The sequence below is a fragment of the Geminicoccus sp. genome (assembly GCF_036263595.1).
Lineage (GTDB): Bacteria > Pseudomonadota > Alphaproteobacteria > Geminicoccales > Geminicoccaceae > Geminicoccus.
The window spans coordinates 56,659-112,957 of record NZ_DATAGQ010000093.1 but is presented as its reverse complement, the minus strand read 5'-3'; the positions used below and the strand labels follow the sequence as shown (position 1 = coordinate 112,957).

57 protein-coding genes (2 of these 57 running past the window's edge) are annotated in these 56,299 nt (G+C 66.6%); 41 read left to right on the top strand and 16 right to left on the bottom strand.

The window, feature by feature from the left end; translation table 11 throughout:
• The 6 genes in view from ureE to VHL31_RS08300 are tightly spaced (at most 23 nt apart) and all read left to right on the top strand, a layout consistent with a single transcriptional unit that may run on beyond the window.
• Positions 1–206, top strand: the end of a protein-coding gene (gene ureE / locus VHL31_RS08325) for an urease accessory protein UreE (RefSeq protein WP_329660744.1). The gene continues 250 nt to the left of window position 1, outside the view; only the last 206 of its 456 coding nucleotides appear in the window; its start codon lies off the left edge, out of view; it ends in the stop codon at positions 204–206.
• Complete coding sequence (locus VHL31_RS08320; RefSeq protein WP_329660743.1) at positions 193–876, top strand: urease accessory protein UreF; 684 nt, start codon at positions 193–195, stop codon at positions 874–876. The genes ureE and VHL31_RS08320 overlap by 14 nt, the downstream gene beginning before the upstream one ends.
• Before the next feature lie 23 nt (positions 877–899).
• A complete protein-coding gene (gene ureB, locus VHL31_RS08315) occupies positions 900–1,595 on the top strand; it encodes an urease subunit beta (protein WP_329660742.1) in 696 nt (231 codons plus the stop codon).
• 21 nt (positions 1,596–1,616) lie between these two features.
• The gene (gene ureC / locus VHL31_RS08310) at positions 1,617–3,323 is read left to right on the top strand and encodes an urease subunit alpha (protein ID WP_329660741.1); all 1,707 of its coding nucleotides are present in this window, start codon (positions 1,617–1,619) and stop codon (positions 3,321–3,323) included.
• Positions 3,320–3,937 carry an urease accessory protein UreG gene (gene ureG / locus VHL31_RS08305; protein WP_329660740.1) on the top strand — a complete coding sequence of 206 codons (618 nt, stop codon included), beginning with the start codon at positions 3,320–3,322 and terminating at the stop codon, positions 3,935–3,937. Before ureC ends, ureG begins: the two co-directional genes overlap by 4 nt.
• On the top strand, positions 3,934–4,761 hold the full coding sequence (locus tag VHL31_RS08300) for an urease accessory protein UreD (RefSeq protein WP_329660739.1): 828 nt from the start codon (positions 3,934–3,936) through the stop codon (positions 4,759–4,761). The genes ureG and VHL31_RS08300 overlap by 4 nt, the downstream gene beginning before the upstream one ends.
• Before the next feature lie 20 nt (positions 4,762–4,781).
• On the opposite strand, the gene VHL31_RS08295 is transcribed toward VHL31_RS08300, so the two are convergent.
• Positions 4,782–5,489: a glutathione S-transferase family protein gene (locus VHL31_RS08295; RefSeq protein ID WP_329660738.1), complete on the bottom strand. Its 708-nt coding sequence runs from the start codon at positions 5,487–5,489 to the stop codon at positions 4,782–4,784.
• A 113-nt stretch (positions 5,490–5,602) separates the two neighbouring features.
• Between VHL31_RS08295 and VHL31_RS08290 the strand changes: the two genes are divergently transcribed.
• Entirely contained in the window at positions 5,603–6,484 is an 882-nt protein-coding gene (locus VHL31_RS08290) for a LysR substrate-binding domain-containing protein (protein ID WP_329660737.1), read from the top strand.
• Between the two features lie 107 nt (positions 6,485–6,591).
• Positions 6,592–7,047, top strand: coding sequence for a GNAT family N-acetyltransferase (locus tag VHL31_RS08285; protein ID WP_329660736.1), 456 nt, complete (start codon positions 6,592–6,594; stop codon positions 7,045–7,047).
• Positions 7,048–7,089: 42 nt separating this feature from the next.
• Here VHL31_RS08285 and VHL31_RS08280 read toward each other — a convergent pair whose 3' ends face one another.
• From VHL31_RS08280 to VHL31_RS08260, 5 genes are all read right to left on the bottom strand, one after another.
• The gene (locus VHL31_RS08280; protein WP_329660735.1) at positions 7,090–7,956 is read right to left on the bottom strand and encodes a universal stress protein; all 867 of its coding nucleotides are present in this window, start codon (positions 7,954–7,956) and stop codon (positions 7,090–7,092) included.
• Between the two features lie 57 nt (positions 7,957–8,013).
• Positions 8,014–9,087: an NAD(P)-dependent alcohol dehydrogenase gene (locus VHL31_RS08275; RefSeq protein ID WP_329660734.1), complete on the bottom strand. Its 1,074-nt coding sequence runs from the start codon at positions 9,085–9,087 to the stop codon at positions 8,014–8,016.
• Between the two features lie 111 nt (positions 9,088–9,198).
• A complete protein-coding gene (locus tag VHL31_RS08270; RefSeq protein ID WP_329660733.1) occupies positions 9,199–11,655 on the bottom strand; it encodes a mechanosensitive ion channel family protein in 2,457 nt (818 codons plus the stop codon).
• A gap of 94 nt (positions 11,656–11,749) precedes the next feature.
• A complete protein-coding gene (locus VHL31_RS08265; RefSeq protein ID WP_329660732.1) occupies positions 11,750–12,286 on the bottom strand; it encodes an SRPBCC family protein in 537 nt (178 codons plus the stop codon).
• Positions 12,283–12,612, bottom strand: a complete 330-nt coding sequence (locus VHL31_RS08260) for a metalloregulator ArsR/SmtB family transcription factor (RefSeq protein WP_329660731.1) — start codon at positions 12,610–12,612, stop codon at positions 12,283–12,285. The genes VHL31_RS08265 and VHL31_RS08260 overlap by 4 nt, the downstream gene beginning before the upstream one ends.
• A gap of 259 nt (positions 12,613–12,871) precedes the next feature.
• Here VHL31_RS08260 and VHL31_RS08255 point away from each other — a divergent pair, with 259 nt between their 5' ends.
• From VHL31_RS08255 to VHL31_RS08235, 5 genes are all read left to right on the top strand, one after another.
• Positions 12,872–13,900, top strand: a complete 1,029-nt coding sequence (locus tag VHL31_RS08255) for an ABC transporter substrate-binding protein (protein ID WP_329660730.1) — start codon at positions 12,872–12,874, stop codon at positions 13,898–13,900.
• Between the two features lie 62 nt (positions 13,901–13,962).
• The gene (locus VHL31_RS08250; protein ID WP_329660729.1) at positions 13,963–15,039 is read left to right on the top strand and encodes an ABC transporter ATP-binding protein; all 1,077 of its coding nucleotides are present in this window, start codon (positions 13,963–13,965) and stop codon (positions 15,037–15,039) included.
• Positions 15,039–15,911, top strand: a complete 873-nt coding sequence (locus tag VHL31_RS08245) for an ABC transporter permease (RefSeq protein ID WP_329660756.1) — start codon at positions 15,039–15,041, stop codon at positions 15,909–15,911. Before VHL31_RS08250 ends, VHL31_RS08245 begins: the two co-directional genes overlap by 1 nt.
• Positions 15,908–16,696, top strand: coding sequence for an ABC transporter permease (locus tag VHL31_RS08240; protein ID WP_329660728.1), 789 nt, complete (start codon positions 15,908–15,910; stop codon positions 16,694–16,696). The genes VHL31_RS08245 and VHL31_RS08240 overlap by 4 nt, the downstream gene beginning before the upstream one ends.
• Positions 16,697–16,736: 40 nt before the next feature.
• Positions 16,737–18,038, top strand: coding sequence for an FAD-binding oxidoreductase (locus tag VHL31_RS08235; protein WP_329660727.1), 1,302 nt, complete (start codon positions 16,737–16,739; stop codon positions 18,036–18,038).
• Positions 18,039–18,062: 24 nt separating this feature from the next.
• Here the strand turns inward: VHL31_RS08235 and ccmD are convergent, their stop codons facing one another.
• Entirely contained in the window at positions 18,063–18,287 is a 225-nt protein-coding gene (gene ccmD / locus VHL31_RS08230) for a heme exporter protein CcmD (RefSeq protein ID WP_329660726.1), read from the bottom strand.
• A gap of 218 nt (positions 18,288–18,505) precedes the next feature.
• On the opposite strand from ccmD, the gene VHL31_RS08225 reads away from it, so the two are divergent.
• The 7 genes from VHL31_RS08225 (at position 18,506) to VHL31_RS08195 (ending at position 26,649) form a co-directional block, all read left to right on the top strand.
• Complete coding sequence (locus VHL31_RS08225; RefSeq protein ID WP_329660725.1) at positions 18,506–21,217, top strand: [protein-PII] uridylyltransferase; 2,712 nt, start codon at positions 18,506–18,508, stop codon at positions 21,215–21,217.
• A gap of 13 nt (positions 21,218–21,230) precedes the next feature.
• Positions 21,231–22,760 carry a murein biosynthesis integral membrane protein MurJ gene (murJ, locus tag VHL31_RS08220; RefSeq protein WP_329660724.1) on the top strand — a complete coding sequence of 510 codons (1,530 nt, stop codon included), beginning with the start codon at positions 21,231–21,233 and terminating at the stop codon, positions 22,758–22,760.
• 65 nt (positions 22,761–22,825) lie between these two features.
• Positions 22,826–23,821, top strand: coding sequence for a tryptophan--tRNA ligase (gene trpS, locus VHL31_RS08215; protein WP_329660723.1), 996 nt, complete (start codon positions 22,826–22,828; stop codon positions 23,819–23,821).
• 63 nt (positions 23,822–23,884) lie between these two features.
• The gene (locus VHL31_RS08210; RefSeq protein ID WP_329660722.1) at positions 23,885–24,841 is read left to right on the top strand and encodes a DUF2333 family protein; all 957 of its coding nucleotides are present in this window, start codon (positions 23,885–23,887) and stop codon (positions 24,839–24,841) included.
• Between the two features lie 41 nt (positions 24,842–24,882).
• Complete coding sequence (locus VHL31_RS08205; protein WP_329660721.1) at positions 24,883–25,437, top strand: NifU family protein; 555 nt, start codon at positions 24,883–24,885, stop codon at positions 25,435–25,437.
• A gap of 22 nt (positions 25,438–25,459) precedes the next feature.
• Positions 25,460–26,125 carry a tRNA (adenosine(37)-N6)-threonylcarbamoyltransferase complex dimerization subunit type 1 TsaB gene (tsaB, locus tag VHL31_RS08200; RefSeq protein ID WP_329660720.1) on the top strand — a complete coding sequence of 222 codons (666 nt, stop codon included), beginning with the start codon at positions 25,460–25,462 and terminating at the stop codon, positions 26,123–26,125.
• Positions 26,122–26,649 carry a GNAT family N-acetyltransferase gene (locus VHL31_RS08195; RefSeq protein WP_329660755.1) on the top strand — a complete coding sequence of 176 codons (528 nt, stop codon included), beginning with the start codon at positions 26,122–26,124 and terminating at the stop codon, positions 26,647–26,649. The genes tsaB and VHL31_RS08195 overlap by 4 nt, the downstream gene beginning before the upstream one ends.
• On the opposite strand, the gene VHL31_RS08190 is transcribed toward VHL31_RS08195, so the two are convergent.
• Entirely contained in the window at positions 26,646–26,864 is a 219-nt protein-coding gene (locus VHL31_RS08190) for a sulfurtransferase TusA family protein (RefSeq protein WP_329660719.1), read from the bottom strand. The genes VHL31_RS08195 and VHL31_RS08190 overlap by 4 nt on opposite strands.
• Positions 26,865–26,996: 132 nt before the next feature.
• Here VHL31_RS08190 and VHL31_RS08185 point away from each other — a divergent pair, with 132 nt between their 5' ends.
• The 19 genes from VHL31_RS08185 to irrA all read left to right on the top strand — a co-directional run bounded on the left by VHL31_RS08185 (position 26,997) and on the right by irrA (position 47,464).
• Positions 26,997–27,425: a MucR family transcriptional regulator gene (locus tag VHL31_RS08185; RefSeq protein ID WP_329660718.1), complete on the top strand. Its 429-nt coding sequence runs from the start codon at positions 26,997–26,999 to the stop codon at positions 27,423–27,425.
• 138 nt (positions 27,426–27,563) lie between these two features.
• Positions 27,564–28,925 carry a tRNA (N6-isopentenyl adenosine(37)-C2)-methylthiotransferase MiaB gene (miaB, locus tag VHL31_RS08180; RefSeq protein WP_329660717.1) on the top strand — a complete coding sequence of 454 codons (1,362 nt, stop codon included), beginning with the start codon at positions 27,564–27,566 and terminating at the stop codon, positions 28,923–28,925.
• 14 nt (positions 28,926–28,939) lie between these two features.
• Positions 28,940–29,980 (top strand): PhoH family protein, encoded by a 1,041-nt coding sequence (locus VHL31_RS08175; protein ID WP_414653672.1) that lies wholly within the window; start codon positions 28,940–28,942, stop codon positions 29,978–29,980.
• On the top strand, positions 29,977–30,486 hold the full coding sequence (gene ybeY / locus VHL31_RS08170) for an rRNA maturation RNase YbeY (protein ID WP_329660715.1): 510 nt from the start codon (positions 29,977–29,979) through the stop codon (positions 30,484–30,486). The genes VHL31_RS08175 and ybeY overlap by 4 nt, the downstream gene beginning before the upstream one ends.
• Positions 30,483–31,397, top strand: coding sequence for a hemolysin family protein (locus VHL31_RS08165; RefSeq protein ID WP_329660714.1), 915 nt, complete (start codon positions 30,483–30,485; stop codon positions 31,395–31,397). Before ybeY ends, VHL31_RS08165 begins: the two co-directional genes overlap by 4 nt.
• A complete protein-coding gene (lnt, locus tag VHL31_RS08160; RefSeq protein WP_329660713.1) occupies positions 31,390–32,955 on the top strand; it encodes an apolipoprotein N-acyltransferase in 1,566 nt (521 codons plus the stop codon). The genes VHL31_RS08165 and lnt overlap by 8 nt, the downstream gene beginning before the upstream one ends.
• Positions 32,956–32,974: 19 nt before the next feature.
• Complete coding sequence (locus VHL31_RS08155; RefSeq protein ID WP_329660712.1) at positions 32,975–33,496, top strand: helix-turn-helix domain-containing protein; 522 nt, start codon at positions 32,975–32,977, stop codon at positions 33,494–33,496.
• 150 nt (positions 33,497–33,646) lie between these two features.
• Positions 33,647–34,822 (top strand): methionine adenosyltransferase, encoded by a 1,176-nt coding sequence (gene metK, locus VHL31_RS08150; RefSeq protein ID WP_329660711.1) that lies wholly within the window; start codon positions 33,647–33,649, stop codon positions 34,820–34,822.
• Positions 34,823–34,851: 29 nt separating this feature from the next.
• A complete protein-coding gene (trmB, locus tag VHL31_RS08145) occupies positions 34,852–35,535 on the top strand; it encodes a tRNA (guanosine(46)-N7)-methyltransferase TrmB (protein ID WP_329660710.1) in 684 nt (227 codons plus the stop codon).
• A gap of 119 nt (positions 35,536–35,654) precedes the next feature.
• A complete protein-coding gene (rimP, locus tag VHL31_RS08140; protein WP_329660709.1) occupies positions 35,655–36,200 on the top strand; it encodes a ribosome maturation factor RimP in 546 nt (181 codons plus the stop codon).
• Positions 36,201–36,208: 8 nt separating this feature from the next.
• Complete coding sequence (gene nusA / locus VHL31_RS08135; RefSeq protein ID WP_349262390.1) at positions 36,209–37,759, top strand: transcription termination factor NusA; 1,551 nt, start codon at positions 36,209–36,211, stop codon at positions 37,757–37,759.
• Positions 37,756–38,427 carry a DUF448 domain-containing protein gene (locus tag VHL31_RS08130; protein ID WP_329660707.1) on the top strand — a complete coding sequence of 224 codons (672 nt, stop codon included), beginning with the start codon at positions 37,756–37,758 and terminating at the stop codon, positions 38,425–38,427. Before nusA ends, VHL31_RS08130 begins: the two co-directional genes overlap by 4 nt.
• Positions 38,424–41,171, top strand: a complete 2,748-nt coding sequence (gene infB / locus VHL31_RS08125) for a translation initiation factor IF-2 (RefSeq protein ID WP_329660706.1) — start codon at positions 38,424–38,426, stop codon at positions 41,169–41,171. Before VHL31_RS08130 ends, infB begins: the two co-directional genes overlap by 4 nt.
• A 71-nt stretch (positions 41,172–41,242) precedes the next feature.
• A complete protein-coding gene (rbfA, locus tag VHL31_RS08120) occupies positions 41,243–41,605 on the top strand; it encodes a 30S ribosome-binding factor RbfA (protein WP_329660705.1) in 363 nt (120 codons plus the stop codon).
• Complete coding sequence (gene truB, locus VHL31_RS08115; protein WP_329660704.1) at positions 41,602–42,546, top strand: tRNA pseudouridine(55) synthase TruB; 945 nt, start codon at positions 41,602–41,604, stop codon at positions 42,544–42,546. Before rbfA ends, truB begins: the two co-directional genes overlap by 4 nt.
• Positions 42,543–42,812, top strand: coding sequence for a 30S ribosomal protein S15 (gene rpsO / locus VHL31_RS08110; RefSeq protein WP_329660703.1), 270 nt, complete (start codon positions 42,543–42,545; stop codon positions 42,810–42,812). The genes truB and rpsO overlap by 4 nt, the downstream gene beginning before the upstream one ends.
• 196 nt (positions 42,813–43,008) lie before the next feature.
• On the top strand, positions 43,009–45,276 hold the full coding sequence (pnp, locus tag VHL31_RS08105; protein WP_329660702.1) for a polyribonucleotide nucleotidyltransferase: 2,268 nt from the start codon (positions 43,009–43,011) through the stop codon (positions 45,274–45,276).
• Between the two features lie 213 nt (positions 45,277–45,489).
• A complete protein-coding gene (locus VHL31_RS08100) occupies positions 45,490–46,908 on the top strand; it encodes an NAD(P)H-dependent flavin oxidoreductase (RefSeq protein ID WP_329660701.1) in 1,419 nt (472 codons plus the stop codon).
• 118 nt (positions 46,909–47,026) lie between these two features.
• Complete coding sequence (gene irrA / locus VHL31_RS08095; RefSeq protein ID WP_329660700.1) at positions 47,027–47,464, top strand: iron response transcriptional regulator IrrA; 438 nt, start codon at positions 47,027–47,029, stop codon at positions 47,462–47,464.
• Between the two features lie 76 nt (positions 47,465–47,540).
• On the opposite strand, the gene VHL31_RS08090 is transcribed toward irrA, so the two are convergent.
• Positions 47,541–48,041 carry an SH3 domain-containing protein gene (locus VHL31_RS08090; protein WP_329660699.1) on the bottom strand — a complete coding sequence of 167 codons (501 nt, stop codon included), beginning with the start codon at positions 48,039–48,041 and terminating at the stop codon, positions 47,541–47,543.
• A 158-nt stretch (positions 48,042–48,199) separates the two neighbouring features.
• Between VHL31_RS08090 and VHL31_RS08085 the strand changes: the two genes are divergently transcribed.
• Positions 48,200–49,186 carry a D-glycerate dehydrogenase gene (locus VHL31_RS08085; protein ID WP_329660698.1) on the top strand — a complete coding sequence of 329 codons (987 nt, stop codon included), beginning with the start codon at positions 48,200–48,202 and terminating at the stop codon, positions 49,184–49,186.
• Here the strand turns inward: VHL31_RS08085 and VHL31_RS08080 are convergent, their stop codons facing one another.
• The 7 genes from VHL31_RS08080 to VHL31_RS08050 all read right to left on the bottom strand — a co-directional run bounded on the left by VHL31_RS08080 (position 49,187) and on the right by VHL31_RS08050 (position 55,391).
• A complete protein-coding gene (locus tag VHL31_RS08080; RefSeq protein WP_329660697.1) occupies positions 49,187–49,843 on the bottom strand; it encodes a hypothetical protein in 657 nt (218 codons plus the stop codon). It lies immediately after the preceding gene.
• 62 nt (positions 49,844–49,905) lie between these two features.
• Complete coding sequence (locus VHL31_RS08075; RefSeq protein ID WP_329660696.1) at positions 49,906–50,571, bottom strand: ABC-type transport auxiliary lipoprotein family protein; 666 nt, start codon at positions 50,569–50,571, stop codon at positions 49,906–49,908.
• Positions 50,568–51,542, bottom strand: a complete 975-nt coding sequence (locus VHL31_RS08070) for an MlaD family protein (RefSeq protein ID WP_329660695.1) — start codon at positions 51,540–51,542, stop codon at positions 50,568–50,570. Before VHL31_RS08070 ends, VHL31_RS08075 begins: the two co-directional genes overlap by 4 nt.
• A gap of 11 nt (positions 51,543–51,553) precedes the next feature.
• Positions 51,554–52,330 carry an ABC transporter ATP-binding protein gene (locus tag VHL31_RS08065; RefSeq protein ID WP_329660694.1) on the bottom strand — a complete coding sequence of 259 codons (777 nt, stop codon included), beginning with the start codon at positions 52,328–52,330 and terminating at the stop codon, positions 51,554–51,556.
• Position 52,331: 1 nt separating this feature from the next.
• Positions 52,332–53,474 (bottom strand): ABC transporter permease, encoded by a 1,143-nt coding sequence (locus VHL31_RS08060; protein WP_329660693.1) that lies wholly within the window; start codon positions 53,472–53,474, stop codon positions 52,332–52,334.
• A 60-nt stretch (positions 53,475–53,534) separates the two neighbouring features.
• Complete coding sequence (locus VHL31_RS08055) at positions 53,535–53,993, bottom strand: tetratricopeptide repeat protein (protein WP_329660692.1); 459 nt, start codon at positions 53,991–53,993, stop codon at positions 53,535–53,537.
• Between the two features lie 108 nt (positions 53,994–54,101).
• Positions 54,102–55,391 carry a nucleotide sugar dehydrogenase gene (locus VHL31_RS08050; protein WP_329660691.1) on the bottom strand — a complete coding sequence of 430 codons (1,290 nt, stop codon included), beginning with the start codon at positions 55,389–55,391 and terminating at the stop codon, positions 54,102–54,104.
• Positions 55,392–55,857: 466 nt separating this feature from the next.
• Between VHL31_RS08050 and mdoH the strand changes: the two genes are divergently transcribed.
• Positions 55,858–56,299, top strand: the 5' end (the start) of a protein-coding gene (mdoH, locus tag VHL31_RS08045) for a glucans biosynthesis glucosyltransferase MdoH (protein ID WP_329660690.1). It continues 1,304 nt past the right edge of the window; the window shows 442 of its 1,746 coding nt (coding positions 1–442); its start codon is at positions 55,858–55,860; its stop codon lies beyond the right edge, outside the window.

The window sequence follows — 56,299 nt, the reverse complement described above, 5'->3', positions numbered from 1 at the left end:
TGAAGGTCGGCGAGCAGCGCTGGCTCAGGCTGCGGCCGGCACCGGGCTTCGCGCTGGAGCTGGGCTATCTCGCGGGCAACCTGCACTGGCGGGTGCGGTTCGAGGACGGGCTCTTGCTGGTCGCCGTGGACGTGCCGGCAGAGCGCTACCTGGCCCGGATCGAGGAGCATCTGACGGCTGGGCGGGTGTCGCTTGTCGACGGGTGAGGCTGTGGCACTGCTGGCAGCGCTGCAGCACGGCGACAGCCAGTTCCCGAGCGGCGGCTTCGCGTTCTCCTGGGGCCTGGAAGGACTGGCGGCGGACGGGCTGGTCGGGCGGCGGGACCTCCAGCGCTTCATCGAGGGACAGTTCCGGCATCGCTGGGTCAGCTTCGAGCGGGTGGTGATCGCCCGGGCACACGAGCTGGCGGACGACCCGGCACGGCTGGCCGAACTGGACGAGTGGGTGGATGCCGCAACGCCGGCAGCCAGCGCGCGCGAAGGCTCGCAGCGGGCCGGACGGGCGCTCCTGGGCGTGCATGTGCGCCTCGGTACGCCGGGTGCTTACGCTTTTCGGGAGCGGGTGCTGGCCGGACAGGCGCATGGGCATGCGTCGGTGGTCCAGGGCATGGTGCTGGCCGGGACGGGGCTGGCGCGCCTGGATGCGCTGGGGGTGGCGGCCTATGCGGCAGCAGCCTCGTTCTGCACCGCGGCGGTCAGGCTGGGACTGGCCAGCCACCTGGACGGGCAGCAGGCGCTGACCGAGCTTAGGCCGGTCATCGCCGAGCTTCTGGCACAAGCCTTGCCTGACCTGAACGGTATCACGTCGTTCACGCCGGCGGCCGAGATCGCGATGATGCGGCATGCCTTGCAGGATCTGCGGCTCTTCTCGAACTAAAGCGTGGGAGGCTTTCGCCGTTGATGAACCTGACACCCACCGAGATGGAGCGGCTGTGGATCTTCACGGCCGCGGAGTTCGCGAGACGCCACCGGGTGCGCGGGATCAGGCTGTCGCATCCGGAGGCGGTGGCGCTGATCGCGGACGAGATGCTGCTCGCGGCGCGGGCAGGCATGGCATACGAGGCGATCGTGGACATGGCCGGGCAGATGCTCACGACTGATGACGTGATGCCGGGCGTGGCGGCGATGATCGACCTCGTGTCGGTGGAGGCCGACTTCGAGGAAGGCACCAAGATGGTGATCGTGTTCCGCCCGATCGGGCCCGGCCAGCAGGCGGTCGAGGAGCACCGGGTGGCGGGGGAGATCATCACGCCGGACGAGGACATCGAGGTCAATGCGGGGCGGCGCAAGGTCACGGTCGAGGTGGTGAATACTGGCGACCGGGACATCCAGGTCCGGAGCCACGCGCATTTCTTCGAGACCAACCGGGCGCTCGAGTTCGACCGGGCGGCCGCGTTCGGCATGCGGCTGGACGTGCCGTCGGGCCAGGGAGTCAGGTTCGAGCCGGGTCTGACGAAGAAGGTCGAGCTGGTGGCGCTGGGAGGAGAAGGCCTGGTGCTCGGGCAGGCCGGACTCGTCAATGGTGCGACCCGGACGGAGGACTCCAAGCAGGCCGCCCTCGCCCTCGCTCGCGCCCAAGGCTATCGCGGCGCCTGACGCCGGAAAGGAACATGTCCCATGGCCGTCCTCAGCCGCCGCCACTATGCCGAGATCTACGGGCCGACCACCGGCGACATGGTGCGGCTCGGCGACACCGAGCTGCTTGCCGAGATCGAGAAGGACTACACCGTCTATGGCGAGGAGCTGACGACCGGTGCCGGCAAGTCGATGCGTGACGGCGAAGGGTTCCAGACCACCGGAACCTATGCTTCCGGGGCACTCGATACGATCGTCCAGAACTGCACGATCATCGACGCCATCCAGGGGATCGTGAAGGCGGACATCGGCATCCGTGACGGCCGGATCGTGGGCATCGGCAAGGCCGGCAACCCGGACGTGATGGACGGGGTCGACCCGGCGCTCCGCTGCGGGCCGAACACGACCGTGATCCACGGCGACATGTTCATCTGCACGGCAGGGGCCATCGAGGCGCATGCGCATTTTCTCTCCCCCCAGCAATGGGAACACGCGCTGGCGGGCGGCTGCACCACCATGATCGGCATGTCGCCCGGGCCGCATTTCGACACGAGCTGTGCGGGTCCGAACGTGGTCGGCCAGATCATCCAGGCCTGCGAAGCCTTTCCCCTGAATTTCGCCTTCCTTGGGCGGGGCTGCTCGGACCCGGGGGCGGTCGAGGAATCGGTGGCGGGCGGTTGCCTGGGCGTGAAGATCCACGAGGACCTGGGTGCGCAGCCGGCGGTGATCGACGGCAGCCTGATCGCGGCTGATCGCAATGACTTCCAGGTCAACCTCCATACCGACACGATCAACGAGTACGGCTTTTGCGAGGACACGCTGCGCTCGATCGGCGGGCGGACGATCCACATGTACCACGTGGAAGGTGCCGGCGGCGGGCACGCGCCGGACCTTCTGATCGTGAACAGCCATCCCAACGTGCTGCCGTCCTCGACCAACCCGACCAATCCCTTCACGGCCTACGCGCTGAACGAGGGGCTGCCGATGACCATGCTGGCGCACATGATGAACTGGCGCCTGCCGGAGGACCTGGCCTTCGCCGAGTCGCGGGTGCGGGCGCAGAGCATGGCGGCCGAAGACTTCCTCCACGACATGGGCGCCATCTCGATCTTCGCGACCGACACGCAGGGCATGGGCAGGCTTGCCGAGAACGTCGCGAAATGCTGGCAGCTTGCCAGCGTGATGAAGGAGCGGGTGGGGCGGCTGCCGGAAGAAACGACGGCGAAGGCCGACAACGAGCGGATCAAGCGCTACGTCGCGAAATACACGATCAATCCGGCGATCGCGTCGGGCATGGACGAGCATGTGGGCTCGATCGAGCCCGGCAAGATGGCGGATCTCGTCCTCTGGCCGCGCGCCTCGTTCGGCGCCAAGCCCTGGATGGTGATCAAGAGCGGCTTCATCGTCTGGTCGGCCATGGGCGACGGCAATGCCAGCCAGATCGATTCCGAGCCGATCGTGCAGCGGCCGATGTGGGGCTCGTTCGGGCGCTCGCCGCTCAATCTCGGCGTGACCTTCGTGTCGAAGCTCGCGATCGAGGCGGACACTCAGAGGAAACTGGGCGTGGAGAAGGCCTTCGTGCCGATCAAAAATCTGCGCAAGCTCGGCAAGAAGGACATGATCCTCAACGACGCCATGCCCAAGATCGAGGTGGACCCACAGACCTTCGAGGTCCGGGCGGATGGAAAGCTCCTGATGTGCGAGCCGGCGAAGAAGGTGCCGCTCAACCGGCGCTACATGCTGCGATGAGCAAGGGCGCAGCACGGGTCGGGATCGGCGGGCCGGTCGGCTCCGGCAAGACGGCGCTGCTGGAGGCGCTGATCCCTCGCCTCCTCAAGCGCGGCGTCGACTTGGCCGTGATCACCAACGACCTCGTCACCCACGAGGATGCGGAAAGGCTCAGGCGGGCGGACCTGCTCGATCCCGCACGGATCCTGGCGGTGGAGGCGGGTGCCTGCCCCCACACGGTGATCCGCGAGGACCCGACGCTCAACATGGAGGCGGCGGACAGCCTGGACCGGGCGTATCCTGGCCTGGAGCTGATCCTGATCGAGAGCGGCGGGGATAATCTCGCCTCGACCTTCTCGCTGGATCTCGTCGACTACTGGCTGTTCGTGATCGACGTGGCCGGCGGCGACGACATCCCCAGGAAGAAGGGTCCGGGCATCCTTCAGTGTGACCTGCTGGTGATCAACAAGGTCGACCTGCATCCATATGTCGGCGTGAACCTGGAGCGGATGCTGGCGGAGGCCAAACAGGTGCGTGGCGGCAAGCCGATCCTGTGCACCAACTGCCGCCGCGGCGACGGGGTGGACCAGGTGGCCGACGCGATCTGCCACGCGGTGCTGTTCCAGGACGCATGACGGTCGAACCTACGCTGGACCTTGCCTTCCGGGCAGCGCCGGATGGCACGACCGTGCTGGCGCGAAGGCGGGTGCGGCATCCGTTCTCGGTGCAGGCGGCGATGCGCGACGTGCGGGGACGGCCGAACTGTGCGCGGGTGTTCGTCCAGTCGGCTTCGGGCGGGATCTTTGCGGACGAGACGATCGGGCAGCGGGTCGTCGTGCAGGACGGGGCGGAGCTGAGGGTGGAGATGCCGGCCGCGACCGTCGTGCATGCGATGCGGGACGGGTCGTCCAGCCGCCAGCGCATCGAGCTGCGGGCCGGTGCTGGCGGCCTGCTCGAGTACCTGCCGCGGCCGCTGATCCTGTTCCCCTCGAGCCGGCTGGCGCAGATCGTGGAGGTCGAGGCGGCCGATGATGCACGGCTGCTGATCGGCGACGGCTTCATGATGCACGACCCGCAATCTGGCGGCGGGGCATTCGACCGCTTCGACAGCCGCCTCGTGGTACGACGGCCGGACGGCGCGCTGGTGCTGGACGATCGGTCCTTTGCTACTGGCCTGGCGATGCGGGCGCAGGCGCCGGGGCTGAGCGGCCGGCACGGGGCACTCGGCAGCCTCCTGATGATCGCACCGCAGACCGAGGCATCGGCGCCGGCGCATGTGAGGGAGCTGCACGCGCTGCTGGAGGGCATGGCGGGCCTTCATGCGGGCGCCACCGCGCTGCGAACACAGGCGGGCCTGCTGGTGCGCATCCTGGCGGTGGATGGCGGGACGCTTGCCCAGGCGCAGGCCCTGGTCGCGCAACGGATGCGGGACATGCTCTGGCGGCGCGCGGACGGCTGACCGACCGGCAGGCCTTCCTGTCACGCCTCGTGTCCGACCAGCCGCAAGGCATCATCGAGACCGACATGGCCGGCAAAACCGCCGCCACCTTGCGCCCGCTCCCCGTGCTCGATCGCTTGGGCGAAGCGGACGGCCGGGTCTTCCTGGAGACGGCGGAACAGACGATCGAGGCCGGGAAATTGGCGGCGGTCGATGGCGTCGTGGACCTCGGCCCAGCGGGCGATCCCGATGAAATAGGCGTCGGCCAGGGTGCGCTCGTCGCCGAGCAGCCACTCACGGCCGCGCAGCATGGCTTCCAGGTCGGCATGGGCCTTGGCGACCTTCTCGCGGCCATAGCGGGTCAGGACGTCCTTTTCGATACCCTCCGCACCGTGCTCCAGCGCATGCCAAAGCGGCGAGAAGGCATTGAAGAAGGAGGTATTCAGGAAGGCCAGCATCGCGTTGAGACGGTCGAACCCGCGGCTGCCCTGGGGGTAGGCCAGCCCCTTGTCGATGCCGAGGACGCCCAGATGGTTGAGGATCGCCATGCTCTCGGCCAGGAGCTGGCCCGCCGAGGTAAGGAGAGCCGGAGTCTCACCCACCGGGTTGATCGCCCGGAAGACCTCACCCGAGACCTGCTCCGGCATGCGGATGCGGCAGAGGCGATACGGCACACCCAGCCATTCGAGCGCCACGATCGATCCGAACGAGCAGCCCTCGGGCACGCCGTAGAAGAGGACGGGTTGCATGGCTTGGTCCCTTGCAGCGTTCAGTCACTGCGTTTCGTCTATTCCCGAGGACATTGACCCGTCAGACGGCAAGACGGAGACTTTTCGTCCACAACGGTGGACGATGGAACTGGATGCTGAACCTGAACGACCTCCATCTCTTCGTGCAGGCGGTGGACTGCGGAGGCTTTGCGCAAGCTGGCCGGCGGCTGAGCATGCCGAAATCCACCATTAGCAAGCGAGTCGGCGAACTGGAGGCAAGGCTCGGCACGCGGCTGATCCACCGGACCTCGCGCAGCTTCAAGCTGAGCGAGCTGGGACGTGACTTCTACGAGCATGCACAGGCGGCGCTCATCGAAGCCGAGGCCGCGGAAAGCGTAGTGCGCCGCCAGCTTGCCGAGCCGAGCGGCACGGTCAGGATCACGGCATCCGTGCCGGTGGCACAGTTCCAGCTGGCCGCGCATCTGCCAGCGCTGGCACAGGCCTATCCCGGCATGAGCCTCGTGGTGCACGCGACCGACCGCTTCGTCGACCTCATCCAGGAGGGCTTCGACATCGCGGTGCGCAGCCACTTCGGGCTCTTGCCGGACTCGGGCCTGATCCAGCGGCGCGCGAGCGCCGATCCGGTCGTGGTGGTGGCGGCTCCCTCCTACCTGGACCAGCGCGGCGCGCCGGGGCGGCCCGAGGACATCGCCAGGCATGACGGGCTCCTGACGGCGCCGGCGGCGACGGTGTGGCGGCTGCGCGCCGATGGTGGCCAGGAAGTCCAGGTCGCCCCGCGTGCCAGGATGGTGGCGGACGAGTCGGTGCTGCTGCTGGAGGCTGCCGCAGCGGGCCTCGGCCTCGCCTGCCTGCCGTCTGGCATCTGCCGTGCCGAAGTCGAGCGCGGAAGGCTGGTATCGGTGCTGCCCGGGTGGACCGCCGGTGCGGTCACGACTACCATCCTCATGCCGCCGCGCCGGGGCCAGCTGCCAGGCGTGCGGGCCGTCGCCAGCTTTCTTGCCGAGCGGCTGTGAAACGGAAGCGGGATGGAAGCCGGCCTGCTGCTGTGCCGTTCGGGCGCGTGACCCCGCTATCGGGCATCGCTACGGATCGCTACGGGATGACCAGCAGAAGGTAGAGCATGCTCGAATTCCGGCACGCGACCGAGTTCGACCTCCCGGCGATCGTGGCGATGCTCGCGGACGATGAGTTCGGGCGCGAGCGTGAGCGCTACAAGGAGCCGCTTCCGCGCGCCTATCATGAGGCGTTCCGGGCCATTCAGCGGCAGGAAGGGAACTCCGTCATCGTGGCGCTGGAGGAAGGCGTCATCGTGGGTTGCCTCCAGCTCACCCTGATCCCCCGGCTTGGCCGTGGCGGCGCGCTCCGAGCCCTGATCGAAGGCGTGCGGGTCCACCGGAGCCGGCGCGGCCGCGGGATCGGCCAGGCGATCATGCACGAGGCGATCGGCCGCGCGCGGGAAGCCGGATGCCGGCTGGTCCAGCTGACGACGGACAAGCGGCGCGGCGATGCGCACCGCTTCTACGCCCGGCTGGGGTTCGTCGCGAGCCACGTGGGCATGAAGCTGGACATCAGCTAGGGACTGCCGCTTCCCCGGCCGGGGAAGCGGCTCGCCGTTCCGTCAATGCGCGAGCAGGACCGGCATCTTCGCGTGGCGGAGCACGTGGCTGGTGACGCCACCCAGCAGGAGCTGGTGCACGTGGCCATGGGTGTAGGCACCCATCACGAGCAGGCCGGCGCCACGTGCTTCCGCCTCCCATAGCAAGTCGGCACCGGTGCCGTCCTGGACTCCCTCGGCGGCGATCGGTTCTGCCTGGATGCCGTGCCAGGCAAGATAGCCGGCCAGCTCGTCGGCCCTGGCTGCCTGCCGGGCTTCGTCCGCGGTGAAGATGCCGACGGGACCGCTCGCGACGCGCAGCAACGGCAGGGCCAGCTTCACGGCAAGGGCGGCTTCCGCGCTGCCGTTCCAGGCGATCACCGGGCGGTGGAGCAGGCTGTGCACGGGCTGGGCGGACGGGACCATCAGGACGGCGCGGCGCGTCTCGAACACCGCAGTCTCCAGCGCAGTCTGCGACGACAGCGCATTCTCCTCGTTCGGCTGTGCGATGACGAGCAGGTCGGCCAGACGCCCGAGCCTGGCGATCGCCGTCGCCTCGCGTTCCGCCAGGACCGACCAGGCCGCCGTCACGCCCGGCGCATCGGGCGGCTTGGTCCCGACCGCAAGGTTCGCGCTCGCCCGCCACTCCTCGAAGTGCTCATGGGCCCGCTTCAGGCTCTCGCCCGCCGTACGCTTGAGCGTGTCCGCCAGGAGCGCAAGATCATCGACCGGCCCGTAGCCGGTGATCAGCGGCAGGTCGCGTGTGTCGAACCTGACATGGACGGCGTCCACGTGTGCGCCGAACTCCAGTGCCACCTCGAGGGCTGCCTTGAGGACCGGACGGTCACCTGGGGTCCCGTCCAGCCGGGCGAGAATCCGTTGAATGCTCATCGTCACCTCCAGAGCGCGAACCCGTCCTTCATCAAGCCATCCGCGATGTCCAGCCGGTCAAGGCGTGATCGCGACCTTCAGGACACCGTCGCGCTGATGAGCGAACAGATCATAGGCTGCCTCGATCTCGTCCAGCCGGAAGCGGTGGGTGACCATCGGCTTCAGGTCGACGCGGCCGGATTCTATCACCGCCATCAGGCGGCGCATGCGTTCTTTTCCGCCGGGGCAGAGCGAGGTGATGATCTTGTGGTCGCCGAGACCGGCCGCGAAGGCGCCGAGCGGGATGGTCAGGTCGCCCGAATAGACCCCCAGGCTCGACAGCGTTCCCCCTGGCCGGAGCACCCGCAGGCATGCCTCGAAAGTTTCCTGGCGGCCCAGCGCCTCGATCGCGACATCCACGCCGCGCCCGCCGGTGATCCGCATGATCTCCTCGACCGGGTCGACCCTGCTGGCGTCGACCACATGGTCGGCGCCCATGCGGCTGGCCACCGCCAGCCGGTCCGACAGGAAGTCGACGCCGATCACCTTGGTCGCGCCCGAGAGCTTGGCGCCGGCGGTGGCGCACAGCCCGATCGGGCCCTGCGCGAACACGGCCACCATGTCGCCGATCCGGATCCGGCCGCTTTCCGCCCCGCTGAAGCCGGTCGACATGATGTCCGGGCACATCAGCACCTGCTCGTCCGACAGGCCGTCCGGCACCGGCGCCAGGTTGACCATGGCATCGGGCACCCGGACATATTCCGCTTGGCAGCCGTCGATCGTGTTGCCGAAGCGCCAGCCGCCCATCGCCTTCCAGCCATGCGGCGTGCCGGCACCGTCCTGCGAGTGCATGCCGCACAGGCAGGCATGGCTGTGGCCGGACGGCGTGATCGCACCGGCGATCACGCGCTGACCCTCGCGATAGCCTTCCACGGCGGAACCCAGCTTCTCGATGATCCCGACCGGCTCGTGGCCGATCGTCAGGCCCTTCGCGACCGGATACTCCCCTTTCAGGATGTGGACGTCGGTGCCGCAGATCGTGGTGGTGGTGATCCGCACGAGTGCATCGAGCGGCCCGATCTCCGGAACCGGCTTCTTGTCCAGCACGATCCGGCCAGGCTCCACGAAGATCGCCGCCTTCATCTTTGCCATGTCGCTTCCCCGTTGCACCGGTCCTGCCGGTCGTCTTCTGCAGGCAGACTACGCCGGAAGATCGACAATGCATTGACCTGGATCAATGGCCGGCGATTGCCCTGTCCCCGCTCAAGCGGCCGATGGCAGCCTGTCCGGCAATTCCAGGTTGCGGTGGGCCAGCTCGATCCCGAGTTCGTCCAGGCGCTGCTTCAGGCGGCGGTTCAACTCGCGGCCGACGCCCCACTGCTCCAGCGGCCGGGTGCGGATGGCCCCCTTGAGCACGATGCCTTCGGGCATGAACGCGTCCACCCCCCACACGTCCAGCGGCAGGAGGATCAGGTGGGCGAACTGTGGGTCGTGGACGAGGCTCGCCCCCACCTCCCGCATCGCATCCAGGGCCTTTTGCACATTGGCGTGATGGTCGATCGTGACCGTGAGCGTGTAGACGCCGAAGTCGCGCGAGCGGTTCTTCAGCGCCTTGATCGACGAGAACGGGATCGAGTGCAGGGCGCCCTCGCCGTCACGGATGCGCACCGTGCGGATGGTCAGGGCCTCGACCACGCCCGCCCGGTCGCCCGTGTCGATCACGTCGCCGATCGCAATCGTGTCCTCCAGCAGGATGAACAGGCCGGTGATGACGTCCTGGACCAGCTGCTGCGAGCCGAAGCCGATGGCCAGACCGACGACACCGGCACCAGCGAGCAGCGGGGCGACGTTCACGCCCAGATTGGCCAGTACCGCGATGGCGGTCAGTACCGAGATCGTCACGAACGCGAAGTTGCGCAGCAGCGGCAGCAGGGTCTTCACGCGGTTGGATTGCGGTCGCGGCCGGCCATAATGGTCGACCGGCGTGAGCGCATGGTCGATCCAGCTGTCCAGGATGATCCAGGTCGCCCAGGAGGCGAGCAGGGCCCCGGCGATGGCGCTGAAGGAGCGCAGGATGGTGAGACCCGGCTCGGTCCTGAACCAGCCGGCGAAGTCCATGCCCCACAGGCGCAGGCAGAGCAGCAGCACAGCGATGATGATGGCGGCCTGCGCGACGATCGCCACAAGGCGGACCACCCTGCTCATGATGGCACCCCGGGTGGAGGTGCGGCGCAGCTTCAGGCGCTCGCCCGCTCGGCTGGCATGGGTCCTGATCCACGCAGCCAGCGTGCTGCCGGCGATCAAGAACACGACCGACACGCAGGCCTGCAGGACGAAGCCCTGGCTGCTGGTGCCGAACAGGCGGGCTACCACGTTCAGGACGATGAAGACGATCGCCAGCACGTGCCAGCGCTTGCCCAGCCGGATCAGCGCCGTCTCGAACGGCCCGTATTTTCCTTCGACCTCGCGGCTGAGCTTGCCCTTCACGAGCAGGCCTCGCACCGCGAACCGGTGTTTGAGCACGAACAGGAGAGCGACGAAGTTGAAGAGCAGGTCCACCAGGAAGGAGGCGACGTCGGCCGTGGCGATGCCGACCAGGCTTCGAAGCACCGGGTTGCGCAGCACGACGCTCACCATCGCGATGAACACGAGCCGGGTGATCCATGGCGTCAGGCGCTTTTGCGCGTAGCCCACCAGCCGCCAGCCGCGCGAGGACCCCAGGAACTCCAGGAGGTGATGGAACAGCCGGCTGCCCAGCAGCGCAAACCAGAAGGGTACGGCCAGCAGGGCAAAGGCCTCGCCAGCGAATGGCGACATGCCGGCGAGCGAGGGCCATGCGACGAGGATGACCGCCGATGCGACGAGCGGGATCAGGCCGAACAGGGTCCGGACCGCCACGTCGCGCAGCAGGGCCAGACCGCGGCTGCGCCGATGCACTTTCGTGCGCGCCCGCAGCCATGGCAGGGTCCACAAGCCATAGCCGACCAGGAAGGCGATGGCCCAGCCCGCCGCCGCCTTGATCCCGAAGGTCCGAAGCTCCAGCCAGTTGTTCTGGTCGGTCAGCCGGGATCCGATCTGCTGGGTGGCGAGGTCGAGCTTCTGCTCGATCGGTGCGCCCAGCGCTGCCTGCGGCAGGCGCTCGCCGACATCGCCGATCCAGGAGGTCACGGCTCCCATCAGCCCGCCTTCGGTCAGGATGACCTGCTCGTCAGGTGCAGGCGCTGCTTCCGCCGGTGCCGGCTTGGCGGGTGCAGGTTCCGGCGCCGGCGTCGGTACCGGGGCCACAGCGGGCGGCGCGGCCCGGTCCACCTCCCCGGTCGGTGGCGCGTCCTGGGCGGACGCCGGCTGCTCGGGCGGCACCGCACCGGCCGCAGGCGACCGCTGGCCGTTCTCGGCCGTGACCGACAGGGATGCGCGCAGGCTCTCCAGTTCCGCGATCATGGCCGAGCGGCTGCGCTCGTCCTTGAGGAGACGCAGCGTGTTGTCGATGGACCCTATGTCGACCGGGGGAACGCTCTGAACCTCTGGCGCGGCAGGCGCCGTCTGCGCGGACGGCTGGGCCTGCGCGATGAGCAGGAGGGCCAGGGCGAGCAGCAACGGTCGGAACAGCATGGGCGGCGAAAATCCTCTGCCGGCGGTCAGGCCCCGCAGGAGCCCGGTTCGGAAGGGGGACATCGCCTCGATCATACGGGCGGGCTCCCCCAGCGGACGTGCGGCCATGCGTTCATTCAAGCATGGCGCCGCGACGTCAACTAGGCGAGCCTGCATGCGCCGACGAGTGGTCGGAGCATTACGATTCGGATTGGAACAGCGTTCAGGCCGCGGCCAGCCGGTGCTCGTAGTCGGCCTCGGCCTGGGCGTAGGTGGCCCAGAACGGCCGCGGGGGACGGCCTTCCAGCCGGTCGGCGAGGATGCCCAGATGGGTATGCCAGCCGCCGGCGACGCCGACCTTCGTGGCTTGGCTGCCCAGGCGGCGATGGGTCAGGACGAGCTGGACGAGTTCGTCCTTCGGCGAGAGCTCGAAGGTCACCTCGGAGTCCCTGCCGCTGCCCTCCTCCCATGTGTAGCTGAGCGCGTATGGCGGTTCACAGCGCGTCACATGGCCGTAGGTCGTGATGCCCTCGTGGGCGGCGAACTTCTCGGGAGGCTCCTCCTGGCAGCCCGACAGATCGGAATTGTGCCAGGTCAGCTCGACCTTGCCATCCTTGCGGAGCTCCATGGGGCCGCCTGCCAGCCAAGTCGCACGCTTCTCCGACTGGGTGAGATAGTCCCAGATCCGCTCGATCGGGCCGGGGAGCAGGCGCTCGAAACGCACGGTACCGGAATCGACGACGATGCCGTGATCGCTCATGACGTCTTCCTCTGTTGGTCTTTTGCCGCCGCTTCCCGGAGTCCCCGCTCCAGGCCGTCGAGGCTTTCGCTCCAGAACCTCCTGACCTTCCCGAGCCAGCCGTCGATCTCGCGCAGCCCCTCGGGATCCAGCCGGTAGATCCGGCGCTGCCCCTCGACCCGCATCACGACGAGACCGGCCTCGCGCAGGACCTTCAGATGCTGCGAGATGGCGGGCGCGCTCAGCGCGAACCGCTCGGTGATCTCACCCGCGGCACGCTCGCCCTGGCTGAGAAGCTCGACGATCTGCCGCCTGGTCGGGTCGGCCAATGCAGTCAGGCTGTTCATGTGCCGATGTTTCGTTTTCTGCTTAATTAAGTCAACAACGAAATGATGCTGCCCTGCCGTCGTCACGAATCTGTCGCGAGCTGGGCGGCGGGCTTGACACAGACCCCGCCGGCTCCTGAAATCGATGGCTGAAATCAGATCCCTTCACGCAACGCTCCCTCTGCCGTCCAGAGGCAGCAAAAAGCATGAGCCTGGTCAAACACTAGTCGTCTCGCGAACGGAAACGTACCGACCTCAGCCATTTTGCACGGAGAGCCCTATGAAGCTGATGCGTCTGCTGCCCGGTCTACTGGGCTGTCTCCTTGCGACTACTGCCTTGGCCGACGAGATCACTGTCGCATCGGGCGGCGGCATCTATCAGGACGCTCAGCGTGCCGCGTTCTTCGACCCGACGGCCAAGAAGCTCGGTATCACGATCAAGGAAGCGACCACCAATGGCATCCCGGAGATCCGGGTGCAGGTGCAGAGCAAGTCGGTCATCTGGGACATCGCCAACACCGCGGCCGAGGAATGCGCGATCGGCAGCAAGGAAGGGCTGTTTGAGCCGCTCGATACGAGCGTGGTCGACACGTCCGGCATCGACCCCAAGCTGGTCGGCCCGGACTGGGTGGCAAACCTCTATTATTCCACGGTGATGGCCTGGAACACCGATGCGATCGGGCAGGACGGCAACTTGCCCAAGAGCTGGGCTGACTTCTTCGACACCGAGAAGTTCCCGGGCGACCGGGGGATCTATGACCATCCGCGCGGCAACCTGGAAGCGGCCCTGCTCGCCGACGGCGTGCCACCCGACCAGCTCTATCCGCTCGACGTCGAGCGCGCCTTCAAGAAGCTGGAAGAGCTGAAGCCGGACATCACGGTCTGGTGGAGTTCCGGTGCGCAGTCGGCGCAGCTCATCAAGGACGGCGAGGTCGACCTGATCCAGATCTGGAATGGGCGGATTGCCGCGGCGATGAAGGACGGTGCGAAGGCGGACTACAGCTTCGACCAGGGCATCCTGATGGCCGACTGCTTCGTCGTGCCGAAGGGGGCGCCGAACAAGGACCTGGCGATGAAGGCGCTGGGCATGTTCATCGCGCCCGAGCAGCAGGCCCTCCTGCCCCTGCACATCGCCTATGGGCCCATCAACCAGAAGGCCTTCGACCAGCCCGTCCTGACCGACGAGCTCAAGGCCAAGATCAATTCCTCGCCGGAGAACGCGGCCAAGCAGATCGTGCTGGACGTGGCCTGGTGGGGCGAGAACGGCGCCGCCATGATGGAGCGCTGGCAGAACTTCAAGCAGCAGTAGGGCGGCCGTCGCGCAGCCCGCCGCTCCCGCCCTTGGCCACCACAGCAGCGAGCCGGTCCGGCATGGCATCGTCGATCACGATCCGCGGTCTTTCCAAGAGCTACGGCGCCTTCGCCGCCTTGTCCGACGTGTCGATCGACATCCCGGCCGGCCAGTTCATTACGCTGCTGGGCCCCTCGGGCTCGGGCAAGACCACCTTGCTCATGAGCATCGCGGGCTTCTCTCATCCCGACCGGGGCAGCATCCGGATCGACGACCAGGAGATCCTGGACCTCGAACCGAACAAGCGGGACATCGGCGTCGTCTTCCAGAACTACGCGCTTTTTCCTCACATGTCGGTTGAGGAAAATATCGCTTATCCCCTGAAATTGCGGAAGATTGCCGGTGCGCAGCGGGATGCGCGGGTGAAGCGGGCGCTTCAGGCCGTGCAGATGGACGGCTATGGTGCCCGCCGGATCCACGAGCTGTCCGGCGGGCAGCGCCAGCGCATCGCGGTGGCGCGCGCCATCGTGTTCGAGCCGCGCATCATCCTGATGGACGAGCCCTTGTCCGCCCTGGACAAGAAGCTGCGCGAGGAGATGCAGATCGAGCTGAAGCACCTCCACCAGAGCCTGGGCCGCACCATCGTCTACGTGACCCATGACCAGAAGGAGGCGCTGACCCTGGCCGACCAGGTGGTGGTCATGGACAGGGGACGGATCGTCCAGAAGGACAGCCCGCGTGACATCTACGAGCAGCCGAAGACCCGCTTCGTCGCCGACTTCATCGGCAACTCGAATTTCCTCCCGTTGCATGGTGCGGGAACAGGCACCATCGACGCGCAGGTGAGCGACGCATTCCGGCGGCAGCACATGCAAGGGCGCCAGCGCCCGCTCCTGGTGATCCGGCCGGAAAAGCTCGAGATCGTGCCGGCCGGGTTCCGCGAGCCCGGGTCGTTCTATGTCGACGCGACCGTCGGCGAGATCCTGTTCCAGGGCGACCTCGTGATCGTGTTCGCCCGGTTGCCGAACGGCCAGATGGTCCGCCTGCAGCGCGGCACGCGGCGCACCACCCTCGCCACGATCCCGCCAGAGGGCAGCCCGATCCGCCTGGCCCTGCACGAGGAGGATGCGATCGTCGTCGAGGACGACCGGCCGTGATGGGCACGGTCGCCGCCCGGCCGGCCGCCCTGGCCGAAGCCCGGCAGGTCCAACCACTCAAGCCGCGCTACTGGCCGTTCGCCCTGCCGGCCGTGCTGGTCACGCTGGTGGTGCTGCTGCCGTTCCTGTGGCTGGCCATCCTCTCGTTCTTCGAGGCGGGCGCCTTCTCGCTCGTGCATTACGAGCGGATGCTGGAGAACGCCAGCTATGCCAGCATCCTCAGCGACACGCTGCTGCTGAGCCTGCTGGTGACGGGGATCGTGGTCGCGCTGGGCATCCCCACCACCTATGTCATCGTCCGCCAGCCGCCGATGGTGGCGACGATCATGCTGGCCTGCGTGGCGATCCCGTTCTGGACCTCGCTGCTGGTGCGCACCTATGCCTGGATGGTGCTCCTGCAGCGCAAGGGACTGATCAATACCTGGCTCCTAGAGCTGGGCGTCATCGACCGCCCCTTGCGCATGGCGAACAGCTTCAGCGGCACGACGATCGGCATGGTGCACATCATGCTGCCCTTCTTCATCTTCCCGCTCTACTCGGCGATGCGGCAGATCGATCCGGACATGGTCAAGGCGGCGCGCAGCCTGGGGGCCAGCTCGGCCCGGGCGTTCTGGGGCATCTTTCTGCCGCTCGCGATGCCAGGGATCATGGCCGGCGCCCTGCTCTCCTTCGTCCTGTGCCTCGGCTTCTACGTGACCCCGCAGCTCCTCGGCGGCGGCAACGTCACGACCATCTCGATGAAGATCCAGCAGAACGTCACGATGTACAGCGAGTGGGGGGCATCCAGCGCGCTTGGCGTCGTGCTGCTGGTCCTGGTGCTGGCCTGTTTTCTGGCCACCCAATGGATGGTGCCGCGGAGGCTGCGCTCATGACCAGGATCTGGCTGGGCACGCTGGCAACCGCGGTGCTCGTCTTCCTGCTGGTGCCGGTGTTCATCGTCATCCCGATGAGCTTTTCGGCCGCGACCTACCTGGAATTCCCGCCCCAGGCCTGGTCGCTGCGCTGGTACGACGCCTATTTCGGCTCGATCGAATGGATGGCGGCCACGCGCACCTCGCTGCTGGCAGCGGTGGCCACGGTGATCATCGCGACGCCCATCGGCTTTGCCGGGGCCTACTGCATCGACAAGCTGAACGGCTGGCCGCGCAACGCGCTCATGGGCCTCCTGCTCTCCCCGCAGCTCATGCCGGTGATCCTGCTCGCGATCGGGGTGTTCTTCTTCTACATCCAGCTCGGTCTGGTCGACACCTTCGCCGGTGTCGTGCTGGCGCATGTGGCCCTGGCCATCCCGTTCGTCGTCACGACGGTGGTGGCCGGCCTCAGCCGGTTCGACCGCAACCTGGAGAACGCCGCGCGCAGCCTCGGCGCCTCGCGCCTGCGCGCGATCGTCGACGTGGTGCTGCCGCAGGTGAAGATGTCGGTCATGGCGGGCGCGCTGTTCGCCTTCGTCAGCTCGCTGGACGAGGTGGTGATCGGCCTCCTGGTCGCGGGTGGGTCGAACACCGTGCTGACCCGGATGATGTTCATGTCGCTGCGCGACCAGGTCGACCCCACCATCGCCGCGATCTCCACCCTGCTGATCGGCATCTCGCTGGTCGCGGTGATCCTGTTCATCTTCGTCGAGCGGGCCGCCGAACGGCCGGCCGCCAAGGCCTGAACCGGCCAACCCCCAGCTGCAAGAAGCACGGCACGACATCATGGCTCAATCCGTCCTGGCGCCGGGCGCCAAATTCACCTCCTACTGGTGGGAAGGCCATGACGCCGCCGCACCTGCCGTCACGGGGGGCAGCCCGCCGGACAAGGCTGATGTGGTGGTGGTCGGCAGCGGGTTTACCGGGCTCTCGGCTGCCCTGACGCTCGCGCGCGGCGGCCGTCAGGTGGTCGTCCTGGACTCCGAGCAGCCAGGCTTTGGCTGCAGCACCCGCAATGGCGGCCAGGTCGGCCCACGCTTCGGGCCGTCCTTCGCCGAGCTCAGCGAGACCTATGGCGAGGAGAAGGCGACCTGGCTGAAGCGAGAGGGTCATGCCGCCTACGACTATCTCGTCCGGCTGATCCAAGACGAGCACATCGACTGCAGCTTCGAGACCAGCGGCCACCTGCTGTGCGCGCATGCCCCCGGTCGGTTCGCACCTGCGGCCAAGGCGGCTGAAGAGGAGCAGAAGCGGTTCGGGATCGAGGCCCAGGTCATCCCGAAGAGCGAGCAGCGCCGGGAGGTCGGCTCCGATGCGTTCCATGGCGCGATCCTGTTCCCCGGCGGTGGCGCGCTCGATCCGATGCTCTACCATCGCGGTCTCCTCGATCGTGCGGTCGGGGCCGGTGCCGCGCTGTTCACTGGGCAACGGGTCCAAGGAATCGAGCGGGACGGCCAGAGCTTCGCGGTGCGCCTGGCTGGACGAACCATTTCGGCGCGCGACGTGGTGCTCGCCACCAATGGCTATACCAGCGACGCCACCCCCTGGTGGCGTCGGCGGATCATCCCGATCGGCTCCTACATCATCGCGACCGAGGAGATCGACCCGGCGGTGATGGCGCGGATCTGCCCCAAGGGCCGGATGCTCCACGAGACCCGCAAGGTCGTCTACTACTACCGGCCCTCGCCCGATCAAAAGCGCATCCTGTTCGGCGGCCGCGTGGCGTTGAGCGAGACGGACGGCAGCGTCAGCGCGCCCAGGCTGCATGCAGCGATGGTGCGGGTCTGGCCGGAACTGAAGGACGTGAAGGTCACCCATAGCTGGATGGGCTTCGTGGCCTTCACCTTCGACCACCTGCCCCATGTCGGCACCCATGACGGCATCCACCATGCCATGGGCTACTGCGGCAACGGCGTGCCGCGGGCGACGTTCTATGGGCACAAGGCGGCCTTGAAGATCCTCGGCAAGGTCGAGGGAGCCAGCGAGATGGACCCGCTCGCGTTCCAGACCAGGCCACTCTACCATGGCCGGCCATGGTTCCTGGCGCCGTCTCTGGCGTACTACAAGCTGCGCGACCACTTCGCCTGAGCCCTCGGCACAGGCGTCGTCGAGCTAGCCTTCCGCTCCGGGCGTGCTGTCCCGGCGTGCCCGGATGACGCCTGGCTGGCGGGCGGGACGCTGGGCACGCAGGCGGGTACGCAGGGCCTCCACTTCAGCCTCCTTGCGGCGCATCTTGCGCCACGACAGAAGCCATAGGCCTGCCAGCACCAGGATGGTGAAACCGAACGCGGACCATACATATGCCGCGTAGCCACCCATGGCGAAGAACTCAGCCATGCGGACAGGCTCCGGTGGCTGGGCTTTCGCCCGCGCGTGCGACGGGGTAAGCCGCGCAAGGATGCGGCGACATCGATGGAAGGTAGGGCGGTTTGGAGGCGGGCACCGGTTTTCCGGCTGTAGGACACGGCAATGGATCGATTCCGGACAGCCTGGGCAGGCCGGAGCCCGATCAGGGGCGAGTTGCGCCTAGCACGCTGCGCACTGAACCTCCAACCTTGCCGACGGCCGATGAGATCCGTTCGGCCGTGCGTGCTCTGGTGCCCAAGGGGATCAAGGACTTCCCGGGCCTGCTGAGCGGGCTCAAGCGCATCCATCAGTGTGCTCGGCAGACGATCCGCGAGCGCTTCGAGGCAGGTGGCTCGGCAGACGACACGGTCGCCGCCCTGTCCGCCGTGATGGACGGCCTGATCCAGGGAATCCTGGACTTGGCCAGCGACCACCTCTACCCGGCACCCAACCCCAGCAAGGCCGAGGAGTTCGCTGTCCTGGCGGTGGGCGGCTACGGGCGCAGCGAGCTCTGCCCGAACTCCGACATCGATCTCCTCTTCCTGGTACCCTACAAGCGTACGCCGCTCGCCGAGCAGATGGCCGAGTTCCTGCTCTACCGGCTGTGGGACCTCGGGCTGAAGGTGGGCCATGCCACCCGCTCGATTCCGGAATGCTTGAAGCTGGCCCAGCAGGACCTGTCGGTCTCGACGGCCCTGCTCGAATCGCGGCCGCTTTGGGGCGACGAGCGGACAGCGCGGGACCTGCGCGACCGCTACCGCAAGGACGTCGTGCAGGGACATGAGGCGGCCTTCATCGAGGCCAAGCTCGCCGAACGCGACGAACGGCACCAGCGTGTCGGCGACAGCCGCTATCTGCTGGAGCCGAACATCAAGGAGGGCAAGGGTGGCCTGCGCGACCTTCATACCCTGGGCTGGCTGGTGCGTTTCGTCTACGGAACGTCCGACCTCTCCGCCCTGCTCCAGGGCGGGCTGCTCGCCCGACGGGACCTGGCCTCCTTCAAGCGGTCCAAGACATTCCTACTCGCCGTCCGCTGCCACCTGCATTGGCTGAGTGGGCGCACGGAGGACCGCCTGACCGTCGACGTCCAGCCAGAGATCGCCCAGCGCATGGGCTTTCGCGCCCGCATACGCTCAAAGGGCGTGGAGCGGTTCATGAAGCGCTACTATCTGGCGGCGCGCGAAGTCGGCAACCTGACCAGGGTCGTGTGCAGCACGCTGGAAGAGCAGCATCGCCGGCGCCCCAAGTTCGCGCTGCCGCGCTTCGGCTTGACCAGAAAGCGGGTCGACGGCTTCGTCATCCAGGGCAACCGCCTGGTGGTGGAAGACCCGAAGCTGTTTCAACGGGAGCCTATCCGGATCCTGCAGCTGTTCCAGATCGCCGATGCGCGCGAACTGGACATCCACCCGTCGACCATCAGCGCGCTGAGCCACGCGCTGACCAGGATCGACGCGAGGCTGCGCGAGGATCCGCATGCGAACAGGCTGTTCTTGGACATCCTGACCTCGCGCAAGGACCCGGCAGGGGCGCTCGGCCGGATGAACGATGCCGGCGTGCTCGGGCGGTTCGTGCCGGACTTCGGTCGGATCGTCGCCCAGATGCAGCACAACCTGTATCACGTCTACACGACCGACGAGCACACGATCCGCGCCATCGACATCCTGCGGCAGATCGAGGACGGCAAGCTGGCCGCCGACCTGCCGCTCGCGACCGAACTGATCCCGAAGCTCCTGTCCCGGCGCGCCCTGTTCGTGGCGCTGTTCCTGCACGACATCGGCAAGGGTCGTGGTGGCCGGCACGCCGAGGTGGGCGCGATGATCGCCGCAGCCCTCTGCCCGCGCTTCGGCCTGGAGCCGGAGGAAGCCGAGACGGTGGTCTGGCTGGTCAGGAACCACCTGCTCATGAGCGACACGGCATTCCGCCGGGACCTGGAAGACCCGAAGACGATCCAGGACTTCGTGGAGGTCGTGCAGTCGCCTGAGCGGCTCAAGCTGCTGCTCGTCATGACCGTGTGCGACATCCGCGCCGTGGGGCCGACCGTGTGGAACGGCTGGAAGGGCCAGCTGCTGCGCGAGCTTCATCACGAGGCCGAGGCGGCCCTGCAGTCGGGCGACCCGCGCGGCCGGCGTGGTATACGGGTCAACCAAGCCAAGTCGGAGCTTGAAAAGGCGCTGCTGGCGTCGCCCGACGGCTGGTGGACGCGCGAACGCATCGATCGCCATATCGCGCGGCACGACCCACGCTACTGGCTGGGCTTCACCACGGAGGAACTGATCCGCCATGCGGAGCTGATCCGGCGGACCGAGAGCCAGTCGATGCCGATCGGCATCGACTTCCGGGTCGACAAGTTCCGGGCTCGTTCCGAGCTGCTCCTCTACGCGCCCGACCATCCGGGCCTCTTCATGAAGGTCGCCGGCGCGATTGCCCTGGGCGGCGCCAGCATCGTCGACGCGCATATCTTCACGACGACCGACGGCACCGCGCTGGACACGCTGGGCTTCCAGGACGCCGACCGGCAGATGGCGGTCGACGACCCGGAACGGTTCGAGCGGATCCGCTCGAACCTGATCAAGACCCTGTCCGGCGAGATCTGGCTGGAGAAGGCGCTGGCCGGGCGGCGCACGCTGCCAGCGCGCGCCGACGTGTTCAGGGTCGAGCCGCGCGTGCTCATCGACAACAATGCCAGCCGCACCCATACCGTGATCGAGGTGAATGGCCGCGATCGCCCCGGTCTCCTGTTCGATCTGGCCAAGGCGCTCATGGAGTCCGGCCTGGTGATCAGCTCAGCTCATATCAGCACCTATGGCGAGCGGGTCGTCGACGTGTTCTACGTCAAGGACGTGTTCGGCATGAAGGTCACCGTGCGGAGCAAGACGTTGAAGGTGCACAAGCTCCTGACCGAGGCCCTGAGCCTGACCTGATCGGATTCTTTGCTTGAGCTGGTTGCGCGCATCGACGGTCGTGGCCGCTTCCACCCTCGCCTCCCGCGTCCTGGGCTTCCTGCGCGACGTGCTGATGGCGCAGGCGCTGGGAGCCGGCGTGGCTGCGGATGCCTTCCTGATCGCCCTGAAGATCCCGAACCTGCTGCGCCGGCTGTTCGCCGAGGGCGCCTTCTCGGCGGCCTTCGTGCCCTTGTTCAGCCAGGTGCAGGTCGAGGAGGGCACGAGTTCGGCCCTGGCGCTTGCCGGCAGGGCGATGACCGTGCTGAGCCTCGCCCTCCTGGCGCTCACGGGCCTGGCTCTCGTCGCGATGCCGCTGTTGATCGGCCTGCTGGCACCCGGCTTCGACATATTCGATCCGCGGCGTGATCTCGCGATCGAGTTGACGCGCCGCACCTTCCCTTACGTCTGGTTCATCTCGCTCGCAGCCCTCCTGGCGGGTGTGCTGAACGTGGCCGGCAGCTTCGCCCTGCCGGCCCTGGTGCCGGTGATCCTGAACCTCGTCCTCATCGCGGCGCTGCTTCTGGCCGATGGCGCACCGGCCATGGTGGTGCCGGTCCTGGCGCTGGCCTTGCCGATCGCCGGCATCCTGCAGTTGGCAGCACTCCTCCTTGCCTGCCGCATGGCGGGCGTGCCGGTCGTTCCCCGCTTCGACCTCCGCGACCGTCGCATCCGCCTGCTTGGCCGGCGGATCCTGCCGGGACTGGCCAGTGCGGGAATCTACCAGATCAACGTCGTGATCGTGACGATCATGGCAACAGCCCTGGCCCCCGGCGCCGTCTCGTTCCTCTACTTCGCCGACCGGCTGGCCCAGCTGCCTCTGGGCCTGATCGGCGTCGCAATCTCGACGGCCCTCCTGCCGCTGGTGGCGCGTCGCTTGGCCGAGGGGCGGTTCGAGGAAGCAAAGGCCATGCGCAACCAGGCGGTCGAGGTCGCCCTGCTCTTGACCCTGCCGGCAGCGGCCGGCTTGACCGCGCTCGCGCTGCCGATCGTCCAGATCCTGTTCGGCCGGGGTGCGTTCGATCTTGCCGCCACGGCCGCCACGGCGACGGCCCTGCAGGCCTGCGCCCTGGGACTGCCGGCGGCCGTGCTCGTCCGGATCCTGGCGGCCACCTTCTTCGCGCGCGGCGACATGCGCACGCCGCTACTGGGTGCCGCGGCGGCCCTGGTGGTCAACCTCGGCGCAGGGCTCGCCATGCTGTCGAGCCTGGAGCATCTGGGGCTGGCGATCGCAGCCAGCCTGGGCAGCTGGGCTAACCTCCTCGTCTTGTCCTGGCGGCTGGGCGCGATCGAGGAGCGGGCCTTTTCCAGGCGTACCAAGCAGCGGGCGGCAAGCATGCTTGCCTGCGCGGCGGTCTGCGGGTCGCTGGGGGCGCAGGCCTTCGAGGAGCTGGGCCGTCTGGGCGACCCCATTGCACTCGGTAGCGCCATCCTGGTGGCGGCACTCGGCTTCTTCGCCATGGTGACGATCGTGCGTGCCGTCCGGCCGAAGGAGTTGACCGCCCTGCTCCGGGACCGCGCTTGACGCGAACGGCCGGCTCGGCCATCCCACCCGCTCCCCATCCCGCCCGCCCTTCCAAAGGCTCGTTCATGTCCGGCCGCATCTTTTCCGGCGTCCAGCCGACCGGTGCCCTCCATCTCGGCAACTACCTGGGCGCGATCCGGCACTGGGTGCGGCTGCAGCAGGACTACGAGGCGATCTATTGCGTGGTCGACCAGCACGCGATCACGCTCCCACAGGACCCGAAGGAGTTGCATGCCGCCACGCGCGAGGTGGCGGCGGCACTGATCGCCTGCGGGATCGACCCGGAGCGCTCGATCCTGTTCAACCAGTCGACGGTCCCGGCGCATGCCCAGCTCGCCTGGGTGCTGATGTGCCAGACCCCGATCGGGTGGCTGAACCGGATGACGCAGTTCAAGGAAAAGGCCGGCAAGCAGCGCGAGAACGCGGGTGCCGGGCTCTATACCTATCCGGTGCTGATGGCGGCCGACATCCTGGTGTACCGGGCCACGCATGTGCCGGTGGGCGAGGACCAGAAGCAGCACCTGGAGCTGGCACGCGACACGGCCGGCGCCTTCAACCGGCAATACGGCGTCGAGTTCTTCACCCTTCCCGAGCCGATGATCCTGGGCGAGGCCACCCGGGTGATGTCGCTGCGCGACGGCACCAAGAAGATGAGCAAGTCCGACACGTCGGACTATAGCCGCATCAACCTGACGGACGATGCCGACACGATCGCCCAGAAGATCCGCAAGGCGAAGTCCGACCCGATCGAGGGGGTGAGCTACGACCTCGAGAAGCGGCCGGAAGCGTCCAACCTGCTCACGATCTACGCGGCCCTGTCCGATCGCAGCCGCCAGGAGGTGGAGAACGAATTCGCCTCGGCCAATTTCTCGACCTTCAAGGGCCGGCTCGCCGAACTGTGCGTGGAGAAGCTGTCGCCGATCACGACCGAGATGCGTCGCCTGCTGGCGGACCCGGGCGAGATCGACCGTGTGCTGAACCGTGGGGCGGAGCGCGCCAATGCCATTGCGGCGCCGATCCTGCGCGAGGTCTACGACCTGATCGGTTTCCGGCAGGCCTGACCTTCCAGCCGTTCGCTGCGGTAGCCATGTGCGGCAGGTAGCTGTCCTGCCAGGGGATCGATAATGGCCGATGTTGAGGTGCAGACGACGACGCGGCGCCCGCTCTTGCGGCGGCTGCTGCTGGGGGTGCCGGCCCTGATCGTGCTCGCCGTCGTCGGCTGGTACCTCGTCGGCATGATCGTCGTTCATCGGATCGACGACGACCCGAACTTCGCCGTGGCCTCGACGGCACCGCCAAACGGCTCGCGTACGGTCGCTGCCATGGCCGACCTGATCGAGCGCGAGATCGACGTGAACGAGTGGACGCCGAACGAGCCGTTCTTCAAGCCAGGCGTGCTGCTCGACAACATGCCGAGCTATCAGACGGGACTGGTGGCGGCCGTCCAGCGCTTCGGCGTCTCCGTGCGGGATCGCCTGGCCCGTGCCCGCGGCTCGTCCCAGGCCGATGCCGACCTGACCCGGGCCATGGGCCTTCTGGCCTATCCGGGCAACGTCTGGGTGTGGAACCCCGCGGTATCCTGGGCGCCGACGGCCACGACCGAAAGCCAGTACCGTCAGGCGGTCCAGGCCCTGCGGGCCTACAACCTCCGGCTGGGCGCCGGCGAGGCGTCGTTGGAGCGCCGGGGCGACAACCTGATGGACACGCTGGACGCTGTGGCCTCCGATCTCGGCTCCACCTCGGCGGCGATCAGCCAGGCGATCGACAACAACAGGAACCGCTGGTTCGACTTCTATGCCGACGACCTGTTCTACACGAACAAGGGGCAGCTCTACGCCTACTACATCCTCCTGCGCGAGCTCGGCCTGGACTATGCCGACGTGATCCGCGAGCGAGGAGCAGGATCGAACTGGGCGGAGATGCTCGACAGTTTCCAGCAGGCTGCGACCGTTCAGCCCTGGGTGGTGGTTAATGGCGGGCTGGATAGCCAGTTCAAGCCGAACCACTTGGCCAACCAGGGCTTCCTCCTGCTGCGGGCGCGTACGCAGTTGCGTGAAGTAACCAACATCCTCTTGCGGTGACGAGGTCGGCTCGCCAACTCAACGGCACGGAGATCGACATCATGTTCATTCAGACCGAGCAGACGCCCAACCCGGCGACGCTCAAGTTCCTTCCCGGCCGGCCTGTGCTCGAGAGCGGCCAGGTCGAAGTGCTGGATGCCGACGAGGCGGAGCGCGTCTCGCCGCTTGCCAGGCGGCTGTTTGCCGTTGAAGGCGTGCGTTCGGTGTTCATGGCCAAAGATTTCGTCGCGGTGACGAAGCAGATGGGCGCCGACTGGTACCTGCTGAAGCCGGCCGTGCTCGGTGCGATGGTCGAGCACTTCATGTCGGGTGAGGATGCCATCGTCGAGCAGTCCGCGCCTGAGCCGGTGGCCACGGTCGAGGACGATGAGACGGTCGCCAAGATCAAGGAGCTGCTGAACACGCGTGTCCGCCCGGCCGTCGCCAACGACGGCGGTGACATCGTCTTCCACGGGTTCGATCGCGGCGTCGTCTACCTTCACATGAAGGGAGCCTGCGCGGGTTGTCCTTCCTCGGTCGTCACCCTGAAGAACGGCATCGAGAACCTGCTGCGCTACTACGTGCCGGACGTCGTCGAAGTCCGCGCGATCGACTGACGTTTTCGCGGGCGGAACCGGATTGCGCATTCTAGCGATCGACGGGACGGGCCCGATCGCCGTGGCAGCCTGTGTGGCAAGACCCGGTGGCGAGCCGGTGATCCTGGCGTCGATCGAGCGCGCGATTGCTCGGGATGCCGACCTCCTTCCAGCCGGCGTTGCCGCCTGCCTGCCGGCAGCCGGATGGTCGGCACGCGACTGGGACGTATTGGCCTGTTCGATCGGCCCTGGCTCCTTCACGGGAATCAGGGTCGCCGTCGCCCTGGCCCGGGGGCTCGCCATGGCAGCTGGACGACCTGTGCTTGCGGTCACCCGATTCGAGGCAATCGCAGCGCACGCACGCGGCGCCGGTATCACTGCGCCGTTGCAGGTCGTGATCGATGGCGGACGCGGCAACTGGTACGTGCAGGATATGGGCAGTGCCGGAACGATCTCGCAGCCGCCCGCCACCATGCCGGCGATCCCACAGGAAAGCGGTGCCGGCATGATGGTCGGCAGCGGGCCGGGCGTAACCGAGGTCGAGTCGGACGCCACCGATGTCGCCCGCGTGGCGGCGATCAGGCTGGCGGGAGGCGAGCAGCCGGTGCAAGGCAGGGACCTGGTGCCGCTCTATCTTCGTGGCGCAGATGCACGTGCCGATGCAGGCCGCTCGCTGCTGCAGGCGGCGGGATACGCGCCGTGGCGATGATGGCGCTGCCGCGCCCAGGTCAGATCGCCGTGAAGAACATCGGCCCGTTCGACCTTGGCCGGCTGGCACGCCTCCATCGTGGCTGCTTCGAAGATGGCTGGTCGCGATCGGACATCGCGCACCTCCTGTCGCTTCCCGGCAGCTTCGGCCTCATCGCGCGCTGCTACGAGCGGGGGTTGTCGGCCATTGATGGGCTGCGGGGCGTGGGTTTCGCGATCTGCCGTGTGGTGCGCGACGAGAGCGAACTACTTTCGATTGGTGTGCTGCAACCTTGGCGGCAACGTGGGGTTGCCGGCACGTTACTCGAAGCAGCCATGGCGCGCGCTCATGCAGCAGGCGCCGAGACGATGTTCCTGGAAGTTGCGGTCGATAATGTACCCGCGCAAACTTTATATGAAATGCATCGCTTCCAGAGAGTAGGCACACGGCTCGACTATTATCATCGCCCGGACGGGCGTAAGATCAGCGCATATACGATGAAGGCTTCCTTGTATGAGCCTAGGTCGACAGTCACAAGCGACTAGTCGCCACCACGCCTGACCACGAGTTCGAAGATACCCTGATCCACGGCTTGCCGGCTTACGATCTCGTGGCCGTGATCTGCAAGCGAGCGAGGAACATTAACAAGTGGTTCACCTTCGTTAAGGCGAATGCGCAGCAGGTCGCCGGGGCGCATTTTCTCCAGCATGAGTTTGGTTCGGACAAATGTGATCGGACATGTGTCCCGCGTGATGTCCAAGGTTGCTTCGCCGGAGCCCAACTCTTCTCGCCTTTTCTGTATCGTTTTGCAAATGCCCCTTGCAGGGACGGACCAGCGAAATATAGTAGTGGCTTGCGTATTACCAAGATGGCCAGGAGCCTTCAGAGAAAAATGACGGAGCAGTTGACCCAAAACGAACTTCTGTCGCTCACGACGGAGATCGTCGCGGCGCACGTGTCCAACAATACGGTGCCGTCCACCGAGTTGCCGGACCTTATCAGGCTCGTATATTCTTCCCTGTCATCCCAGGGAGTCGAGATCAAGGAGGAGCCACAGGAGAAACTGACTCCCGCGGTGCCGGTGAAGAAGTCGGTGACGCCGGAGTACATCATCTGCCTGGAGGACGGTAAGAAGCTGAAGATGCTGAAGCGGCATCTGAAGACCCGTTACAATATGTCGCCGGAAGATTACCGCAAGCGGTGGGGCCTGCCGGACGACTATCCAATGGTGGCGCCCGCCTACGCAGAACAGCGCTCGTCCCTGGCCAAGAAGATCGGCCTCGGCACGAAGCCGCGTGCACGTGGCCGCCGCGGCGGCTGATGGATTCTGGGTAGCTGCGATCGGCCGTCCGGCATTTCCGCGAGGAAGTGCCGTGGCCGGCGTAACGAAGCGTAACTTGACGGCTCCGACCGCACCGGGAAATAACTCGGCGGAGAAGAACGGATATTTGGCTGGCGGGTGACGAAGAAGCTCTTCATCAAGACCTATGGCTGTCAGATGAATGTGTACGACTCCGAGCGCATGGCCGGAGCGCTTTCAGCCCACGGTTACACCGCCACCGACCTGATCGAGGAAGCCGACCTCGTCGTTCTGAACACCTGCCACATCCGCGAGAAGGCCGCCGAGAAGGTCTATTCGGAGCTGGGACGGGTGCGGCAGCTGCGTGACCGTCGCCGGGCGGACGGCCAGGACGTCACGATCGCCGTGGCCGGTTGCGTCGCCCAGGCCGAAGGTGAGGCGATGCTTCAGCGCGCGCCCTTCATCGATGTGGTCGTGGGTCCGCAGGCCTATCACCGCCTGCCCGAGATGCTGGCCAGGCGCGGGAACCGTGGTCCCGGCATCGTCGACACCGAGTTTCCGATCGAGAGCAAGTTCGACGAACTGCCGGACGCGCTGGTCCCCGCGGGGCCATCGGCCTTCCTGACCATCCAGGAAGGCTGCGACAAGTTCTGCACGTTCTGCGTGGTACCTTACACCCGCGGCGCGGAGGCATCGCGGCCGGCCGGGGCGATCTTGCGCGAGGCCAGGACGCTCGTGCAGGGCGGAGCCTGCGAAATCACCCTGCTCGGGCAGAACGTGAACGCGTATCGCGGCACCGCGCCCGACGGCACCGGGTGGGGACTGGGCCGGCTGGTACGGGAGCTGGCGGAGATCCCAGGTCTCGCCCGCATCCGCTACACCACCTCCCACCCGCGCGACGTCGACGACGATCTGATCAGTGCCCATCGCGACGTGCCGCAGCTCATGCCCTTCCTGCACCTGCCGGTACAGTCGGGTTCCGACCCGATCCTGAAGGCGATGAACCGAAAGCATACGGCCGACGACTACCTGCGGATCGTGGAACGGCTGCGCGACGCGCGCCCGGACCTGGCACTCTCGTCCGACTTCATCGTAGGTTTTCCCGGCGAGAGCGACGAGGATTTCCGGGCGACGCTGCGCCTAGTCGAACGCGTCGGCTATGCGCAGGCCTTCTCGTTCAAGTACAGCCCTCGACCCGGGACACCTGCCAGCCTGATGAAGAAGCAGCTCCGCGACCCGGTGAAGACCGAACGGCTCGCACATTTGCAGGAACTTCTGGAAGTGCAGCGCCGTTCGTTCGACAGCGCCAGCATCGGGGTGCAGATGGAGGTTCTGATCGAGCGCGATGGCCGCGATCCAGGCAGCAAGGTAGGCCGCTCGCCCTGGCTGCAGATCGTCCATTTGGAGGGACCTGATCTCAGGGTCGGGGACCTCGTGACGGTGGAGATCGAGCAACTGCATGCCCGCAGCCTTGGTGGCCGGCTGCTTGGACCGCCAGCCCAACGAGGACGCGCCGCTTGAAGTCCCTCCTGCCGATGGCAGAACTGGACCACGCCGATCGGCGTGTCGTTCTTCCGGACAACCGGCTTTGTGCCATCGTGTTCGGCCAGCACCATAGCCACCTCGCCCGTATCGAGCAGCAGCTACCGGTCAACCTGGTGGCGCGCGGCAACGAGGTGATCGTGCACGGGGACGACCCGGATGCGGTCAACTCGGCGGCAACCGTGCTGCAGGAACTTTATGTGCGTGCGCGGGGTGGTGAGGATGTGGGCAGGGACGAGGTGGATGCAGTCATCCGCATGGTGACCGCTGGCGAGCCCTTGCCGACCGAAGGCTTCCGCGGGCAGCAGTCGGCGGTGCGGACCGAGCGCAAGCTCGTGGTGCCGCGAACGCCCAACCAGGCCCGGTATCTGGAAGCACTGCAGAAGAACGATCTGGTGCTGGGGCTGGGTCCCGCAGGCACGGGCAAGACCTACCTCGCCGTGGCGGCGGCGGTGGCCGCAATGAAGGCGCGCACCGTCGAGCGGCTGATCCTGTCGCGGCCGGCGGTGGAAGCCGGCGAACGGCTGGGCTTCCTTCCGGGCGACATGCGCGAGAAGGTCGATCCCTACCTACGCCCGATCTACGACGCGCTCCACGATCTCCTGCCCGAAGGAAGGCTGGAGCGGGCGATCGAAAGCGGCCAGATCGAAATCGCTCCGCTCGCGTTCATGCGCGGACGCACGCTCCGGAACGCCGCGGTCATCCTGGACGAGGCGCAGAACGCCACGCCAGTACAGATGAAGATGTTCCTCACCCGCCTTGGCGAGAACTCTCGCATGGTGGTGACCGGCGACCCCAGCCAGTCGGACCTGCCGCCTGGCGTGAAGTCGGGGCTGCAGGACGCCGTCGATCGGCTGGAGAACATCGAGGGGATCGCCGTGGTCCGGTTCGGCCAGGCCGACATCGTGCGCCATCCCTTGGTGCAGAGGATCGTGCGGGCCTACGAGCCCGACGACGTGGCCCCGCTCGCCGCTGATGCGGGCGTGGCAAGGACGCTCCAGCGTGGAACGTCCCTTTCGGTACGGGAACAATGAACGACGACAGTAGTCACCCGATCGAGGTGACGGTCGAGGCAGAGGCCTGGAACACGACCGTCACCGACCCGATCGGGCTCGTGCAGACAACCGCGGCCCAGACGCTGATCGAAGCGGCGCCGGCCCATCTGCGGAACGCGCAGGTCTCGGTCCTCCTGACCGATGATGAACGGATCCGTATCCTCAACCACGACTGGCGTGGCAAGGACAAGCCGACCGACGTGCTGTCGTTTCCGGCCTATGACCCGGACGTGCCCGTGCCGCCCGGCATGGTGCCGGAACTGGGCGACATCGCCGTTGCCCTGGAGACGGTCAGACGTGATGCAGCCGCGGAAGGCCGGGCGGCCGAGGAACATCTCCGCCACATGATCGTCCATGGCGTGCTGCACCTCCTCGGCTTTGACCACGAGACCGGCGAATCCGATGCCCTGCGCATGGAGCGGACGGAGGCCATGATCCTCGCCCGATTCGGCATCGCCGATCCCTACGCGGAGGCCGTGCCGTGAGGCAATTGCAGCGGCGGGCGGAACAGAACCCGTCCCTGTTCGGCGACCTGCTCAAGCGCCTGCGCAGCTTTGCTGGTGCCGCGGACGACGAGGAAGGCTCAATCCGGCGCCAGATCGAGCGCCTGATCCGCGGCGAGGACGATGGCGCCGGCCCTGCCCTCGCCCCGGCGGTGGGGGAATTGGTCCTCAACGCGCTGGCCTTCGGCGAATTGCAGGTCGCCGACGTCATGGTCCAGCGCCCCGACATCAAGGCAGTGCCGAAGGACGCGACACTGGCCAAGGTCCTGGACACGATGCACGCCGGCATGCACACGCGCCTGCCCGTCTATGGGACGGCCTTGGACGACATCGTCGGCATGGTGCACGTCAAGGACCTCCTGCCGTTCTTCCTGCAGCCCGACGGGTTCGACCTGGCAACGGTCACGCGCCGCGTCCTGGTGGTCCCGCCCTCCATGAGCGTCCTGGCCCTGGTGCGCGAGATGCGCGACACCCGCGTGCACATGGCGGTGGTGGTCGACGAGTTCGGCGGGACGGACGGGCTGGTCACGATGGAGGATCTGGTCGGCGAGATCATCGGCGAGATCCCCGATGAGCACGATCCGGCGACCGATGCACAGATCGTCCGCCAGCCGGACGGGACCATCGACGTGGACGGGCGGGTCTATCTGGACGATCTCGAGGAAGAACTCGATGTTCGGTTGGCCGACGAGGAAACGCGGGAAGAGGTCGAGACCATCAGCGGCCTGATCTCGGCGCTGGTCGACCGGATCCCGATGGCTGGCGAGACCATCCAGCACCCGGCCGGGCTCACGTTCGAGATCCTGGACGCGAGCACCCGGCGGATCGAGCGGGTGAAGATCCACGACCGCCGTGACAAGGCCGCGGGCGACGTCGAGGTGGCGAGTGACTGAACCGGCGCCGCCTAGCCGGATCGAGACCGCTCTTCTCCGTCACCCGCTGCTGACCGCCGCGCTGGCGGGCATCGCGGCGGCACTCGCCCTGCCGCCCTGGCACATCGTTCCGGGACTGCTGGGCTTCGCCTTGCTGGCCCTGCTCATCGCCCGCGCGCCCAGCGCCGCGCGGGCGTTCGGCCGCGGTCTCGCCTTCACCTTTCCGCACTACCTCCTCTCGCTCTACTGGGTGGCGATCGCCTTCTCCGCGGAGGCGGAGCAGGTTGGTGCGCTGGCACTGCCGGCGACCTTCCTGATGTGCCTGGTCTGCGCGCTGATCCCGGCGATCGGCATGTTCCTGCTGCGGCTGGCGGGCGTCTCGCATACCCTTCCTACCGCGCTTGGGATCGCCACGATCTGGGGGCTCACCGAGTGGATCAGGGGCGCGGTCATAGGTTTCCCCTGGAACCCCATGGCCCTGGTCTGGGCGGCGAGCGAGCCGACCCTGCAAGTCCTCTCGCTGACGGGAACGCCTGCCCTCTCGGTGCTGACCGTCGGGGCGGCGGGTGCTGCAGTCGTGACGCTCACTCCTGCGGCCCTGGCGCAGCGGCTTGCCGGCTTGGCACCGGCCCTGGTGCTGACGCTCGTGATCGTCGGCTTTGGCTGGTGGAAACTGTCCATTCCCCTGCCGCCGCCGACCGACCTGGAGTTGCGGATCGTCCAGGCGGATATCGCGCAGGACCATAAATGGGATCCGGAACGGCTGCGGGAGAATTTTCTGCGGCATGTCGAACTGTCCGAGGAGCCGGCACCAACGCTGCCGAAGATCGTGATCTGGCCGGAAAGTGCTGTACCGTTCTCCCTGGAGAGCGACGAGGTGGCTCGCGGCTATGTCAGCCGGATCGCGATGCGTGGCGATGGCTATGTGGTGGTGGGCTCGAACCACTTCGCGCGCGGCACGGACGACAGCCTGCTCGCGAACAACAGCGTCTACATCCTCGACGGCAAGGGCGAGTTCGGGCCTCGCTATGACAAGGTCAACCTGGTGCCGTTCGGTGAGTTCCTGCCGTTCCGCTGGGCGTTGGGTGCCCTTGGCCTCGAAGCCGTGGCGGCGCGTGGCGACTTCCAGCGCGGGCCTGGCCGGGTCACCGTCGCACTGGACGGGATCCCGCCCTTCTCGCCCCTGGTTTGCTACGAGGTGGCCTTTCCCTCCGAAGCCACCGACGGGACCGGCCGGGCACGCTGGCTCCTGAATATCACCAACGACGCCTGGTTCGGCGACAGTGCCGGCCCTTGGCAGCATCTGGCACTGGCCCGCGCCCGCAGCGTCGAGGAAGGCCTGCCGATCGTCCGGGCGGCGAACACGGGCATCTCCACCGTCACCGACAGTTATGGACGGGTGCTGGCGGAACTGGGCCTTGGCGAGCGCGGCGTGATCGATGGTCAGCTTCCGGCGGCGTTGCCGGAAAGACCGATGGGTGGACGATACGGGACGATGCTGGGTTGGTTGGCGATCGTCCTGCTCGGGTCTGCTTGCCTATGGCGGGAATACAGGGCAAACAGTCCACCTTCTGAGTGAACAGCCGTCCCTGGCGAGCATGAGCAGCGAGCATCCCGATCCGGTCGACGTGCATGTCGGGAAGCGACTGAAGCTCCGTCGCACCTTGATGGGCATGAGCCAGGAGAAGCTCGGCGAATTGCTGGGTGTCACATTCCAGCAGATCCAGAAGTACGAGCGCGGCTCCAACCGAATGGGAAGCTCCCGGCTGTTCGCCATCTGCCGGATCTTGGACACGCCGGTGTCCTGGTTCTTCGAGGGGATGGACGAGCCGGTCCATACCGAGACGCGCTATGCGCTGGCCGAGGAGCGCAGCCGCTTCCGCTTCGAGGGGGCACCAGCCGAGCGCCTGCCGGGTGGACGAACGACGCCGGTGGAGAGCCGGGAAGCACTGGAGCTGATCAGGGCGTTCAACCGGATCACCGACCCGACGATCCGCCGACGGCTCTTCGAACTGACCAAGGCGCTGGCCGATCTGGCGCCCGAAACACGGCCGATGCGTTCCTACCCGGCGGGCGGCGGAGGCGATTGGTCGCTACCGCGGTCCGAGCGCACTTCTTGACCCGCCATGGCCAGCCGTCCAGAACCCCCCGATCATCATGGCGTGCAATCCTGCTGACCACTGCGTCGTCGAGCGTCGGATTGAACCGGCACGCATATCCGTGTGCCTCGCGTCTGGGTGAGCCCTGTTGGTTCGGAGAGTGGGCGATCTATGGCCTCCAGCGAGTTTCTCTTCACCAGTGAGTCCGTGTCCGAAGGACACCCGGACAAGGTCTGCGACCGGATCTCCGACGAGATCGTCGATCTGTATCTCGGTGAATTCCCGTTCGCGCGCGTGGCGTGCGAGACCCTGGCCACGACCAACCGCGTCGTGATCGCCGGCGAGGTTCGCCCCGGCGCCAACAGCAAGATCGACAACGACCTGATCACGCAGACGGCCCGCAAGGCCATCCGCTCGATCGGCTACGAGCAAGACGGCTTCCACTGGGAGAACGCCAAGGTCGAGGTGCTGCTGCATGAGCAGTCGCCCGACATCGCCCAGGGCGTCGATGCCGGTGCGACCAAGGACGAAGGTGCCGGCGACCAGGGCATCATGTTCGGCTATGCGGTGGACGAGACGCCCGAGCTCATGCCGGCGCCGATCTACTATTCGCACGAGATCCTGCGCCGGATGGCGGCCGACCGTCATTCCGGCAAGGTGAAGGGCTTCCAGCCGGACGCCAAGAGCCAGGTCACCCTGCGCTATGTGAACGGCAAGCCGGTGGCGGCGACGTCGGTGGTGGTATCGACCCAGCATGACGAGGGCCTGTCGCCCGGCGACATCCGCGAGCTGGTGCGCCCCTATGTGCAGGCCGTTCTGCCGGAAGGCTGGTTTCCGCCGGAAGCCGAGTTCTACGTGAACCCGACCGGCAACTTCGTGATCGGCGGCCCCGACGGCGATGCTGGCCTGACCGGCCGTAAGATCATCGTCGACACCTACGGGGGTGCCGCTCCTCATGGCGGCGGCGCCTTCTCGGGCAAGGACCCGACCAAGGTCGACCGCTCGGCCGCCTATGCCGCCCGCTACCTCGCGAAGAACGTCGTGGCCGCCGGCCTTGCGCGCAAATGCGTGATCCAACTGGCCTATGCGATCGGCGTGTCCAAGCCTCTCTCGATCTATGTCGACACGTTCGGCACCGGCGAGGTCGACGAGAACCGCCTCGCGACGGTGCTGAACGACGTCATGAACCTGAGCCCGCGGGGCATCCGCGAGCATCTGGGCCTGAACAAGGCGATCTACGCGCGCACCGCGGCCTACGGCCATTTCGGCCGTCAGGCCCAGGCAGATGGCGGGTTCTCCTGGGAAGCGCGCAATCTTGTCGACGAGCTGAAGCGGGCGTTCAACTGACCAGCGGCAGGGACGGTGCGGCCGGCGACATGCCGGTCCGCCGCCAGATCTGGGGTCGTCGGCAGGGGCCCGGGTTGAAGCCGGCCCGGCGCAAGCTCCTGGAGGAGCGCCTGCCGGCGCTCAGGGTCGTGCTGCCGGAGCACGGCATGCTCGATCCGTCCGCCCAGTTCGCGGAGCCGCTTCGAGGCTTCCGGCTCGAGATCGGCTTTGGAGGTGGCGAGCACCTGGCAGCGCAGGCAACCGCTCATCCGGAGTTGGGCTTTCTCGGGGTCGAACCGTTCATGGACGGGGTCGGCAAGCTGGTCGCCCAGATCGACGAGAGCGGGCTGCGCAACGTGCGGGTCCTTCCCGACGACGCGCGTCTGCTGCTCCGCGTGCTCCCGGATTCGTGCCTGCAGCGGATCGACGTGCTGTTTCCCGACCCGTGGCCGAAGGCCAGGCACCAGAAGCGGCGGATCGTCAACCGGGAGACGGTGGTGCAGATGGCTCGCGTGCTGGCACCGGGCGGCGAGTTGCGGCTCGCCACGGACATTGTGGATTATGCCCGCTGGATGCTCGAAGCGACGCTGGCGGAGCCGCGGCTGGTATGGCAGGCCGAGCGGGCCGACGAATGGCGGCTGGCGCCTGCGGACCATGTCCGGACACGCTATCAGGCCAAGGCCGAACGGGAAGGACGGCCAGCTGTCTTCCTGAGGTTCCTGGCGGACAAGTAGGCGTGCGTTCTCGCCTCCGTTGGGGGCGATTCCCCTTGCACTTTCGGGCTGCTGAGCCTACCTACCTGTTCGTTCACTACCGCGCCGATGCGAGGTGAGTGGGTAGAAACCCGCTCCCTTTGGCATGCCGTTTTTTCGGGAGCTTCACCATCCGCACTCTTGTCGATCTGATCGAACCTAGCCTTCACGGGATGGGCTTCGAGCTCGTTCAGGTCAGGCTGCTCGGGCAGACGCGCAAGACGCTGCAGGTGATGGCCGAGCCGAGCGACCCCAAGCGCCTGATGACCGTCGAGGACTGCGCCGACATCAGCCGGGCAATCTCGGCCGTGCTCGACGTCCACGATCCGATTCCGGGCGCCTACAACCTGGAAGTAAGTTCGCCCGGCATTGATCGACCGCTCGTGCGCCTGCGCGACTACGCGCGCTTCAAGGGGCACCTGGCCAAGATCGAGGTCGAACCCGACCTGGAAGGGCGCAAGCGCTTCAAGGCGGTGATCGAGAACGTGGAAGGCGAGGACGTGCTGATCGTCGAGGACGGACGGACGTTCCGCGTGCCGTTCGCAAGCATCCGCAAGGCGCGGCTCGTATTGACCGATGAACTGATCGCCGCGGTGCAAGCCGCTCAGGCGGAGACGGAAGAAGCAAGCCCGGTGGGAGGCGTCTGATGGAAGCGATGGGTCCAGTGTTCGGCCGAGCCGAGCTCTTGCGAATCGCGGAAGCCGTGGCCCAGGAGAAGGGCATCTCGCCGACCGAGGTCATCGAGGCCATGGAGCAGGCGATCGGCACGGCCGCTCGCCGCAAATATGGCCAGGACCTGGAGATCCGCGCCGAGATCGATCGCAAGACGGGCGAGATCGGCATCTTCCGGGTCATGCAGGTGGTCGAGGAAGTCACCGAGCCCACCCTGCAGATCGCCCTGTCGGACGCCAAGCGGCTGAACCCGGTAGCGCGCGAAGGCGACGTCATCGAGGATCCCCTGCCGCCCATCGACTATGGCCGGATCGCGGCGCAGTCGGCCAAGCAGGTCATCGTGCAGCGCGTCCGCGAAGCCGAGCGTGAGCGGCAGTACAACGAGTTCAAGGACCGGATCGGCGAGATCATCGTCGGCGAGATCAAGCGGGTCGAGCATGGCAACGTGCTGGTCGACCTCGGCAAGGCCGAGGCGATCTGCCGCCGCGACGACCTGATCCCGCGCGAACTGTTCCGCAACAAGGATCGGATCCGCGCTTATCTCTATGACGTGAGCCACCAGACCAGAGGCCCGCAGATCTTCCTGTCGCGCACGCATCCCCAGTTCATGGCGAAGCTGTTCGAGCAGGAAGTGCCGGAGATCTATGACGGCATCATCGAGATCAAGGGCTGCGCCCGTGATCCGGGCAGCCGGGCCAAGATCGCCGTCTATTCCCGCGAGGGCGGCATCGACCCGGTCGGTGCCTGCGTGGGCATGCGCGGCTCGCGCGTCCAGGCCGTCGTGCAGGAGCTGGCGGGCGAGAAGATCGACATCATCCCGTGGTCGCCTGATCCGGCCAATTTCGTGGTGAACGCACTGGCGCCGGCCGAAGTCGCCCGCGTCGTGCTGGATCCGGACAACAACCGGATCGAGGTGGTCGTGCCCGACCACATGCAGCACATCGCGATCGGCCGTCGCGGACAGAACGTCCGCCTTGCAAGCCAGCTGACCGGCTGGGAGATCGACATCGTCTCCGAGACCGAGGACAGCGAGAAGCGCACCAGCCTCTTCCGTCGGCGCATCGAGCTCTTCACCGAGGCGTTGAACGTCGAGACGGTGATCGCCGAGCTGCTTGCGACCGAGGGCTTCGATACGGTTGCGGACGTCGCCTACTGCCCGCCGGAAGAGCTTGCCGGGATCGAAGGCTTCGACGAGGAGATCGCTACCGCGCTCATCGAGCGTGCCGTGTCCTGGCTCGACGAACAGCGCGAGGCGCTGCAGGCCGAGGCTGCGGAGCTGGGCATCGCCGACGATCTGATCCAGTTCGAGCAGATCGAACTGGCCCAGATCGTCGAGCTTGGTCGCAAGGGCATCAAGTCGCTGGAAGACTTGGCTGACCTGGCCGGTGACGAACTGGTCGAGTACCTGCCGCAGGCTGGGCTCACGGCTGAGAGTGCTGGCCAGATCATCGTGGCCGCGCGCGTGGCGCTCGGCTGGATCGAGGCACCCGAGCAGCCGGCCGAAGAGGCCGAACCGGAAGCGGAGCCCGCTTGAACGAAACGACGGTCTCCATCATCGAAGAGCCGGTCGCCGCGGGCAGAAATCCGCGACGCTCCGTGCTTTCACGTGCGCGGCAGGATCGCGACGGCATGCTGCGCTTCGTGCGCGATCCGCAAGGTCAGGTGGTCTTCGACGTGGATGCCAAGCTTCCGGGCCGGGGTTTCTGGCTGGAGGCGGATCGGGCGAGCGTCGAGCTGGCGGTCAAGCGCCAGGCGCTGACGCGGGCGGCGGGACCGGGGTCATCCGTCACCGGCGACCTCGCCGCGCAGATCGAGGATATCCTGGTCCGGCGGGGCCTCGACCGGATCGGGCTAGCACGGCGTGCCGGTGCGCTGGTCGGCGGTTTCGACGAGGTCGAGCGCACGCTGCGTGCCGGACGTGCGGTCATGCTGATCCAGGCGCTGGACGCGGCGGACGACGGGCTGCAGAAGCTCGGGCGGCTCGCCACCAAACTTTCCGTGGTCCGGTTGTTCGACCGGACCGAACTCGGCCGGGCACTCGGCCGGAGCGAAGCGGTCCATCTCGCGGTCACCCACGAGAGCCATGCCGCATCGCTGATGACGATCGTGCGGCGACTTGCCGGCTTCCGGCAGGGTCCGACCGACCGAAGTGCAGATTCGACAGTGACATCGACCGAACGACAGGAACGGCTCGCCTCATGAACGATCCGAAGGGTCAGGACACCAAAGCCCGGATCGGCCTCAACCGCCCGTCTGGCACCGGTGCAAGCACCGGACGCATGGACTTGCCGCGCAAGACGGTCGACGTCGGCACGGTGAAGCAGGCGCGCTCGCATGGCGTGCTGAGCAAGCCCGTGCAGGTGGAAGTGCGCAAGTCGCGGGCACCGGGGCAGCCGCCCGCGGGCGTGGCGCGCATGGCACCGACCGAGCAGGCCGACCAGTCCGGCCGGCCGCCCGCCCCTGGTGGGCAGCGCCCATCGGGCGCCGAGACGCGTGGCCCGGCTGGCGGAGCTGCGGGCAACCGCGGCCCGGTGCGCCTGCGCGCACTGACCGAGGCCGAGCACCAGGCTCGGCTGCAGGCAGTGATCATTAACCAGCGGCGCACCGAGGAAGACCGCAAGCGCGCCGAAGAGGAAGCGCGTCAGCGGGCGATCGAGGATGAGCGCCGCCGGGTCGAGGCCGAGGCGGAAGCCCGCCGCCGGACCGAGGAAGAGACGCGCCGCAAGGCCGAGGATGAGATCCGTCGCAAGGCGGAGGAGCAGGCCCGGCGGCTCCTTGAGGAGCAGGAGCGCAAGACGGCCGTTCAGCCGGGTGCGGCCCGGCCGGACGAGGCGCAGCGCGAGGCGGTGGTTGCCCGGCAGCCGGAAGCACGTGCCGAGCCGGCCGCACGTCCGGCGGCCGAGGTGCGGCCGGCTGTGGAAGCCCCGAAGGTGCCGCAGCCGACCGCGAAATTCGGCTTCGAATCGGTCGACGACAAGCGCGGGATCAAGGGCAAGGCCGCCGCCAAGGCGCCCAAGCTCATGGCACCGGCGGTGCGCCGGGACGACAGCGGCAAGATCAAGGGCCGCATCGTGCTCGGTGCCGAAGGCGATATCGAGGAGCGCAAGGGTCCCTCGGTGGCGGCGATGCGTCGTCGCCAGCAGAAGGGCCGCCAGCAGATCGTCCAGCCGACCGAACTGATCGTTCGTGAGGTGGCGATCCCGGACGTGATCACAGTGCAGGATCTGGCCGCCCGTATGGCGGTGCGTTCCGGCGAGGTGATCAAGGTTCTGATGAAGAACCACATCCTGGCCACGCCGGCGCAGACCATCGATGCCGACACGGCCGAGCTGGTGGTGTCCGAATTCGGCCATCGCCCGAAGCGGGTGTCCGAATCGCTGATCGAGGAGGGCGTCGAGGGCCTGACGATCGACGAGGACGTCAACCTGCAGCCGCGCTCGCCGGTCGTGACGGTCATGGGCCATGTCGACCACGGCAAGACATCGCTGCTCGACGCGCTGCGAAACGCGGACGTGGCGGCCCACGAGGCGGGTGGCATCACCCAGCATATCGGCGCCTATCGGGTCGATATCGGTTCCGGCATGCCGGTGACCTTCATCGACACGCCCGGCCACGCCGCGTTCACGCAGATGCGTGCCCGTGGTGCGTCGGTCACCGACATCGTCATCCTGGTGGTGGCGGCCGATGACGGCGTCATGCCGCAGACGATCGAGGCGATCCGCCATGCCCAGGCGGCGAAGGTGCCGATCGTGGTGGCGATCAACAAGATCGACCGCCCCGAGGCCGACCCGACCCGGGTGAAGAACGAACTGCTGTCCTACGACGTGGTGACCGAGGAATTCGGTGGCGACGTGCAGGCGATCGAGGTCTCCGCGATCAAGCGGACCGGCCTGGAGAACCTGATCGAGGCGGTGCAGTTGCAGGCGGAACTGCTCGACCTGAAGGCGAACCCGGATCGCGAGGCCCAGGGTACCATCATCGAGGCGCGGCTCGACCGCGGCCGCGGCGTGGTGGCCACGGCGCTCGTCCAGAAGGGTACGCTGAAGGTCGGTGATACCGTCGTGTGCGGCGTCACCGCCGGACGCGTCCGCGCGCTGGTCGACGATCGGGGCAAGAGCGTGACCGAGGCGGGACCGTCGGTGCCGGTCGAGATCCTGGGCCTGGATGGAGTGCCGAGTGCCGGCGATCTTCTCTCGGCGACGGACAATGCCGACCGTGCCCGAGAGATCGCCGAGTATCGCCAGCGCAAGAAGCGCGAGGCGCAGCTGGTAGCGACGGCCGGTGCGCGTGGGTCGCTCGAGGACATGTTCTCGAAGATCAAGGTCGGCGAGCTCAAGGAGCTCTCGGTGGTGATCAAGACGGATGTGCACGGCTCGCTTGAGGCGGTGTCCGCCGGGCTGCAGAAGCTCGGTACCGACGAAGTGTCGGTCCGGATCCTGCACGGCGGCGTCGGTGCCATCACCGAGAGCGACGTCACGCTGGCGGCGGCGTCCGGCGGCGTGATCCTGGGCTTCAACGTCCGGGCGAACGCCCCTGCCCGCGAGATGGCCAAGCGCGACGGCGTGGAGATCAGGTACTACTCGATCATCTACGAACTGCTCGACGAGATGAAGGCCCTCCTGTCCGGGCTCCTGGCGCCGGAAGCGAAGGAGGTCATCCTCGGCCATGCGGAGATCCGCGAGATCTTCGTGGTGCAGCGGATCGGCAAGATCGCGGGTTGCCGCGTCATCGACGGGCTGATGAAGCGCACAGCGCGGATTCGTCTGCTCCGCGACGACGTGGTCATCCACGAGGGTGCGCTGGGCTCGCTCAAGCGCTTCAAGGACGATGTCCGCGAAGTGCGCGATGGCTTCGAGTGCGGTCTCTCCCTCGAGGGCTACAACGACATCCGGCAGGGTGACGTGGTCGAGGCCTACGAGGTTCAGGAGGTCGCGCGGAGCCTGTGAGCGGTCGTTCCCGTTCCCACGGGACGTCCGCGAGTGAGCGTGGACGTCCCCATGAACCCTCGCAGCGGCAGATGCGGGTCGGCGAGGCGGTGAGACACCGTCTCGCCGATATCTTCATGCGGCACGAGCTGCACGATCCGGACCTGACGGACGCCGTGGTGACGGTGTCCGAGGTCAGGATCAGCCCGGACCTGAAGCAGGCAACTGTCTTCGTAGCAGAGCTAGGTCGGGACAAGATGCGACCGGCGGTGCTGAAGGCGCTGATCCGCGCGTCCGGCTACCTGACGGCGCGGCTCGGCCGTGAGATGGACCTGAAATATGGTCCACGCCTGCGGATCGTGCCCGACGAGACGTTCGGTGAGGCGTCCAGGGTCGAGACGCTGATCGCCAAGGAGGTTGCCGCCCTTCCCTCCCACGAGGAGAAGGAGGAATGAGTCGGCGGCGCCTCAAGGGCGTGCCGATCCATGGCTGGCTGTGCGTCGACAAGCCCACCGGCATGACGTCGACCCATGTGGTCAATGTAATCAAGCGCGCGACCAACGCGCAGAAGGTCGGCCATGGCGGGACGCTCGACCCGCTGGCCACCGGCGTGCTGCCGATCGCTCTGGGCGACGCGACCAAGACCGTCATGTACGTGATGGACGCGCGCAAGGGTTACGAGTTCACTGTCAAGTTCGGCGAGGCGACCGACACCGACGACAGCGACGGCGTGGTCATCGCCTATTCCGATATCCGGCCGACGGCGGAGCAGATCGAGGCGGCCCTCCCCAGGTTCCGGGGCGAGATCATGCAGCGGCCGCCGATTTACGCGGCCGTCAAGATCGATGGCGAGCGGGCCTACGACCTGGCACGGCGGGGCGAGGAGGTCATCCTTGAGGAGCGGCCGATCCGGGTCGACACGCTCGACTTGGTCGAGATGCGAGACGACGGGTCCGCGGTCCTCTCCATGACCTGCGGCAAGGGCGCCTATGTGCGCTCGCTGGCGCGCGACCTGGGCGAAGCGCTCGGAACGCGCGCCCATGTGACACAGCTTCGGCGGATCATGGTCGGTCCGTTCAAGATAGAAGATTCCGTGCGGCTGGCCGATCTCGAGGCAATCATCGCCGACGAGAGCCTGCCGCAGGTACTGGTACCTGTGACGACGGCGCTGGCCGGCATCCCGGCGCTCGCCGTCACGGAACCGCAGGCCCAACGCCTGTCCGCCGGTCAGCCGATCGTGGCCCTCCCTCACATGATCGAGGGCGAGCTGGGAGCGGAACCGATGGTCAGGGCGATGTGGGGCGGGCGGCTGGTCGCTCTTACTCGTTTCGAGGAAGGCGAACTGCTCCCGGTGCGGGTTTTCCTGACAACGATGCCGATGGAAAAGAGACGATGACGATCACTGCCCAGCGCAAGGCGGAGCTGATCCAGGAGTATGCGACCCACCCGGGCGACACCGGCTCGCCGGAAGTCCAGGTCTCGATCCTTTCGGAGCGGGTCACCAACCTGACCGAGCACCTGAAGATCCACCAGAAGGATTTCCACTCCCGCCGTGGTCTTCTGATGATGGTCGGCCAGCGGCGCAGCCTGCTGGACTATCTGAAGCGCAAGGATGCGAACCGCTACAAGGCGCTGATCGAGCGTCTCGGCCTGCGCAAGTAATGATCGGCGCCAGATAGGCGCCCTGCGTCCGGCGGCTCCACATGGACGATCGTGTCCTGAAGCTGCCGGAGGCGGGCCGTTCGCGAGGTGCGGGCGGCCCGGCTCTCCTTCATGTCGACAGGCAAGGAATGCCGGACCTGCGGGAGTAGACCCCAGCCGAACGTGACGGCCGGGGCGACGAAGGGAAACTGGGGATATGTTCAACCTTACCCGTAAATCGACGACCTGGGGCGGCAAGCCGATCTCCTTGGAAAGCGGCAAGGTGGCGCGTCAGGCCGACGGCTCGGTCATCGCCACCCATGGCGAGACGGTCGTGCTTTGCACTGCCGTGGCAGCAAAAGAGAAGAAGCCCGGCCAGGACTTCTTCCCGCTCACCGTGAACTACCAGGAGAAGGCATTCGCCGCGGGAAAGATCCCGGGCGGGTTCTTCAAGCGCGAGGGCAGGCCGTCGGAGAAGGAGACGCTGATCTCCCGCCTCATCGACCGCCCGATCCGCCCGCTGTTCCCCGACGAGTTCAAGAACGAGGTTCAGGTCGTCTGCACCGTACTGGCGCATGACGGCGAGACCGACACCGACGTCATCTCGATGATCGGCGCCTCCGCGGCGCTCACCATCTCGGGCGTACCATTCTTCGGCCCGGTCGCGGCCGCGAAGGTCGGCTACAAGGATGGCGAGTACCTGCTCAACCCGACGATCGAGCAGCTGAAGACGTCCGAGCTCGATCTGGTGGTCGCTGGCACGTCCGACGCCGTCATGATGGTGGAATCGGAAGCCAAGGAGCTGTCCGAGGACGTCATGCTCGGCGCGGTCATGTACGGCCACAAGCAGATGCAGGCGATCATCGACCTGATCATCGGCTTTGCGGAGCAGTGCGCCAAGGATCCTTGGGACCTTGAGGAGGCCGACAACGCCGAACTCGCCGCCGAGCTTGAGAAGCTGGTCGGGGCCGACTTGCGTGCCGCCTACGCAGAGAAGGGCAAACAGGCCCGCCACGACCTGGTCGACACGGCACGTGCGAAGATGACCGCGCACTGGCCGGATGCAGACATCGACCGGAAGGCGCTGCTCAAAAGCCTGTTCAAGGGCCTGGAAGCCAAGGTCGTTCGTGGGAACATCCTCGATACCAAGCGCCGCATCGACGGCCGCGATCTGGTCACGGTCCGTCCGATCGTGGCCGAGGTCGGTGTCCTGCCGCGCGTTCATGGCTCGGCGCTGTTCACCCGCGGCGAGACCCAGGCGCTGGTGGTCGCGACGCTCGGCACCGGCCAGGACGAGCAAGTCGTCGACGACCTGACCGGCGATTCGCGCAACCACTACATGCTGCACTACAACTTCCCACCCTATTCGGTGGGCGAGACTGGCCGCATGGGTTCGCCCGGACGTCGCGAGATCGGCCATGGCAAGCTCGCATGGCGCGCGACCCATCCGCTGCTGCCGTCCAAGGACCAGTTCCCTTACACGATTCGCGTCGTGTCGGAGATCACCGAGAGCAATGGCTCCTCCTCCATGGCGTCGGTATGCGGTGCTTCCCTGGCGATGATGGATGCCGGCGTACCGTTGACGCGTCCGGTGGCGGGCATCGCGATGGGGCTGATCAAGGAAGGCGACCGGTTCGCGGTGCTCTCTGACATCCTGGGCGATGAGGACCATCTCGGCGACATGGACTTCAAGGTGGCGGGCACCGAAGCTGGTGTGACGGCGCTGCAGATGGACATCAAGATCGCCGGGATCACCGAGGAGATCATGCGGATCGCCCTGGACCAGGCCAAAGGCGGCCGGATCCACATCCTGGGCGAGATGGCCAAGGGCCTGGGCCGCGTGCGCGAGGAAATGCGCGACACGGTGCCGAGGGTCGTCCAGATCCAGATCCCGACCGACAAGATCGGCGCGGTGATCGGGCCGGGCGGCAAGGTCATCCGGGAGATCTGCGAGGTCACTGGTGCCAAGATCGACATCAGCGATGACGGCACGGTCAAGATCGCGTCCTCGGACGCGGTGAAGGGCCAGCAGGCGGTCGACTGGGTGCGTGGCCTGACGTCCTCGCCCGAGGTCGGTGCCATCTACAACGGCAAGGTCGTCCGCATCGTCGATTTCGGCGCGTTCGTGAACTTCATGGGCAGCCAGGACGGCCTGCTGCACATCTCCGAGATCAAGAACGAGCGGATCAACAAGGTGACCGACGTCCTCAAAGAGGGTGATCAGGTCAAGGTGGTGATCCTGGCGATCGACGATCGCGGCAAGGTCAAGCTGTCGATGCGCGCCGTCGACCAGGAGACCGGGGAGCGGATCGAGGTGGAGCGTCGCCCGCGTCGCGAGGACGGCGACAATGGTGAGTACCGTCCGGAGCGTGCCGAACGTTCCGATCGCGGTGATCGGTCAGAGCGGAGCGAGCGCGGTGACCGCGAAGGCGGGTTCCGCCGGCGTGGCGGAGATGACCGTCCGCGTCGCCCGCGCGAGGACTGATGGGTCCGCCCGCGTCCAAGGCAATTGTCAAGCCTTGTCTTGTACGCGGGTGGTTTCATATCCATACTATCGTGGCTGCTTCATAGATCCGGGAGCGTAGGTGGACCGCGCCTCATCCTGACGGCTTCAGAGCGGGCGGCATGCCGGCCCGAATTCGTGGAGCTGCCAACGGATGGTCAGAGCAGGCCGATCGGGACCTCAGGTAGATACTAGATGACTGCAGCTTCGATCGTTGAGCCGATGTTCCTTTCAGGAGCATCGGTTTGGCCATTGGTGGAAGGCGGCAAGGGAGTCGCCGCCTCCAACGGGACCAGCGCTGGTGCCTGGGCCGCCGCCGGCGGCGTCGGCACGATTTCGGGCGTGAATGCCGACCTTATCGACGAGAACGGTGAGTACGTGCCGCTGGTCTATAAGGGCCGCGACCGCAAGAGCCGTCATGAGGAACTGGTCGACTACTCGACCAGGGGCGCCATCAGCCAGGCGCGAATCGCACATGATTTGCGCGGTGGCGAGGGTCGCATCCATCTCAACGTCCTTTGGGAAATGGGTGGCTGCGAGCGTGTCCTGACAGGCGTGCTGGAGGGTGCCAAGGGCCTGATCCATGGCGTCACCTGCGGTGCCGGCATGCCCTACCGCCTGGCCGAGATCTGTGCCCGGCACGAGGTCAACTACTACCCGATCATCTCGTCCGCCCGCGCCTTCAGGGCGCTGTGGAAGCGTACCTATCACAAGTTCGGCGACTGGTTGGGTGCCGTTGTCTACGAAGACCCCTGGCGTGCAGGCGGCCATAACGGGCTGTCGAATGCCGAGAGCCCGGACGTCCCGGAGAACCCGCTTCCGCGCGTGCTCGAGCTGCGCAAGATGATGCGCGAGATGGGGCTGGATCAGGTCCCGATCGTGATGGCGGGCGGCGTCTGGCACCTCAAGGAGTGGATGAGCTGGATCGGCAACAAGGACCTTGGGCCCATTGCCTTCCAGTTCGGTACCCGCCCTCTCCTCACGCAGGAGAGCCCCATTCCGCAGGCCTGGAAGGACCGCCTGCTGAATGTTAATCCCGGCGGGGTGGCGCTTCACCAGTTCAGCCCGACCGGCTTCTACAGCTCTGCCGTACGTAACGAGTTTCTGGACGAGCTGTACGAGCGCTCCGACCGGCAGGTGCCGTTCTCGGAGGAGCCGTCCGATGCCTTGGGGCATACGATCTTCCTGCCGTACGGTCGCTCCAATCATGGCGTCTACATGACGCCTGCCGATCACGCCAAGGCGACGGCCTGGATGATCGAGGGCTTTTCCCAGCCGATGCGCACGCCGGATAGCACGCTGATCTTCGTGGCGCCCGACCGTGCCAGGCAGATCCGGCGCGATCAGGCGGACTGCATGGGATGCCTGAGCCACTGCCGGTTCAGCTCCTGGAAAGACCGCGACACGTTCACGACGGGCTACCAGCCTGATCCGCGCAGCTTCTGCATCCAGAAGACGCTGCAGGACATCGCGCATGGTCGCGGCGACCCGATCGAGAAGCAGCTGATGTTCAGCGGGCACAATGCCTACCGCTTCGGCCAGGACCCCTTCTACAAGGGTGGCTTCATTCCGACCGTGAAGCAGCTCGTGCAACGCATCCTGACCGGCGAATGACACCCCGTGACGCCGAAACTTGCACCGGTGCAGGATTGATGTGTACCGTTTCAGTCCTGTATAGAGTCCGGCAACGCGCAGTTCTCCGGCTCCGCAGCTCGTAGTGGATCATTCATTCATGCAGCGCCCTTACGCAACGGCCCTTCGGCAGCTCAAGGCTTGCGGCCTTCGCCCGACCCGGCAACGTCTGGCCCTGGCAAAGCTGCTGCTTGAAAACGGTCCGCGTCACGTGAGTGCGGAGGATCTTTTTCAGGAAGCCCGCACGAACGCGATCCCCGTATCGCTCGCGACCGTGTACAACACGCTGCACCAGTTCACGGCGGCCGGTCTTCTGACGGAGGTCGTGGTGGGGTCGGGTCAGTCCTACTTCGACACCAATCCCACGTCTCACTGGCACTATTTCGACAAGAACACCGGCGAGATCATCGACATCCCGGAGGATGCGATCGAGTTCAAGAAGCTGCCGGAGCCGCCTGCCGGCAAGGTGATCGATCGAATCGACGTGATCATCCGGGTGCGCGACGTCCGCGGGCACAACAGCCGTACCCGTAACTGATCTGCTTGCGTGCGATCATCGGACATTGTCAGCCAGGGCCCCGCATCAACCGGGGCCCTTTGCTTTCCTGGGCTCGTCAGTCGATCTTTTCGCCTTCGAGCAGGCCCCAGACCCGATCGCGCAGAATCCAGCCCTCGGCCGAACCAAGCTCGATCAGGCACCAGGCGGTATCGCAGGTCTCCAGTTCGCCGATGACGCCTGGCTCCACCTTGGCGACCACACGCGCTTCCAGCGCGGCGTTGCGCTTGATGTCAGCCATGCCGTTCCCGATCACCAGGAGCTTGCGCCGGTTCGACAGGAGATTGGATTTGATCCACCCCGTGGCGCCCTCGTGGTCCACCACCTTGCGCCACTGATAGTACTCCGAGACCACCTTCACCGGCAGGCCGATTCGTCGGTATACCCACAGGACCGGATGTTGCTCGCCGGGACCCGTCCGCATGTTCACGATGTTGGCACTCAGGCTCACGAAACGCGGGAGCGGCTGGCCCGTGCTGCGCTGGCCTTCCTGGGCCATGAGCGGAGCCGCACCCGACAGGACAGCCAAGAGCGCGATCGCACCTACGAAGAACTTCATCCGTCACTCCATGAACGTGCGGTCGATACCCACCTCTTGGGGAGACGGGCAACAGCGAAACGGTGGCGGCGCCATGTCGTTTGTGAGGTGCCGCCATTTCTGCCAAGCTCTCGGCATAGGCCGAACGCCGCCTGCCCTCAGGCGAAAGGGACCGATTGATGATCCGCAACCGCCCGCTCGTGATCGTCACGCGCAAGCTGCCGGACGTGATCGAGACCCGCATGCGCGAGTTGTTCGACGCACGCCTGGCTACCGAGGATCGGCCGCTCACCAAGGCCGAACTCATCGACGCCGTGAAAGTCGCCGAGGTGCTCGTGCCGACCGTGACGGACCGCATCGATGTCTCCATCCTGTCGCAGGCCGGCAGTCGGCTGAAGCTGATCGCCAACTATGGCACCGGCGTGGACAATGTCGACGTGGAAGCGGCGCACCAGCGGGGCATTACGGTCACCAATACGCCCGGCGTACTCACCGAAGACACGGCAGACATGACCATGTCACTGATCCTGTCGGTATCGCGGCGGCTGGTCGAAGGCGAGAAGCTGGCGCGGTCCGGCGAGTGGCAGGGCTGGAGCCCCACCGCGATGCTCGGCCATCGCATCTGGGGCAAGCGCATCGGGATCGTTGGGATGGGACGGATCGGCACCGCCCTCGCCCGCCGCGCCCGCGGCTTTGGCCTTGCCGTCCATTATCACAACCGCAACCGCGTCCATGCGGACCTTGAGCAGGAACTGGAGGCCACGTACTGGGACAGCCTGGATCAGATGCTGGCCCGGATGGACATCATCTCGATCAACTGTCCTCATACGCCCGCGACCTACCACCTTCTGTCGGCGCGCCGCCTGAAGCTGCTGCGTCGGCATGCCTTCCTGGTCAACACGAGCCGTGGCGAGGTGGTCGACGAGGCGGCGCTCACGCGGATGCTGCGCGCCGGCGAACTGGCCGGGGCCGGACTGGACGTGTTCGAGCACGAGCCGGCGATCAACCCGAAGCTTCGCGAGCTGCCGAACGTCGTATTGCTCCCGCACATGGGTTCCGCCACCATCGAGGGTCGGATCGACATGGGCGAGAAGGTGATCGTCAACATCAAGACCTTCACGGACGGGCACCGGCCACCCGACCGCGTGCTGCCGTCGATGCTTTGATCAGCCGGACCTCGTCGCCCGGCGATATAGCTCGATGTCGAGCTGGTTGTTGGCGCTGATTGCGGCGATGTCCTCCGGACTGCCACCCCATGCCTGCGCATTTCCCAGCCGGTTGACCTGCGGCAGCTCTGGCGCGATCTGGACGCTGAGGATCTCGGCCAGCCGTTGCAGCAGCGAGGCAGGATGTTCTGCCAGACCGAACAGGGTCCGGTCATCGAACAGATGGGCGGTCGCCTGCTCCAGATGCTCCTGGCCGAGGGTGACACGGGTGCCGAGCACGCCGGCCAACTGAGCCACCATCGCATTGCGGGGACCGCTGCCCGGCACCTTGTCGGCGTAGAATCGAGCAATGGTCATGTCGGGGCGGGTCAGCTCCGCATGAAGATCATGCGTCGGCAGACTGCGGATGTAGCGGAACAGCGAAAGGACCCGCTGGACAGGGTCGCGCAGCAACACGACGTAGCGATAGGGCCTCCCTTCCAGCAGCTCATGCACACCGTAGGTGAAGTGCCCGCTCACGACGCCAGGCATGCCCGGCTCGTGTCGTCCAACGACTGCCTGCGCGACGGCGGCGGCAGCATTGGCCTGGGCAACCCCGCCCTTGCCCAGCGATCGGCGGAACCAAGCGTGCAGGCTGGAGCCCGACGCACGCGGCACGTGCATATGCAGCAGAACGGGTGGCAAAACGTGCGCTCCGGGATAGTTTGCTCAAGGCGGCGTCAGCTGCGCCGCGGCCGCTCAGCAGGCGGTTCGGCGTTGGCAGCCACCGTACGCACGACCCAGACTGCCAGATCCTTCAGGCCAGCTCCCAGTGCATCGTCATGGGCCGCGACCACATCCTCGATGGAGTTGCTGGCCGCGGGCACCCGAAAGTCCACGAAGCTGGAGTCGATTGAGATTCGCTGGGGCAGGCGCAGGAGCCGGAACTGCAGGCGGACATGGGCCAGGGGGTATGGCGACTGCTGCTGGACCTCTGCCTGGAACTCGCGCACGTGAACGATGAGCGCGAAGTCAGCGCGAGACCCGAAATCGGACCGGTTGAACACATCGATCTTGCCGGTGTTCTCCAGCGTCTCGACCACCAGCGTCCGGACCATGATCGGGATCACGTCCACCCACGTCACCTCGGCATAGTAATCGATCGAGGTCGGCAGCGGCCGCACGGCGATCCGCGCCGTGTTCAGTCCGCCTGCCGCCGTCGGCGTATCGACGACAAGCGACGCATGGGTGTCCGGCAGGTCTGGCGGGAACGAGCTTTTCGGGGTGAGCTCGAAGATCCGCTGTGCGGGCGGGTTCAGGAAATCGAGCGTGGCACACCCGCCAAGCACGGCTGCGCCCGCAGTCGTCAGAAGGCCGCGGCGACCCAGCCGAAAGAGACCACTCATTCCGTCGGCAACCCGCGCCTCGTCCCACCGAACACATAGCCGGCCGGGTCGCGATCGAAGTTGCTGGCTACCCTGGACAAGGTCGCCGTCAGCTGCCGGAACTCCGAGATCAACTGAGTCACTTCATAGAGGCCCGTGCGCGAGAAATCGGCGATCGGCTCGGTCGTGTCGTCCAGGAACATGTCCATCCTGCGGCTTACCTGCTCCAATGCCGAACTCGCGTTGGCCAGGGCTTCCAGGGCGGTCTTGCCCTCGCTACCGACCGTGGCGAACGCTCCGTCGGCCGTCTTGAGAACGCTCCGTGCCTCGCTGCTCAGGCCCGCGATCGCGGCACCCGCCACCCGTAGATCGGCAGCCAGTCCCTGCACGTCTTCCAGCGTCTGTTCAATCCCGTCGCTGCGTGCCGCCAGCGCATCCGTCACCTTGGTGAGATTGCTCAGGGTGCGGTCGACGGCCTCGATATTGTTGTCGTCGAGCAGGAGGCTGATCCGGGCTAGCAGCTTGACCCCGTCAGCCAGGAGTTGCGGCGTCGTCTCCACAAGCTGCTGGAAGGCACCGGGCTGAGATGGAATACGCGGTATGCCATCGCCCTTGTTGGCCATCAACAGCGGCGCCGCCTGCGTACCACCCTCCAACTGGATGAGCGACAATCCGGTGATGCCCTGCGCTTCGACCGATGCCACGGTGTCGGTCTTGACCGGCGTGCCCGCATCAAGGTCGACGATGGTCAGGATGCGACTGACATCCTCCGGATCGATTCGCAGGTCGACGACCCGACCGACCGGAATTCCGCGGTAACGCACCCCGCTGCCGGCCTGGAGGCCCGTTACCGCACCACTGAAGATGATCTCGTAGCGGTCGACCCGCCGGTCCAGCGACGAGCGGCCGAGCCAGACGCCGAACGCGGCAATCGCGATCAGCCCCAACAGGACGAACGCACCGACGACTGCATGATGCGCCCGAGTCTCCATCGGCCTCCTGTTCAGGCCCGAGCCTGCCCGGCCGATAATGCTGCTCGGCCCCTGGGACCCGTAAAGTACTGCTGCAGCCATGGATCGTCGAGCCTGCGCAACTCGTCGATCGGGGCCACGACACATCTTCGGTCGATCAGTGCGGCAACCCGGTCGGTGATGCGAACCAGCGAATCGAGATCATGCGTGATCATGACGACAGTCAGGCCCAACGTTTTCGACAGCTGCAGGATCAATTCGTCGAAGGCCGACGCCGCGATCGGGTCGAGGCCTGCCGTCGGCTCGTCCAGAAAGAGGATGTCAGGGTCCAGTGCGATCGCGCGTGCAAGACCTGCCCGCTTGCGCATGCCGCCGGACAATTCGGATGGATACTTCGAACGGGCATCCGGGGGCAGTCCGACCAGTGCGATCTTCAGGCAGGCCAGTTCGTCGAGCAGACGCGGCGCCAGCTCGAAGCGTTCGCGCAAAGGCACCTGCGTGTTCTCGGCGACGGTCAGCGTGCTGAACAAGGCGGCATCCTGGAACAGCACGCCCGTCCTGCTGCGCAGTTCGACCAGGTCCCGTCCCGACAGCTTGGCCATGTCAGCCCCGAGCAGGCGGATGGTCCCAGCTGCCGGCTCCATCAGGCCCAGGATCGTTCGCATCAGGACGGACTTGCCGGCGCCGGATCCCCCCACCACGCCCAGCACCTCACCCGGGCGAACTTCCAGGTCGAGGTTCTCGTGGATGGTCCTACCCCCGAACCGGGTCACCAGCCCATGCACCTCGATTGGCGGAGCGGTCGCCATCTCAGATGCCGAGCTGGACGAACAGGATGGAAAACATCGCGTCGATCACGATCACGAGGAAGATGGAGGCCACCACAGACTGTGTCGTCATCTTGCCCACGCTCTCGGCATTGCGTTCGACGCGCAGCCCGTTCCAGCAACCCACCAGCGCGATGCAGAACGCGAAGACCGGTGCCTTGACCAAGCCCACGGCGAAGTGGGTCACGGTCGCGATCTCGCCGAACCTGGACACCATCTGGGTCCAGGGAATGTTCAGGTCGAACAGCACGACCATCGAGCCGCCCAGCAGGGCTGCGGCATCCGCGATGAACGTCAGGATCGGCAGCACGAGCAGGAGCGCGAAGAAGCGTGGGAGGACGAGCGTATCGAGCGGATCAAGACCGATGACCCGCATCGCGTCGATCTCCTCGTTCAGCACCATCGAGCCGATCTGGGCGGTGAAGGCGCTCGCGGTCCGGCCGGCGACGATAATGGCTGTCAGAAGCACCCCCAGTTCCCGCAGGACAGAGATGGCGAGAAGATCGACGGTGAAGATGTCGGCGCCAAAGCGCACCAGCTGCGCAGCGCCCTGCCAGGCCATGACAAGCCCGATGAGGAACGACAGGAGGGCCGTGATCCCGACCGCTCCCATGCCGGTCTGCTCGATGTGGTGGGCGAGCGGCGTCCAGCGGATCTCGCGCGGGCGTACCACCGCCGAGAGCGTGTGGAGCACAATGCCGCCGAAGAACGCCATGATGCCGCCGGCCTGGTGACCGAAATCGACAATCGAGTCCCCGATGCGTGCGAGCAGCGTGACGAGGGCGCCGGACGGCTTGGGCAGCCGCATCTCGCCAAGCGGCAGCTTCCGGACATGGTCGAGAAGGTCTGCCGTTCCAGGCGCGGTCGGAGGCTTGGTGGAAACGGCGATGCCGGCTGTCAGAAGTGCCCGCTCGGTCCGGGCCAACAGCCACGCCCCGGTCGTGTCCAGCCGCTCGACGGCCGTCAGGTCCAACGTGATCGAGCGGACACCGCGCAAGTGGGCGGGCAGCCGACCGAGCAGGCGCGAGAGATGTCCTGCCTCGCCGATCAGCCAGGCACCCGCAGCCCTCACCTGGGCAGCATCCTCACCTCGCTCCGCCTGGATCGACGCCGTCCTCCCCGCCATGTCCCTCGTCGCCGTCGCCATTGCCCGCGAGCCTAGCCGGACGGCCGGCCACAGGACACGTCAGATGTCGCTGCCGCCGATCCTGGCTCGGAGATCAACCACCTGCCGTTGCACGCCCGGCATGCCGGGGTGGATCGACAGGGCGGCCTCGAAGGCCCGAAGGGCGGCTTTCGGCTCGTCCAGTTGGAGATAGATCTGGCCGAGGCCCGACAAGGCACCGAAATGGCGGGGTTCCAGCGCCAGCGTCCGCTGAATGTCCAGGACCGACCGTTCCAGGTCACCCAGCAGGAAATAGGTCGTGGCCCGCTTGTTCCAGGCTTCGGCGAAGTCCGGCGCTCGCGCCACCAGCTGGTCGAACCGGTCCAGCGCCTCGTTCCAGCGGCGTTGCCCCATGAGGACCGTGCCCTCGTCGAGCAGACCCTCTGACACACGGTCCGGGTGTCGAAACCAGATCAGCCAGATCTGCTCCTCGATCGCCCGAGCCTGCACGGCATCTGCCGTCTGCAGATCAGCGAACAATGGGTTGAGTCCGGGATCACGCTGGTCGGCCCTCACACCACCTGCAGGAAGCAGGAAGAGCGTGACCAAGGTGGCGAGGGCGATCCGCCGACCGCATCGCGCAGCCGTTCACAGGCGCCACAGCTCCACACCATCCGGTACCTCGGCTCGGTCGAGAAGCCCCTTCACGTCCATCACCGGCCCCTGCCGGTCCCGCAGCAGAGAAGTTGCGAGCCGCCATCCGCCCTCGACGAAGGGCCGATGCTTGACGGCGATGATCAGCGCATCCGCCGGCGCGAGATCAGCATGGGGCACAAGGCGGACACCATACTCCCGTGCCGCCTCCTCGGCATCCGCCATCGGATCGTGCACCTGGACCGCAAGGCCGAACTCCTCCAGCCGGGCAACAATGTCGACGACCCGGGTATTGCGGACGTCCGGGACGTCTTCCTTGAAGGTGAAACCAAGCACCGTGACGACCGCATTGTTCGCGCGGCGGTGCCGGACCAACCGCTTGATTGCTTCATCCGCGATATACCGCCCCATTTCGTCATTGATGCGCCGGCCAGCCAGGATGACCTGCGGCGTGTAGCCCGTTTGTTCGGCACGGCTCGTCAAGTAGTAGGGATCGACGCCGATGCAGTGCCCGCCGACAAGGCCCGGCTGGAACGGCAGGAAGTTCCACTTGGTTCTGGCCGCCGCGAGCACGTCCGTCGTGTCGATGCCGAGGCGCCCGAAGATGATCGCGAGCTCGTTCATCAAGGCAATGTTGAGGTCGCGCTGGGTGTTTTCGATGACCTTGGCCGCTTCGGCCGCGGCAATCGACGGCGCGAGATGGACGCCGGCCCTGACCACCGACCCATAGACCTCAGCCACGATCTTGCGCGTGGCGAGGTCGCTGCCCGCTACCACCTTCACAATGGTTTCCAGGCGATGCTCCTTGTCGCCCGGGTTGATCCGCTCGGGGCTGTAGCCTAGCGCGAAATCCTCGCCGACGGTCAATCCCGACTCCCGCGCCAGGATCGGAGCGCAGATCTCCTCGGTTACGCCCGGGTAGACGGTCGACTCGTAGACGACGATATCACCCTTCTTGAGCTGCCGGCCGACGGTCTGCGACGCGGCGATCATCGGGCCCAGGTCCGGCTGCTTGGAATCGGTGATCGGCGTAGGCACGGTCACGATGTGAAAATCCGCCCGCCGGAGGTCCATAGGATCCGTCGTCAGGTGCAGGTCTGGCAGGGCGAGCGAGCCGGCATCAACCTCGCCGGTTCGATCGAAGCCACGGCGAAGCTCGTTGACCCGTCGAGGGTCGATGTCGAAGGCCACGACCCGGGCGCCAGGCAGTCGGGCAAAGGCGGCGGCCACAGGCAGGCCGACATAACCCAGCCCGATCACCGAAATCTTGCGTCCATGCCTCATCGAACCGTCCGACCGATTTTAATGGAGCAGATCATGCCCGCCTACCCGGCAGAGGTTCGCACGGATCGGCCACCTGGTCGATTTCCAACCGACAGGGCCCTTCCACCCCTCGTGGAAGTCCAGTCATGCATCGACGTCATGGGAGGCATTCATCGGCAGTGGACCCTTGGTGCCGATGCTTGTTGCACTGCGGTGCAACAATCCCCATTTTCTAGCCAATCATGCCGGACCGTGACCTTGCAGCCGCATGCCCGGCTCGCTGGCTGACGGCAAGGGAGGCAGCGATCATGAACATGCTACGCTCTACTGTGGAACGCAGACGCCTGCCGCGGGTTCAGAGCAGGTTCAGCGGCGTGATAGCGCTCGTCCGGACGGCGAATGAAGACGGTGGACCAAGGGCGCGCCCCAGCATTCATGTCATGACGAACATACATGAGCAGCGTCCTATGGAAGCCAGGAATTGAGCATGGACCGCGTCATCAGCAGAGAGAGTCTGGCGCTGGCTCCCGAACCGGCTCCGGCAGACATGCCCATCAAAGGGTTTGCGGAGCCAATGCAGAGGCGGGTTGCCCTGCCCTCGCATCCCCACTCGACCGGTTGGCGTATCCTCGTCCTGACCGTCTGGCTAAGTCTCACCATCACGGCGGTGTGGTGGATGGGCTCTGGCCTGGCGGCTGACGGCTTCTCCATCGGTGAGGGCATCCTCATCACGCTGTTCGGCTTGTGCTTTGGCTGGCTGGCGTTTGGCTTTGCTCTGACCACGGCAGGTTTTCTGGCGCTCAAGCGGGGCGTGCCACCGGCTGGCATGATCCGGGCGACGGCGACGGCTTCCCTGCTTCCGCCGCGGGGTCGCACGGCCGTGCTGATGCCACTGCGTAACGAGGACCCGACCGAGAGCCTTGCCAAGC

Coding starts and splice junctions, on each gene's coding strand:
- VHL31_RS08240 (WP_329660728.1), top strand. CDS start 15,908: ATGACCAGGATCTGGCTGGGCACGCTGGCAACCGCGGTGCTCGTCTTC.
- metK (WP_329660711.1), top strand. CDS start 33,647: ATGGCCTCCAGCGAGTTTCTCTTCACCAGTGAGTCCGTGTCCGAAGGA.
- VHL31_RS08275 (WP_329660734.1), bottom strand. CDS start 9,087: ATGGCAAAGATGAAGGCGGCGATCTTCGTGGAGCCTGGCCGGATCGTG.
- VHL31_RS08285 (WP_329660736.1), top strand. CDS start 6,592: ATGCTCGAATTCCGGCACGCGACCGAGTTCGACCTCCCGGCGATCGTG.
- VHL31_RS08070 (WP_329660695.1), bottom strand. CDS start 51,542: ATGGAGACTCGGGCGCATCATGCAGTCGTCGGTGCGTTCGTCCTGTTG.
- VHL31_RS08155 (WP_329660712.1), top strand. CDS start 32,975: ATGAGCAGCGAGCATCCCGATCCGGTCGACGTGCATGTCGGGAAGCGA.
- VHL31_RS08270 (WP_329660733.1), bottom strand. CDS start 11,655: ATGGCCGCACGTCCGCTGGGGGAGCCCGCCCGTATGATCGAGGCGATG.
- trpS (WP_329660723.1), top strand. CDS start 22,826: ATGTCCGGCCGCATCTTTTCCGGCGTCCAGCCGACCGGTGCCCTCCAT.
- VHL31_RS08295 (WP_329660738.1), bottom strand. CDS start 5,489: ATGCAACCCGTCCTCTTCTACGGCGTGCCCGAGGGCTGCTCGTTCGGA.
- VHL31_RS08245 (WP_329660756.1), top strand. CDS start 15,039: ATGGGCACGGTCGCCGCCCGGCCGGCCGCCCTGGCCGAAGCCCGGCAG.
- irrA (WP_329660700.1), top strand. CDS start 47,027: ATGCAGCGCCCTTACGCAACGGCCCTTCGGCAGCTCAAGGCTTGCGGC.
- VHL31_RS08205 (WP_329660721.1), top strand. CDS start 24,883: ATGTTCATTCAGACCGAGCAGACGCCCAACCCGGCGACGCTCAAGTTC.
- VHL31_RS08280 (WP_329660735.1), bottom strand. CDS start 7,956: ATGAGCATTCAACGGATTCTCGCCCGGCTGGACGGGACCCCAGGTGAC.
- VHL31_RS08085 (WP_329660698.1), top strand. CDS start 48,200: ATGATCCGCAACCGCCCGCTCGTGATCGTCACGCGCAAGCTGCCGGAC.
- trmB (WP_329660710.1), top strand. CDS start 34,852: ATGCCGGTCCGCCGCCAGATCTGGGGTCGTCGGCAGGGGCCCGGGTTG.
- VHL31_RS08075 (WP_329660696.1), bottom strand. CDS start 50,571: ATGAGTGGTCTCTTTCGGCTGGGTCGCCGCGGCCTTCTGACGACTGCG.
- VHL31_RS08050 (WP_329660691.1), bottom strand. CDS start 55,391: ATGAGGCATGGACGCAAGATTTCGGTGATCGGGCTGGGTTATGTCGGC.
- VHL31_RS08090 (WP_329660699.1), bottom strand. CDS start 48,041: ATGAAGTTCTTCGTAGGTGCGATCGCGCTCTTGGCTGTCCTGTCGGGT.
- VHL31_RS08175 (WP_414653672.1), top strand. CDS start 28,940: ATGGCAGAACTGGACCACGCCGATCGGCGTGTCGTTCTTCCGGACAAC.
- rbfA (WP_329660705.1), top strand. CDS start 41,243: ATGCGGGTCGGCGAGGCGGTGAGACACCGTCTCGCCGATATCTTCATG.
- ureC (WP_329660741.1), top strand. CDS start 1,617: ATGGCCGTCCTCAGCCGCCGCCACTATGCCGAGATCTACGGGCCGACC.
- VHL31_RS08290 (WP_329660737.1), top strand. CDS start 5,603: ATGCTGAACCTGAACGACCTCCATCTCTTCGTGCAGGCGGTGGACTGC.
- infB (WP_329660706.1), top strand. CDS start 38,424: ATGAACGATCCGAAGGGTCAGGACACCAAAGCCCGGATCGGCCTCAAC.
- ybeY (WP_329660715.1), top strand. CDS start 29,977: ATGAACGACGACAGTAGTCACCCGATCGAGGTGACGGTCGAGGCAGAG.
- VHL31_RS08060 (WP_329660693.1), bottom strand. CDS start 53,474: ATGGCGGGGAGGACGGCGTCGATCCAGGCGGAGCGAGGTGAGGATGCT.
- VHL31_RS08195 (WP_329660755.1), top strand. CDS start 26,122: ATGATGGCGCTGCCGCGCCCAGGTCAGATCGCCGTGAAGAACATCGGC.
- truB (WP_329660704.1), top strand. CDS start 41,602: ATGAGTCGGCGGCGCCTCAAGGGCGTGCCGATCCATGGCTGGCTGTGC.
- VHL31_RS08265 (WP_329660732.1), bottom strand. CDS start 12,286: ATGAGCGATCACGGCATCGTCGTCGATTCCGGTACCGTGCGTTTCGAG.
- pnp (WP_329660702.1), top strand. CDS start 43,009: ATGTTCAACCTTACCCGTAAATCGACGACCTGGGGCGGCAAGCCGATC.
- VHL31_RS08210 (WP_329660722.1), top strand. CDS start 23,885: ATGGCCGATGTTGAGGTGCAGACGACGACGCGGCGCCCGCTCTTGCGG.
- ccmD (WP_329660726.1), bottom strand. CDS start 18,287: ATGGCTGAGTTCTTCGCCATGGGTGGCTACGCGGCATATGTATGGTCC.
- ureB (WP_329660742.1), top strand. CDS start 900: ATGAACCTGACACCCACCGAGATGGAGCGGCTGTGGATCTTCACGGCC.
- VHL31_RS08260 (WP_329660731.1), bottom strand. CDS start 12,612: ATGAACAGCCTGACTGCATTGGCCGACCCGACCAGGCGGCAGATCGTC.
- VHL31_RS08235 (WP_329660727.1), top strand. CDS start 16,737: ATGGCTCAATCCGTCCTGGCGCCGGGCGCCAAATTCACCTCCTACTGG.
- VHL31_RS08250 (WP_329660729.1), top strand. CDS start 13,963: ATGGCATCGTCGATCACGATCCGCGGTCTTTCCAAGAGCTACGGCGCC.
- VHL31_RS08065 (WP_329660694.1), bottom strand. CDS start 52,330: ATGGCGACCGCTCCGCCAATCGAGGTGCATGGGCTGGTGACCCGGTTC.
- ureG (WP_329660740.1), top strand. CDS start 3,320: ATGAGCAAGGGCGCAGCACGGGTCGGGATCGGCGGGCCGGTCGGCTCC.
- VHL31_RS08300 (WP_329660739.1), top strand. CDS start 3,934: ATGACGGTCGAACCTACGCTGGACCTTGCCTTCCGGGCAGCGCCGGAT.
- nusA (WP_349262390.1), top strand. CDS start 36,209: ATGGGTCCAGTGTTCGGCCGAGCCGAGCTCTTGCGAATCGCGGAAGCC.
- VHL31_RS08185 (WP_329660718.1), top strand. CDS start 26,997: ATGACGGAGCAGTTGACCCAAAACGAACTTCTGTCGCTCACGACGGAG.
- VHL31_RS08100 (WP_329660701.1), top strand. CDS start 45,490: ATGACTGCAGCTTCGATCGTTGAGCCGATGTTCCTTTCAGGAGCATCG.
- VHL31_RS08255 (WP_329660730.1), top strand. CDS start 12,872: ATGAAGCTGATGCGTCTGCTGCCCGGTCTACTGGGCTGTCTCCTTGCG.
- rpsO (WP_329660703.1), top strand. CDS start 42,543: ATGACGATCACTGCCCAGCGCAAGGCGGAGCTGATCCAGGAGTATGCG.